The sequence below is a fragment of the Endomicrobiales bacterium genome (assembly GCA_023228045.1).
Classification (GTDB): domain Bacteria; phylum Elusimicrobiota; class Endomicrobiia; order Endomicrobiales; family JALOBY01; genus JALOBY01.
Genome location: JALOBY010000004.1, coordinates 1 through 57,671, shown reverse-complemented (window position 1 = coordinate 57,671; position 57,671 = coordinate 1). Strand labels below are relative to the sequence as shown.

57 protein-coding genes, 3 tRNA genes and 1 riboswitch (1 of these 61 running past the window's edge) are annotated in these 57,671 nt (G+C 37.2%); of the genes, 46 read left to right on the top strand and 14 right to left on the bottom strand.

Features of this window, described 5'->3' with window-relative positions; all coding sequences use genetic code 11:
- The 7 genes from M0Q46_01815 to M0Q46_01785 form a co-directional block, all read left to right on the top strand.
- Window positions 1-195, top strand: the 3' portion of a protein-coding gene (locus M0Q46_01815) for a PHP domain-containing protein (protein MCK9582349.1). Its footprint begins 663 nt before the window's first position; 195 of the gene's 858 nt are visible here — the last part of the coding sequence; its start codon lies off the left edge, out of view; the stop codon is at window positions 193-195.
- Window positions 196-349: 154 nt separating this feature from the next.
- Window positions 350-553: a cold-shock protein gene (locus tag M0Q46_01810; GenBank protein MCK9582348.1), complete on the top strand. Its 204-nt coding sequence runs from the start codon at window positions 350-352 to the stop codon at window positions 551-553.
- A 374-nt stretch (window positions 554-927) separates the two neighbouring features.
- Window positions 928-1,443, top strand: a complete 516-nt coding sequence (locus M0Q46_01805; GenBank protein MCK9582347.1) for a cob(I)yrinic acid a,c-diamide adenosyltransferase — start codon at window positions 928-930, stop codon at window positions 1,441-1,443.
- Entirely contained in the window at window positions 1,440-2,291 is an 852-nt protein-coding gene (locus tag M0Q46_01800) for an ABC transporter substrate-binding protein (protein ID MCK9582346.1), read from the top strand. The genes M0Q46_01805 and M0Q46_01800 overlap by 4 nt, the downstream gene beginning before the upstream one ends.
- A 2-nt stretch (window positions 2,292-2,293) precedes the next feature.
- Window positions 2,294-3,292: an iron ABC transporter permease gene (locus M0Q46_01795; GenBank protein ID MCK9582345.1), complete on the top strand. Its 999-nt coding sequence runs from the start codon at window positions 2,294-2,296 to the stop codon at window positions 3,290-3,292.
- The gene (locus M0Q46_01790; protein ID MCK9582344.1) at window positions 3,289-4,068 is read left to right on the top strand and encodes an ABC transporter ATP-binding protein; all 780 of its coding nucleotides are present in this window, start codon (window positions 3,289-3,291) and stop codon (window positions 4,066-4,068) included. Before M0Q46_01795 ends, M0Q46_01790 begins: the two co-directional genes overlap by 4 nt.
- A riboswitch (cobalamin riboswitch) is annotated at window positions 4,065-4,232 on the top strand. (Overlaps the previous gene by 4 nt.)
- Window positions 4,233-4,346: 114 nt before the next feature.
- On the top strand, window positions 4,347-6,203 hold the full coding sequence (locus M0Q46_01785; protein MCK9582343.1) for a TonB-dependent receptor: 1,857 nt from the start codon (window positions 4,347-4,349) through the stop codon (window positions 6,201-6,203).
- A 404-nt stretch (window positions 6,204-6,607) separates the two neighbouring features.
- Here M0Q46_01785 and M0Q46_01780 read toward each other — a convergent pair whose 3' ends face one another.
- The 3 genes from M0Q46_01780 to M0Q46_01770 are packed head-to-tail and all read right to left on the bottom strand — an operon-like array spanning window position 6,608 to window position 10,556.
- Entirely contained in the window at window positions 6,608-8,707 is a 2,100-nt protein-coding gene (locus M0Q46_01780; protein MCK9582342.1) for a glycosyltransferase family 39 protein, read from the bottom strand.
- A gap of 14 nt (window positions 8,708-8,721) precedes the next feature.
- Window positions 8,722-9,420, bottom strand: coding sequence for a polyprenol monophosphomannose synthase (locus tag M0Q46_01775; protein MCK9582341.1), 699 nt, complete (start codon window positions 9,418-9,420; stop codon window positions 8,722-8,724).
- Entirely contained in the window at window positions 9,417-10,556 is a 1,140-nt protein-coding gene (locus M0Q46_01770; GenBank protein MCK9582340.1) for a glycosyltransferase family 9 protein, read from the bottom strand. The genes M0Q46_01775 and M0Q46_01770 overlap by 4 nt, the downstream gene beginning before the upstream one ends.
- Window positions 10,557-10,798: 242 nt before the next feature.
- Here M0Q46_01770 and larE point away from each other — a divergent pair, with 242 nt between their 5' ends.
- The 39 genes from larE (at window position 10,799) to M0Q46_01575 (ending at window position 46,024) form a co-directional block, all read left to right on the top strand.
- On the top strand, window positions 10,799-11,593 hold the full coding sequence (larE, locus tag M0Q46_01765) for an ATP-dependent sacrificial sulfur transferase LarE (protein MCK9582339.1): 795 nt from the start codon (window positions 10,799-10,801) through the stop codon (window positions 11,591-11,593).
- A 163-nt stretch (window positions 11,594-11,756) separates the two neighbouring features.
- Window positions 11,757-13,211, top strand: coding sequence for an aminotransferase class I/II-fold pyridoxal phosphate-dependent enzyme (locus tag M0Q46_01760; GenBank protein MCK9582338.1), 1,455 nt, complete (start codon window positions 11,757-11,759; stop codon window positions 13,209-13,211).
- Window positions 13,212-13,242: 31 nt separating this feature from the next.
- Window positions 13,243-13,590: a TraR/DksA family transcriptional regulator gene (locus M0Q46_01755; protein ID MCK9582337.1), complete on the top strand. Its 348-nt coding sequence runs from the start codon at window positions 13,243-13,245 to the stop codon at window positions 13,588-13,590.
- 7 nt (window positions 13,591-13,597) lie between these two features.
- Window positions 13,598-14,650 (top strand): mechanosensitive ion channel family protein, encoded by a 1,053-nt coding sequence (locus M0Q46_01750; GenBank protein ID MCK9582336.1) that lies wholly within the window; start codon window positions 13,598-13,600, stop codon window positions 14,648-14,650.
- Between the two features lie 116 nt (window positions 14,651-14,766).
- Window positions 14,767-16,170 carry an NAD(P)/FAD-dependent oxidoreductase gene (locus M0Q46_01745; GenBank protein ID MCK9582335.1) on the top strand — a complete coding sequence of 468 codons (1,404 nt, stop codon included), beginning with the start codon at window positions 14,767-14,769 and terminating at the stop codon, window positions 16,168-16,170.
- 107 nt (window positions 16,171-16,277) lie between these two features.
- Window positions 16,278-17,351: a glycine cleavage system aminomethyltransferase GcvT gene (gene gcvT, locus M0Q46_01740; protein ID MCK9582334.1), complete on the top strand. Its 1,074-nt coding sequence runs from the start codon at window positions 16,278-16,280 to the stop codon at window positions 17,349-17,351.
- Window positions 17,352-17,388: 37 nt separating this feature from the next.
- The gene (gcvH, locus tag M0Q46_01735; GenBank protein ID MCK9582333.1) at window positions 17,389-17,769 is read left to right on the top strand and encodes a glycine cleavage system protein GcvH; all 381 of its coding nucleotides are present in this window, start codon (window positions 17,389-17,391) and stop codon (window positions 17,767-17,769) included.
- A gap of 66 nt (window positions 17,770-17,835) precedes the next feature.
- Entirely contained in the window at window positions 17,836-19,173 is a 1,338-nt protein-coding gene (gene gcvPA, locus M0Q46_01730; protein MCK9582332.1) for an aminomethyl-transferring glycine dehydrogenase subunit GcvPA, read from the top strand.
- A complete protein-coding gene (gcvPB, locus tag M0Q46_01725) occupies window positions 19,170-20,606 on the top strand; it encodes an aminomethyl-transferring glycine dehydrogenase subunit GcvPB (protein MCK9582331.1) in 1,437 nt (478 codons plus the stop codon). Before gcvPA ends, gcvPB begins: the two co-directional genes overlap by 4 nt.
- A gap of 51 nt (window positions 20,607-20,657) precedes the next feature.
- The gene (locus M0Q46_01720; protein ID MCK9582330.1) at window positions 20,658-21,419 is read left to right on the top strand and encodes a lysophospholipase; all 762 of its coding nucleotides are present in this window, start codon (window positions 20,658-20,660) and stop codon (window positions 21,417-21,419) included.
- Window positions 21,416-22,018 (top strand): HAD family phosphatase, encoded by a 603-nt coding sequence (locus tag M0Q46_01715; GenBank protein ID MCK9582329.1) that lies wholly within the window; start codon window positions 21,416-21,418, stop codon window positions 22,016-22,018. Before M0Q46_01720 ends, M0Q46_01715 begins: the two co-directional genes overlap by 4 nt.
- A 14-nt stretch (window positions 22,019-22,032) precedes the next feature.
- Window positions 22,033-22,446 carry a peptide chain release factor-like protein gene (locus M0Q46_01710; protein MCK9582328.1) on the top strand — a complete coding sequence of 138 codons (414 nt, stop codon included), beginning with the start codon at window positions 22,033-22,035 and terminating at the stop codon, window positions 22,444-22,446.
- A 2-nt stretch (window positions 22,447-22,448) separates the two neighbouring features.
- Window positions 22,449-24,053 carry an NAD+ synthase gene (locus tag M0Q46_01705; protein MCK9582327.1) on the top strand — a complete coding sequence of 535 codons (1,605 nt, stop codon included), beginning with the start codon at window positions 22,449-22,451 and terminating at the stop codon, window positions 24,051-24,053.
- 154 nt (window positions 24,054-24,207) lie between these two features.
- On the top strand, window positions 24,208-25,437 hold the full coding sequence (locus M0Q46_01700; GenBank protein MCK9582326.1) for an NAD(P)/FAD-dependent oxidoreductase: 1,230 nt from the start codon (window positions 24,208-24,210) through the stop codon (window positions 25,435-25,437).
- A 42-nt stretch (window positions 25,438-25,479) separates the two neighbouring features.
- Complete coding sequence (gene miaB, locus M0Q46_01695; protein MCK9582325.1) at window positions 25,480-26,799, top strand: tRNA (N6-isopentenyl adenosine(37)-C2)-methylthiotransferase MiaB; 1,320 nt, start codon at window positions 25,480-25,482, stop codon at window positions 26,797-26,799.
- Window positions 26,796-27,362, top strand: coding sequence for a lytic transglycosylase domain-containing protein (locus M0Q46_01690; GenBank protein ID MCK9582324.1), 567 nt, complete (start codon window positions 26,796-26,798; stop codon window positions 27,360-27,362). Before miaB ends, M0Q46_01690 begins: the two co-directional genes overlap by 4 nt.
- Entirely contained in the window at window positions 27,329-29,977 is a 2,649-nt protein-coding gene (gene mutS / locus M0Q46_01685; GenBank protein ID MCK9582323.1) for a DNA mismatch repair protein MutS, read from the top strand. Before M0Q46_01690 ends, mutS begins: the two co-directional genes overlap by 34 nt.
- A gap of 38 nt (window positions 29,978-30,015) precedes the next feature.
- Window positions 30,016-31,785, top strand: a complete 1,770-nt coding sequence (gene mutL / locus M0Q46_01680; GenBank protein ID MCK9582322.1) for a DNA mismatch repair endonuclease MutL — start codon at window positions 30,016-30,018, stop codon at window positions 31,783-31,785.
- A 208-nt stretch (window positions 31,786-31,993) separates the two neighbouring features.
- Window positions 31,994-32,140 (top strand): hypothetical protein, encoded by a 147-nt coding sequence (locus M0Q46_01675; GenBank protein ID MCK9582321.1) that lies wholly within the window; start codon window positions 31,994-31,996, stop codon window positions 32,138-32,140.
- A gap of 62 nt (window positions 32,141-32,202) precedes the next feature.
- The gene (gene miaA, locus M0Q46_01670) at window positions 32,203-33,171 is read left to right on the top strand and encodes a tRNA (adenosine(37)-N6)-dimethylallyltransferase MiaA (protein ID MCK9582320.1); all 969 of its coding nucleotides are present in this window, start codon (window positions 32,203-32,205) and stop codon (window positions 33,169-33,171) included.
- A 60-nt stretch (window positions 33,172-33,231) separates the two neighbouring features.
- Window positions 33,232-34,479, top strand: a complete 1,248-nt coding sequence (gene hflX, locus M0Q46_01665; protein ID MCK9582319.1) for a GTPase HflX — start codon at window positions 33,232-33,234, stop codon at window positions 34,477-34,479.
- Window position 34,480: 1 nt separating this feature from the next.
- Entirely contained in the window at window positions 34,481-35,005 is a 525-nt protein-coding gene (gene pgsA, locus M0Q46_01660; GenBank protein MCK9582318.1) for a CDP-diacylglycerol--glycerol-3-phosphate 3-phosphatidyltransferase, read from the top strand.
- Between the two features lie 2 nt (window positions 35,006-35,007).
- Window positions 35,008-36,327, top strand: a complete 1,320-nt coding sequence (gene der, locus M0Q46_01655) for a ribosome biogenesis GTPase Der (protein ID MCK9582317.1) — start codon at window positions 35,008-35,010, stop codon at window positions 36,325-36,327.
- Window positions 36,324-36,926, top strand: coding sequence for a glycerol-3-phosphate 1-O-acyltransferase PlsY (plsY, locus tag M0Q46_01650; protein ID MCK9582316.1), 603 nt, complete (start codon window positions 36,324-36,326; stop codon window positions 36,924-36,926). Before der ends, plsY begins: the two co-directional genes overlap by 4 nt.
- Window positions 36,923-37,945: an NAD(P)-dependent glycerol-3-phosphate dehydrogenase gene (locus tag M0Q46_01645; GenBank protein MCK9582315.1), complete on the top strand. Its 1,023-nt coding sequence runs from the start codon at window positions 36,923-36,925 to the stop codon at window positions 37,943-37,945. The genes plsY and M0Q46_01645 overlap by 4 nt, the downstream gene beginning before the upstream one ends.
- A 41-nt stretch (window positions 37,946-37,986) precedes the next feature.
- The gene (locus M0Q46_01640; GenBank protein ID MCK9582314.1) at window positions 37,987-38,247 is read left to right on the top strand and encodes an HU family DNA-binding protein; all 261 of its coding nucleotides are present in this window, start codon (window positions 37,987-37,989) and stop codon (window positions 38,245-38,247) included.
- A gap of 110 nt (window positions 38,248-38,357) precedes the next feature.
- The gene (locus tag M0Q46_01635; GenBank protein MCK9582313.1) at window positions 38,358-38,735 is read left to right on the top strand and encodes a MerR family transcriptional regulator; all 378 of its coding nucleotides are present in this window, start codon (window positions 38,358-38,360) and stop codon (window positions 38,733-38,735) included.
- Window positions 38,736-38,767: 32 nt separating this feature from the next.
- Window positions 38,768-38,841 (top strand) — tRNA-Pro (locus M0Q46_01630).
- A 34-nt stretch (window positions 38,842-38,875) separates the two neighbouring features.
- A complete protein-coding gene (locus tag M0Q46_01625; GenBank protein ID MCK9582312.1) occupies window positions 38,876-39,217 on the top strand; it encodes an aspartate 1-decarboxylase in 342 nt (113 codons plus the stop codon).
- A gap of 51 nt (window positions 39,218-39,268) precedes the next feature.
- Window positions 39,269-39,342 (top strand) — tRNA-Pro (locus tag M0Q46_01620).
- Between the two features lie 10 nt (window positions 39,343-39,352).
- Entirely contained in the window at window positions 39,353-40,024 is a 672-nt protein-coding gene (locus tag M0Q46_01615; GenBank protein ID MCK9582311.1) for a hypothetical protein, read from the top strand.
- Window positions 40,017-40,301 carry an acylphosphatase gene (locus tag M0Q46_01610; GenBank protein MCK9582310.1) on the top strand — a complete coding sequence of 95 codons (285 nt, stop codon included), beginning with the start codon at window positions 40,017-40,019 and terminating at the stop codon, window positions 40,299-40,301. Before M0Q46_01615 ends, M0Q46_01610 begins: the two co-directional genes overlap by 8 nt.
- 2 nt (window positions 40,302-40,303) lie before the next feature.
- Window positions 40,304-40,465: a hypothetical protein gene (locus tag M0Q46_01605; GenBank protein MCK9582309.1), complete on the top strand. Its 162-nt coding sequence runs from the start codon at window positions 40,304-40,306 to the stop codon at window positions 40,463-40,465.
- Window positions 40,466-40,483: 18 nt separating this feature from the next.
- Window positions 40,484-41,011, top strand: coding sequence for an adenine phosphoribosyltransferase (locus M0Q46_01600; GenBank protein MCK9582308.1), 528 nt, complete (start codon window positions 40,484-40,486; stop codon window positions 41,009-41,011).
- Between the two features lie 36 nt (window positions 41,012-41,047).
- Window positions 41,048-41,121 (top strand) — tRNA-Arg (locus tag M0Q46_01595).
- A gap of 35 nt (window positions 41,122-41,156) precedes the next feature.
- Window positions 41,157-41,804 carry a histidinol phosphate phosphatase domain-containing protein gene (locus M0Q46_01590; protein MCK9582307.1) on the top strand — a complete coding sequence of 216 codons (648 nt, stop codon included), beginning with the start codon at window positions 41,157-41,159 and terminating at the stop codon, window positions 41,802-41,804.
- Entirely contained in the window at window positions 41,801-42,487 is a 687-nt protein-coding gene (locus M0Q46_01585) for a tetratricopeptide repeat protein (GenBank protein ID MCK9582306.1), read from the top strand. Before M0Q46_01590 ends, M0Q46_01585 begins: the two co-directional genes overlap by 4 nt.
- Window positions 42,484-43,827 (top strand): alginate export family protein, encoded by a 1,344-nt coding sequence (locus M0Q46_01580; protein MCK9582305.1) that lies wholly within the window; start codon window positions 42,484-42,486, stop codon window positions 43,825-43,827. Before M0Q46_01585 ends, M0Q46_01580 begins: the two co-directional genes overlap by 4 nt.
- Window positions 43,828-43,840: 13 nt before the next feature.
- On the top strand, window positions 43,841-46,024 hold the full coding sequence (locus M0Q46_01575) for a glycoside hydrolase family 57 protein (protein MCK9582304.1): 2,184 nt from the start codon (window positions 43,841-43,843) through the stop codon (window positions 46,022-46,024).
- 997 nt (window positions 46,025-47,021) lie between these two features.
- Here M0Q46_01575 and M0Q46_01570 read toward each other — a convergent pair.
- From M0Q46_01570 to M0Q46_01520, 11 genes are all read right to left on the bottom strand, one after another.
- Window positions 47,022-47,723 carry a ChbG/HpnK family deacetylase gene (locus tag M0Q46_01570; protein ID MCK9582303.1) on the bottom strand — a complete coding sequence of 234 codons (702 nt, stop codon included), beginning with the start codon at window positions 47,721-47,723 and terminating at the stop codon, window positions 47,022-47,024.
- The gene (locus M0Q46_01565; protein MCK9582302.1) at window positions 47,724-48,740 is read right to left on the bottom strand and encodes an aspartate-semialdehyde dehydrogenase; all 1,017 of its coding nucleotides are present in this window, start codon (window positions 48,738-48,740) and stop codon (window positions 47,724-47,726) included. It abuts the gene before it with no gap.
- 20 nt (window positions 48,741-48,760) lie between these two features.
- Window positions 48,761-49,822 (bottom strand): 3-isopropylmalate dehydrogenase, encoded by a 1,062-nt coding sequence (locus tag M0Q46_01560; protein MCK9582301.1) that lies wholly within the window; start codon window positions 49,820-49,822, stop codon window positions 48,761-48,763.
- A 40-nt stretch (window positions 49,823-49,862) separates the two neighbouring features.
- The gene (gene leuD / locus M0Q46_01555; protein MCK9582300.1) at window positions 49,863-50,351 is read right to left on the bottom strand and encodes a 3-isopropylmalate dehydratase small subunit; all 489 of its coding nucleotides are present in this window, start codon (window positions 50,349-50,351) and stop codon (window positions 49,863-49,865) included.
- A gap of 369 nt (window positions 50,352-50,720) precedes the next feature.
- A complete protein-coding gene (leuC, locus tag M0Q46_01550) occupies window positions 50,721-51,980 on the bottom strand; it encodes a 3-isopropylmalate dehydratase large subunit (GenBank protein ID MCK9582299.1) in 1,260 nt (419 codons plus the stop codon).
- Between the two features lie 168 nt (window positions 51,981-52,148).
- Window positions 52,149-53,702, bottom strand: coding sequence for a 2-isopropylmalate synthase (locus M0Q46_01545; protein MCK9582298.1), 1,554 nt, complete (start codon window positions 53,700-53,702; stop codon window positions 52,149-52,151).
- A gap of 34 nt (window positions 53,703-53,736) precedes the next feature.
- Window positions 53,737-54,528: a CDP-diacylglycerol--serine O-phosphatidyltransferase gene (gene pssA, locus M0Q46_01540; protein MCK9582297.1), complete on the bottom strand. Its 792-nt coding sequence runs from the start codon at window positions 54,526-54,528 to the stop codon at window positions 53,737-53,739.
- On the bottom strand, window positions 54,525-55,142 hold the full coding sequence (locus tag M0Q46_01535; GenBank protein ID MCK9582296.1) for a phosphatidylserine decarboxylase: 618 nt from the start codon (window positions 55,140-55,142) through the stop codon (window positions 54,525-54,527). The genes pssA and M0Q46_01535 overlap by 4 nt, the downstream gene beginning before the upstream one ends.
- Window positions 55,143-55,362: 220 nt before the next feature.
- Window positions 55,363-56,067 carry a flagellar motor protein MotB gene (locus tag M0Q46_01530; protein ID MCK9582295.1) on the bottom strand — a complete coding sequence of 235 codons (705 nt, stop codon included), beginning with the start codon at window positions 56,065-56,067 and terminating at the stop codon, window positions 55,363-55,365.
- A gap of 73 nt (window positions 56,068-56,140) precedes the next feature.
- Window positions 56,141-56,803, bottom strand: coding sequence for a flagellar motor protein MotB (locus M0Q46_01525; GenBank protein MCK9582294.1), 663 nt, complete (start codon window positions 56,801-56,803; stop codon window positions 56,141-56,143).
- Window positions 56,775-57,572 (bottom strand): MotA/TolQ/ExbB proton channel family protein, encoded by a 798-nt coding sequence (locus M0Q46_01520; GenBank protein ID MCK9582293.1) that lies wholly within the window; start codon window positions 57,570-57,572, stop codon window positions 56,775-56,777. Before M0Q46_01520 ends, M0Q46_01525 begins: the two co-directional genes overlap by 29 nt.
- Between the last annotated feature and the right edge of the window lie 99 nt (window positions 57,573-57,671).

Genomic DNA, 57,671 nt, shown 5'->3' with positions numbered 1-57,671 from the left:
TGGCACTCAAGGCATTCGCCATCCGCACAAAAGCACTTTAAACAACTTGCGCAAGAAAATGGATTAATTGCCACCGGTGGCTCCGACTGCCACGGGCAAATGCCTCACCATGACCCGCTAATAGGCAAAGTAAAAATTGACTACACAATAGTTACGGAACTTAAAAAATTGGCAGCAGCAGGAAAACAATTATAGTAAGAGCAAATTGCTTTTATTAAGTTTTTTAATTTAGATGTTGCAAAATAGAAATTATATGCTATAATGCGCAGGTGCACTTTAGCAATAAAGGCACAAAATAAGCTCAGCATCAAGTAGTAGTTGGGCAAAAAAAAGTAAGGAGTACAGTACAATGGCAACAGGGAAAGTGAAGTGGTTCAATGACGCAAAGGGTTTTGGTTTTATTTCGAACGACGACGGCAGCGGAGATGTGTTTGCTCACTTCTCAGCAATAGCCGCGGAAGGCTTTAAATCTTTAGCTGAAGGCGACTCAGTTACATTTGATGTCGAAACCTCAGACAAAGGTCCAAAAGCAGCTAATATCAGAAAAGCATAATTTCTTTTGATACTTAGTAAAAAAACTATATAATAAAACTTGAGCTTTAGAATAGGCATAAAAGTAGACGGTTGTATTAGTTCTTTATTGCTTGGGTTGTTTGGTGAAGTTTTACAAACAACTCATAACTACGCAAATTGAGGAAGTTCCGTGAGGTTCTAATTAATTAGAACCAATTCGGACACTGCCCCGCAACGGTAATTTGAGATAATACTCAATAGTCCGGTCTACGGTTTGTGTAAATACAGTTTACCTTCGTGGGAGGGTGTGGCTCAAAATTATTAGTATTTTTATCCCCACTTTCCTTTTTTGGAAAGTGGGGATTTTTATTTTGTAGGCACTACCTATATACATAAATAAGAGGTTAAAATTTTATGCTTTATGTGATAACTGGTAACGGAAAGGGGAAAAGCACTTCTGCCATGGGGCAGATACTGCGTGCCTGCGGCCATGGGCATAGTGTATGCCTTGTTCAGTTATTTAAGGGGAAAGAGTTCTATGGGGAACAAAAAATTTTAGAAAAATTGCCAAATGTTGACATCTTTACATTCGCTCCAAAACATCCTGCCTGTTTTCCTAATATACCAAAGAACAAATTGTTAAAGCAGTGCTCAGAAGCAATTGAATTCTTAAAAACACTTATAAACAAAGAAAATAAATACAAACTTATAGTTTTAGATGAATTTGTCATTGGACTAAGGGATAAATTTATCAAAATTGATGTATTACTTGATATTCTATTAAAATTAGCTTCAAAATACGATGTATTTATTACGGGTAGAGGTGCACCAAGGAAACTAATTGAAGCCGCAGACATGGTTTCTGAAATAAAAGAAGTTAAACATCCTTTTAACCGCGGGATTAAAGCAAAAAAAGGAATTGAATTTTGAACTTACTACTCAAAAACAGTATTTTTTTCAAATTAACGGCATTTGCTGGTCTTTTATTGCTTTCGACAACCGTAAATTTGTGCGCAAAAAACCCTTTAAGAATAGTTTCTTTGGCGCCAATTGCGACGGAAAACATTTACTTACTTGGCTTTGAAGAACAGACCATTGGCATAACTTTGTATTGCCCACAAGGAAAATCACCCAAAGAGGTCATTGGCACATTGCTTGAGCCAAACCTTGAAAAAGTTGTTTCACTTAAGCCAGACATTGTATTTACCTCTAAGGAAGGCAATAAAAAGGCAACTGTTGAAAAACTTAGAGATTTAGGGCTAAAAGTTGTGGTATTAGACAAAGTAACCGATTTTGATGGCATTTGCTCAAACCTTATGACCGTTGCAAAAGCGTTAAACAAAGAAGAATATGCCAAAAATATTATAAATACAGCAAAAGCAGAGCTCGGGAAATTAAAAAACAGCGACTACAAGCAAACAGTTTTTATGGAGATTGGGTCATCACCACTTATAACAAGTGGTAAAAATACATTTATTAATGACATTGTAAACTATGCTGGAGCTAAAAACATATTTAGTTCGTCAAATACGCGTTATCCGTCAATAAACCCTGAAGAGGTAGTGCTGGTAAACCCTGATATAATAATTATCTTACTTATGGATTCAAAAGACAATTACAGAAAAAACTACTGGTTAAACTTTAAAAATCTAAAAGCCGCAAAAAACAATTCCGTATATTGCATAAACCCAGAAATAATAGCAAACCCAACCCCGCTTAGTTTTATAAATGCTGTAAAAGAAATAAAAAAATTAGTTGATTCAACTAATAAACGCTGACTATGAATAAACCATTTAAACCAATGTTTTTTACATTTCTAATACTGCTTGGCGCGCTCGCGCTTTCCGCCTTTGTTTTGGGCTCAGCAACAGGAAGTTTTAAAGAGCTTTTTAACGCACTGTTTTTTCCATCGGCATCAGATGCTTACAGTATAATCCTTTGGAAACTTAGAGCTCCAAGAATTCTTGCCGCAATTATTGTAGGAGCCGGTCTCTCAAGCAGCGGCTGCGCACTACAAAGCATATTAAGGAACCCTCTTGCCGAACCATACACACTGGGCATTTCATCTGGAGCTTCATTTGGCATTACCCTTGCAACGGTACTTGGACTAACTTCTATAAATGTTTTTTTTCTACCGGCATTTTCATTTGCCGGCACACTTCTATGCATTTTTGCCGTTTATTTTATTACTTTGCGTTTTTCTTTTTCTTCTTTTTCACTGTTGCTTTCTGGTGTAATGTTCGGGCTTATTTTTTCGTCGTTATCTATGCTTCTAATTGCCCTTAGCGACCCAAACAAAATGTCTGCCGCGATATTATGGTTATTTGGAGACCTGTCAAATGTAAATATTTCAATGCTTTGGATATCTTGCGCGCTCATATTGCCGCTTACAATATTTTTGTGGACTCGCTCAAAAGAACTAAACGCGCTATCGCTGGGCGAGGAAAAAGCTCATTACCTTGGAGTTAATGTTAAACGATCAAAACAAATAATATTCATTGTTTGCGCATTGCTTACAGGGGTTTGTGTGGCGCTCTGCGGAGTAATTGGTTTTGTAGGGCTTATTGTGCCAAACCTTTTACGACTTTTTTTGGGGTCTGATAACCGCGTCCTTTTGCCGGCATCCACAATACTTGGCGGGGCATTTTTGCTTTTATGCGACACCTTTGCAAGAACAGTAGCCAGACCTCTTGAATTGCCTGTTGGCGTGCTAACAGGAGTGGTAGGCGGAGCATTCTTTTTGCTTTTACTTATTAAAACAAGTGAGACGGAAAAATGAGCAATAATTATCCTCTTATACAAATTGAAAATGTTTCTGCAAACTACGGCAAAACCAATGTGTTAAATGGCGTAAATCTATCATATAACTCAACTGGGTTTTCTTGCCTGCTTGGGCAAAACGGCTCCGGGAAAACATCACTTTTTAGGGTTATAACGGGCTTGCTAAAACCATCTGCCGGAAAAATTCTTTATAAGGGTATAGACATAAAAGAGCAAAACAACTTCAAGCTTGCAAAAGTTATAGCCGTAATGCCACAATTTTTTGAACTCCCATTTGGTTTTACAGTTGAAGAATTTGTTTTGATGGGAAGAACACCCCATTGGAAATCTATGTTTTCTCCATCAAAAAATGACATTGATATTGCGTATGAAAAAATAAAAATTTGCGGCATAGGTAATATTGCAAAAAGAAAAGTAAATGAACTCTCAGGCGGAGAAAAACAAAAAACTGCATTAGCTCAAACACTTGCTCAAGAACCGGAAATTATGTTTTTAGATGAACCCACCGCGCACTTAGATATAAAGTATCAGTTGGAAATATTGCGCCTTTTAAGCGAGCTTTCAAAGAAGATTTCAATTGTTGCCGCCGTGCATGATATAAACATAGCAAGCACATATTGCCAAACCACTGCTGTGTTAAAGAATGGCTCATTAATTGCTTGCGGAAACACACAAGAAGTTATTGCCTCCGGTGCGATTAGTAATGCATTTGATGTTTGCGTTCGCACAGAAAAAAACCCATTTACTGGGAAAGTAAATATTTTTATAGATTAATTAGTAATAGCGCAGGTAATGGGAAACCAGTGAGAATCTGGTACAGTCCCGCTACTGTAACCGCAGTTAAATCTGAATTTGTTAACCACTGTCGTAATGACGGGAAGGTTTTCAAAAGTAGAAAGCGGAAAGTCAGGAGACCGACCTGCGACTTTAAACCCAGATTGCAAAATCCGGGTTAGATCCCGTGGAGGAATTAATTATGCCAATTACAACATAGTACCCACCGCATATTTACCTATTAAAATGCAGTACAAAATTAATTATCGGAGAAAAAAATGAAGAAAAAGCTATTAGCAACAATTATAGTAGCACTGTTTTGCGCAAACGCCTTCGCTTCAGAAGGGGAGGTTTTTCTTACTCTTACAAAAACAAAACAAAATGAGAATGCCATATCTACAAATTCAACTTCTATAAACAAAATAGAAATTGCAGCAAAAGGCGTAAGCACACTTGGAGAGATATTATCAGATCAAGTAGGAATGACGGCAAGCGTTACTGGTACCCAGGGCAGTCAAAGCACTCTTATGATTCGTGGCGCAAAGGCGGAGCAGACACTTGTGTTAATTGACGGTATAAGAGCCAACGATAATGCATTAGGCCTTTTTGACCTTTCAACATTGCCAAGCGAAATAATTGAAAAAATTGAAATTGTACGCGGCCCTGCAAGTGCACTCTACGGTTCAGATGCCCTTGGTGGTGTAATAAATGTAATAACTAAAAAACCAAAACAAGATACTCTTGAACTGAGAGTAAACACAATATTTTCAAGCTTTAATTCACAAAAGTATATTGGTGAGTTTCAAACAAAGACAGAAAACTGTTATTTACACACATCTTTATCTAAATCACAAAGTGACGGTTATAGAGAAAATTCAAAATATAACGCGACAAATGCTTTCGCAAAAGCCGGTATTGAAACCGATGACTTAGGCGCGTTTGATTTATCTACAAAATATTTTGACAACGAAGTTGGAGTTTCAGGCATGGCGTTTGAAAATCAAATGTTTTTTATTCCATTATCTGTTGACAAATACGACGGTATAAAAGAAATTACAGCAAGCACACCAAATGCCGAACAAAAAGAAAATAAAAAGAATGCCACCTTAAGTCACAACATAGCAATAAGTGAAAATGTTTCAAACAAGAGCGATATTTATTTTGAAAATGATGTAAGAAATTACAAAGATTCATCATCATTTTGGGCAAGCGACGATGAATATATTTCAGACAACTTTGGAGCACAAACTCAAATTGATTTAGCATGCGGCTTTAGCACTGGAGTTGAATGGAAAGAAGAAAAACTAAAACAAAATAATTTACTTTTAAACATTACATCACTTGAAAAAAGCAGAGTAAACTCGGCACTCTTTGTTTCACAAAACTATCAAGACGGAATTCTTACAGTAATTCCTGGCTTGCGTTACGACACAAACTCTTCTTTTGGCGGTGTGCTTACACCTCGCCTTACAACCATCGTATCGGTTAGTGAAAATGTAAAAATATCGGCTAATGCTGCAAAAGGCTGGCGCTCACCTACATTTAATGAGCTCTACTATCCTACAGACGCATGGGGAATGCACGGCAACAGCGAGTTAAAACCTGAAGAGTCCATCGGCTTTGACCTTGGCGCGGAGTATAAAACAACTACATTTAACTGCACTCTTACCGGCTTTAGTTCTGAAACTACAAACTTAATTTCATGGGGAATGCTCACGCCAACAAATATCGGAAAATCTAATCAATCGGGTTTGGAATTTGAAGTTGGCGGAAAATTAGTTGATGGCCTGTTTCATAAATTAAACTACACTTATTTATGGGCAGAAGACACAGAAAATGAAAGAGTTTTAAACTATAGGCCATGCAACACAATAAATTATTCATTAAACTATTTTGCTCCACTTGATATTATGCTTGATGCAAATATTAAATATGTAAGCTCGCAGGAAACATGGGACTTTACAATACCAAAACTGCCAGAGTATGCAACAGTTGACCTTAAGGCATCAAAGAACTTTGGAACATACACGCTATGGGTTAAAGGGTTAGATTTAGCAAATACAAGGTACCAAACACGCCTTGGCTATCCTCTACCCGGCATAAGCGTTGAAAGCGGGGTAACGGTTAATTTCTAACAGTTAAACATTACTAAAAAAGGCGTTTCGGCATTTATGCATGGACGCCTTTTTTTATTATTAATTTTCTCACAACTGTTCGGTTAATCCTGATCATTTAATTCTATTATCATACCGAATCCCGAAAAAGGCTGGATCTTGGTTTTTACTGTCATTGCGAAACCCAAAGGGGTGAAGCAATCTCGCCTTAACTTAATTATTAGATTGCCACGGGCTAAAGCCCTCGTAATGACATCAAGATTGAGGACTGGAATGAGAGATAATAATTTTATTATTTTATTAGTCTGTCATCTTCGGACTTGACCCGGAGATCCAGAAAACATTTATTATTGGGACTGGATTCCCGCTTTCGCGGGAATGACATCAAAGGTGGAGAGTGGACAAGGGATAACTGACAACAATTTTTATTTATGTTTCAGGGAGTTAATATCTTGAGGTTTTTTATTAAACATTTTAATCATTAAAAGTGCCACAGCGCCGCCAACAAACGCGCCGCAAACAACATCTATCGGAAAATGCGCGCCAACATAAATTCTTGAAAAACCAATTAACGAAGCAAGTATTAAAAATGCCCACCAGTATTTTGGCAAAATAAAAATCATAAACGATGCCGCACCAAAAGCAACAGCGCTATGTCCAGATGGAAATGAATAACTACGAAGCGCTTCACCTAATACACGAACATCTTGCCCAAAATAACCAAGCGGCCTTGAACGAATAAACAATTTTTTAATTATCTGTACAACCAAACCACCAGCAAGCAACAAACCAACCATCAATAAAAAATCACGCAAAAATGTTTTACGCCGGTAAAACCATAAATAAATACCAATTAAAACAGCCATTGGCGGCCCTGAACCAAGCCATGTTAAAGTACCAAAAAAATAATCTAATAAAACATTTGAACCAGCTTTGTTAAACATTTTAAAGAACATTACATCAATAAATCTTATACCTTCCACAAACGATGTTTTATCACCCACCAGCTTTGAAGTTCTTGAAGGATCAAGTTTATCTAACTTAAAGTTTTTTGCGGGATATAACCAAAAAACTCTAATCTTTCTGCCGTTTCTATAAACATCAACAACTTCTGGTTTGCCAAAACTTTCAAAAGGCATAAACTCTTGAGGATTTGTATAAAACCTATTATCAAAAACAAAAATTCCATCTTTTCCGTTAAGCTCGCTTAAATCTCTTTGCCAGAAATCATAAGCATCGGCTCTCTCGCTTAGGCAATATATTTTAGGGTGATTAGGCACATAAAAACTTAACTGGCTTGCAAGGTAGTGCCTGTGGGTAACAATAAACGGTTTCGTGCCCATCTTATCTGAAAGCTCTTGTACTTTTTTGCCGACAAGATTCCAACCATAAAGTTCGTTTGTAACATCAACTTTTTCGGCCTTTGTTACGCCGTCTTCAATTTTCATGGCTTCATTCTTTGGCAAAAACAACTCGGGCGGTAAAACTTTATAAACCGCCTGTAAAGGCACAAGCACCGTAAGTGCAATGGCAAGGCCAAAGGAAAATATAAGAATAATTTTGCCTGTCCATTTGCGCCACAAACCAATACAAAAAATAGCAAGCGGTATTGAAAGTGTCAAATAACCCATAGCCGGCCAATGTGGGAGTATCTCTTTATAACTTGCGATGGCGTTAAATAAAAGGATTACTGGCAGAGAAAACGCGCTAATGAGCAGCAATTTTTTATCTTTTTTTACGACAGCTTTAATTGTTATAGATATAAGCACAACAAAGTTTAAAATGAAGAGAAATGGGGATATATAACCCGCCTGCGCGCCTAAGCATTTACCTAACAATGCCAACGAAAATTTAGGGGCAGTATTGCCAAAACCATGAGCAAGCTGAAAACCAAATGAAGCCCAGCCATTTTGAGCATTCCAAATTACAACCGGCAATGTCATAATAGCCGCAATTACAAGCGCAATGTATGGCTCTTTTTGCTTAAACCAATACCTGTGTTCTTTTGAGAATATCAGAAAAAGTGCCGCCGAGATTGGAAGCAAAAATCCGTTGTATTTACTTAGCATTGCAAAGCCAAGCACAATACCTAAAAGATACCAGTGTTTTTTTTGCCCATTCTCAACAATTTTCCAAAAAATATAAATAAACAAAATCCAAAAAAATGCTAACGGTGCATCGGGAATAATTAGAACAGAACCAAGAAAAGAAAAAACGGGAGTTACGCTTAAAACAAAAACGCTCCAAAAAGCAACTTTTTCGCCAAACATTTTTTTTGCAAGTTTATAAACAAGTATGCAGGTTAAAAAGAAAAGTATTACAGCGCTAACGCGAACGCCAAACTCATTAGCACCAAATAGCATTGTTGAATATTTTATTATGTAGCCGACAGCTGGGGGGTGGTCAAAATATGATAATGCGGGGTTTTGTGAATATGCCCAATAATGCGCTTCATCGTCGCCAAGCCCAATTTGCCCTATAACAAACAACCGTAAAATAGTTGTTACACTTAGCAACAACCACATAAGAACATTATAATTTAAGAACATTTAAACCTTAAACACAAAACTCTAAGAAGATATTTTATAAGTGTGCTTGCTTGAAGTTTTGAAACACCTTTTGCGCGCGGCATAAACTCAATTGGAACTTCAACAATTTTAAGTTTATTTTTATGTGCCGAGTAAAGCACTTCACTTACAATAAATGGGTCACGCGCGCAAAGATCAACAATTATTTTCTCAAGCGCACTATGGCTAAATAACCTAAAACCCGATGTTGAATCTTGCACTTTAACACCAAGAACAGTTGCAATATATTTCCTTGCAAAAAAACTTATCGCTTTGCGCAAAAATGTGCGTTCATCGTCTTTGCCGCCTGCTACATAGCGCGAACCAATCACAACATCAGCATTTATTGCTGCCGCAATAAAATTTGGAATATACTTTGGGCTATGAGAAAAATCGCCATCCATTTCAACAATATAATCTGCGCCAAGTTCAAGCGCTTTTTTAAAGCCATCAATACCTGCCCAACCGCGGCCACGGTTTTCTTTCCTAAGCAGCAGCATAACCCTTGGGTCGTTATCTGACATTTGTTTTACTATCTCATAAGTTTTATCAGGAGAAAAATCATCAACAACAAGCACGCTAAGTTCAAGTGGCAGGGCAAGAATTTCTTTAACTAAACCTTCAATATTACCTGCCTCGTTGTATGTTGGAATCATTACAATAGTTTTCATTTCACACTCTTTGCAAGTTTGAGTATGTTATTTAAAACAACTTCAGGTGTAATACTTTCCATACAGTTTGGTTTTATGTCACAGTTAGTTTTATAACAACAAAGGCAATTAAGAGATGAAACAACTTTATTGCCTAATCCATAAAGTTCAATTTCTGCCGATGATGTAGGCCCGAAAAGCGCGACAACTTTCTTTTTAAGCCCAAGTGCGGCATGCATTGCCATTGTATCGCCGCTTATAACTATATCGCACAAATTAAGATATGCAAAGAAATCAGCAATAGTATTATTTGTACCAATACTTATTGCTTTGCCATTTGAATTTTTTACAAGCTCATCAACAAGTTGGACCTCTTGCGGGCCACCGAGCAGTATAACTTTGAAACCTTTCATTGAAAGTTTATCAATTAAATATTTATATCCGTTTCTTGTCCATCGTTTAAGCTCCCATCTGCCGCCAGCTCCGGGGTTAATGCCAACTATTTTTTTTCCAAAAAGTTTGTAATTCTTTGCAAAGTTAGTCGCTTTTTCTTGAGATTCTTTTGCTATCGGTACATAAATTGGGTAATTTGTTTTTTTAAGTTCAGTTATTTTTGCCATCCAATACTGGTATGTTTTTGTATTGGCTTTTTTTAGGTCATCAAATGCACTCATTAAAAGCCACTTTTTAGCGTAAGAATTTGAAAAGGCAATTTGCCTGTCTTTCTTAAGCCAGTAACCCACTTTCTTTTCTGCACAAACTGCATTTGCAAGCATTAAGCTAATTGGGGAAAGGTCTAAATTAATTACAACATCAAACCGCTCAAGGCAAAGCTCGCCAAGCACGGACAACTCGGGAAGGATTATTTTATTTATTAATGGATTACCATAAAGAACCTGAGCCGAATTTTTCGCAACAAGCCAGGTTATGCAGCAACTATTTCCATACTTTTCCTTAAGGCCTGCAAGTAGAAAAGTGGTTCTTAAAACATCGCCCATAGCATCAAGCTTAATAATAAGTATGTTTTTTGCCTTTTGCCTTTTTGAGAAAGGTTTGTAATTTTTACAATTAACACACTTAATAGCTTTTTGTTTGTGAAAAACACATGGGCGATCTAATGGGAAATGTAAGCAGTCAGTTTTTATTTTATTAATCATAATTGAATGTGTTTGATAGCAAATTTTTATTTTTCCGTCAAATTTGTTAATATTTTAACTATAAATCCCGAATTTAGCAATAGGATTTGGAATTCGTCAAAAGATATGGAGGCATTTTTTTCCGCAAAATCCTTGCTAATGGAATAACCATTCGCTGCAATTTTTGCGTCAAAACTGCCTCCATCTCTTTCGCCTCGGTTCTCAAACCTATTGCAAAATGCGGGATAAACAAAAATAAAGCAATGAAAATTAAAATAGAAAAACTAATTGCAATACTTAAATCTCAAAAACGCCTGCTTGTTGCCTTTTCAGGTGGAGTAGATTCAACGCTGCTATTGCATATTGCAGTAAAAACTCTAGGAAAAGAAAATGTACTTGCTGTTACAGCCACAAGTGAAACTTATTGCCAAAAAGAACTAATGCAGGCAAAAGAAACTGCAAAAAAAATTGGAGTAAAACATATAATTATAAAAACATCAGAACTAAAAAATAAAAATTTTAAAACCAATTCTCCGCAGCGTTGTTTTTATTGTAAGAATGAATTGTTTGCAAAGTTAAAACAAATTTCCCGTAAAAACTCGATGACACTTTGCGATGCCAACAACTTTTCAGATTTAAGCGATTACCGTCCAGGAAGAATAGCTGCAAAAAAACATAATGTTCTCTCACCATTAGAAAAAGCTGGCCTTACAAAAGAAGATATACGCAAACTTGCCAAAATAGAAAAACTATCAAACTGGAACACCCCGGCTCAGGCCTGCCTTGCCTCGCGCATACCTTATGGAACACCAATAACCAAAGATGCTTTAGAAAAAGTGCACAAAGCAGAAGAAGAGTTAAAAAAATTAGGATTTAAGATTGTGCGAGTTCGCCACCATGGGACAATAGCGCGCATTGAGATAGGGGAAGAAGAAATTAACAAAGCTTTTCAAAAAGATATAAAAGCAAACATTTTAAAATCTCTCAAAAAACTTGGCTGGGCTTATGTTACAGTTGATTTAAATGGATACCGTACTGGCAGTTTAAATATTTTTTAACAATATAATCTTTGCCTATTAATTTATGTTAAAATGCCTGACACATTAGTTATTTACAAATGTTAATGCTAATATCTGAAATTACATTTGACATAGGTATTAGAAATTTATATAAACTCCCGTCATATGCAATTAACTTCTGCCTTATCAAAGGTTTGGGGAAATGAATAAACAAGACAAAGCACCACTTTTTGAAACATTACTTGCCCATGCAAAAAGGGATGTAGTTTCTTTTCATACTCCGGGGCACAAAAATGGACACGGCATAGACCAACGCTTAAAAGCATTTACCGGGAAAAATATGTACACCATGGATGTTACAATTTTTCCGGAAGTTGATTCACTTCATGACCCAACAGGCCCAATAAAAAAAGCTCAGGAACTTATGGCAGAGCTTTATGGCGTTGAGCATTCTTTCTTTCTTGTAAATGGTTCTTCTGGCGGAAATATGTCTATGTTCCTTTCAGCATGCAACCCGGGTGACTCGGTTATAGTGTCACGCAATGCTCATAAATCTATAATGGCCGGGCTTATTCTTTCAGGTGTTTGGCCAATATGGATTCAGCCAAAAATTGATCAAAATTTAGACATTATTTTTGACTCATCACCCGAGCAAATAGAAAATGCTCTTAACCAATATCCGGAAGCAAAAGCAGTATTTATAACCAGCCCAACCTATAACGGAATAACAACAGACCTGCAAAAAATAGCTGACATCTGCCACAGCCGCGGTAAAATTCTTTTAGTTGACGAAGCACATGGACCACACCTTAAGTTTAACAAGGAACTTCCTATATCCGCTGTTGACGCGGGCGCAGACCTTTGTGTTCAGTCAACACATAAAATTCTTTCAGCCATATCGCAAGGTTCCGTGCTACACTTTAAATCAAACCTTATAGATTTAAACCGTGTTAAAAAAGTTGTATCAATGCTTCAAACCACCAGCCCAAATTATCTTACACTTGCAAGCATAGATATGGCACGCAGACAGGCATGGCTGCACGGCTACCAGATGTTAGACAAAGTTATAAGCCATGCTGAATATGCAAGAAGGCGAATTGCAAAACTAAATAACTTTTATTGCTTCAGCCGCCAAGAAATAAGAAAACAAGGTTACGACCTTGACCTGACAAAGCTTACAATAAATGTAACCAGAACAGGCTTTACCGGTTATCATATTGAAGACATATTGGCAAAGGAATATAATGTTCAGGTTGACTGTGCTGATATTTTTAACTTGATTGCCATAATGGGCATAGGCTCCACCAGAAAAGATGTAACAATCCTTGTAAATGCGTTAGAAGACTTTGAAAAAAAATATAAAGGGAACCAAAAAAACTGGATTTTGCAAATACCATCTCTTGCAACTGAAATGGTATTAATGCCAAGAGAAGTTTTTCTTTCTTCAAAAATCAAAAGAGTGCCTCTAAAAAAGGCTATTGGACGAATTGCAGCACAAACTCTAACACCATACCCTCCTGGCATACCGGTTCTTATACCCGGGGAAAGAATAACTAAAGAAATTTGTGAATATCTTCTGGATATATCTGCAAAAGACATTAGAATAAGCGGCCAGGAGACCGATCAACTTAGAACAGTAAAAATTGTATCAAACTAACAATAAGACAAAACTAAAATGGGAGTTGAAAATGAACAAAAAAGATGCTGCAAAATTCAAAAAAATTCTGCTGGAAAAGCGTAAAGATCTTGTAAGCATTGTAAAATCATCAAAAGAACACGACCTTATAGATGCCGAAATTGGCGACGAAATTGACAGTGCCACACAAAATGCCGAAAAAGAAATGCTTTTTGAATTAGCCGATAATGAAAGAGTTATACTTGACGAAATAGAACTTGCACTAAGAAGAATTGAAAAAGCCACATACGGAAACTGTGAACTTTGTCAATGCAAAATTGCACCTGCGCGCTTAGAAGCTTTGCCTTGGGTGCGTTGCTGTATAGCCTGCCAGAAAAAAGCAGAAAAACCATCAAGGTGATAAACCAATGAAAGCACACTTGTTAAACTACCTGCAAATTAATTGGATTGCAATGTCTAAAGTTGCTGCAATTGTGCTTTTTTCTGTTTTTGTGGGGTATATTTTCAAAAAAATAATTTTCGCGTATTTTACAAAGGTCGCAAAAAACACAAAAACACAACTTGACGATATTGTAATTGCCACAAGCGGCCCGCATATAATATTTTGGTCAATGTTAATTGGCTCTTATTTTGCATTCTCGGCTGTGCAACTGCCAGGTTTAAATTTTCCACTAATTAACAAAGCACTCATATCCTTATGGATTATATCTGCAACACTTCTTACATCAAATTTCACGGCATTACTTATTAAGACATATACAAACAACGACGCACTTAAACTGCCTTCAAGTTCACTCATAGAAAATACGGCAAAAATTGTAATAATAGCGCTTGGTGTGCTAATGTTACTGTCTCACCTTGGTGTTTCAATAGCCCCGTTGCTTACAGCGCTTGGAGTTGGCTCACTTGCAGTAGCATTGGCTCTACAAGAAACACTATCAAATTTATTTGCCGGTTTTCACATATTGGCAAGTAAACAAATCTTAACCGGCGACTACATAAAAACAGATGGTGGGCAAGAAGGCGTTGTCCTTGACATTGGTTGGCGCTCAACTAGAATAAAACAATTAAATAATAATATTGTAATAATTCCAAATTCAAAATTGGCATCATCAACTGTTGTTAACTTTGATCAAATAGAAAGAGAGATGGCGGCCTCGGTTGATTGTTCGGTAAGCTATACAAGCAACTTAGATTTTGTTGAAAAAGTAGCATTAGAAGTTGCATCGCAAACCATTAAGGCACTCCCAGACGCACTTTGCTCAACAGATCCAGTCCTGCGTTTTACCTCATTTGGCGACTCGGCAATCTCATTTAAGGTTGTTTTTAGAATAAAACAGTTTAGCGAACAATATCTGCTAACACACGAGTTTATTAAACGCTTGCACAAACGCTTTAACCAAGAAAACATAGAAATACCCTTCCCGCAACGCGTTGTTTATCTAAAAAAAGAAGTTTAATTTTTTCCTTTTTAAGTCAAGTTTAAAAACATAAATTTGCTTTGTAAAGTTGATTATTGTAACATAACTACGCGACCCAAAAGGGGTCTATTTTTATTTCTAGTAACTTAAATTATATGATAGAAAATTTTGATGTTGCAATTATAGGTTCAGGGCCTGCCGGGCATAGTGCAGCAATAAGATCTGCCCAACTTAAGGCAAAAACGGCATTAATAGATAATTCTCTTATTGGGGGAACTTGCCTAAACCGTGGCTGTATTCCAACAAAATTTCTCTGGGAAGTTGCGAAAACAAAAAAGAAGCAATCAAAAACTTCCTCATACGCAATAACTTGTGCAAATTCAGAGTTTAATTTTTCATTAGCAAACAGCTTACTTAAAAAAAATATATCCGCACTTCGCAAAGGTTTACTTGCAACAATTAACAGCTACAAAATAGAAGTAATTGAAGGCACTGCAAGTTTTAAAGACGCAAACACCATACTAATTGAAAATAACAACGGCAATAGAACAATAACGGCAAAAAAAATTATCATTGCAAGCGGAGCAGAACCGTCAATACCAAGCAACATAAATATAGACCAAAGCAAACTTCTAACTTCAAATGAAATTCTTAAGTTAGATAAACTCCCGCAATCGCTTTTAATTATCGGCGCCGGTGCGGTTGGGGTAGAGTTTGCATCAATATTTTCTGAATTTGGCAGTACTGTTACATTACTGGAGATTCAAAAACAAATTTTGCCTTCTGCCGATATAGATTTAGCAACCGAGATAGAGAAAAATTTATTGCGACAAGGGGTAAAAATACTTAAAGGCACAAACAGTTTTGATGTCAACTTTGCTGATTTTGAAAAAATTTTAGTGTCATCTGGAAGAAGGCCTGTGTTAAACAAGTTATCACTTAATAACGCTCTCATAAACTCCACGCAAAATTACATACCTGTAGATGAGTTTATGTGCACGAATATTAAAAACATTTATGCCGCGGGCGATGTTACCGCTAAAGCCGCGCTTGCCCATGTTGCTTCGGCACAAGGCATTGCCGCAGCAGAAAATGCTCTTGGCGCAAAACAAACGGTTGATTATTCGGCTATCCCATGGGCCGTTTTTTCATTTCCTCAGGCGGCATGGGTTGGACAAACACAAAACAACAGCCAAAGCGAAAGTGTAAAATTTCCAATTTCTGCAAACTCTCGCGCATTTTTAGAAAATGAACGCAACGGCTTTGTAAAAATATTCTTTGATAAAATATCACAAGTAATTACAGGTGCATCTATAGTCGGGCAAAATGCTGAAGAGCTTATAGCTGTTTTTACAATTGCAATTAAAAACAAAATGCTTATATCTTCCCTAAAACGCGAACTATTTTTCCATCCGTCAATTTCAGAGGCCATAAACTCATCTTGCGAAGTTGCAAATTATGGGGCAATAGAGCTTCCATTATGTTCAAACCCGCATTTTGTAATAGGTTTGAGAACCGAGGCGAAAGAGATGGAGGCAGTTTTAACGAAAAAATTGTAACGAATGGTTATTCCATTTGCAAAAGTTTTGCGGAAAAAAATGCCCCATATCTTTTGACGAATTCCAAACCCTATTGCAAAATTCGGGTTTTAAAAAGGACTTATAAAATGCTTCATAAAACATCTCTACATCAAAAACATCTTGACTTGGGCGCAAAAATGGTAGACTTTGCCGGCTGGGATATGCCGCTTTATTACTCTTCTATGCTTGATGAGCATAATACTGTTAGAAAATCGGCAGGGGTTTTTGACGCCTCTCATATGGGTGAGTTTTTACTTAAAGGGGAGGGTAGTGTTGAGTCACTTGAAAAACTGGTAACCTCAAAGGTTTCAACTATACCAATCGGCAAAGCAAAATACGGTTTACTTTTAAATGATTCCGGTGGAACAACAGATGATTTAATTATTTACCGTTTATCTCAAGACTCATTTATAATTATCATTAATTCATCAAATAAAGCAACAGATTTTAATTGGATACAATCTCACCTTTGGCAATCTACTCTTGAAGATTTAAGCGGAGCTCTTTCTTTGCTTGCCCTGCAAGGCCCAAACGCGCAAAACATTTTACAAACATTGCTTAAAAGTGACCTTTCGCAAATACCATACTTTGGCTTTATAAAACCTGAATTTATTAAAAAGCTTAGCGGCTTTGCACTAATTGCCCGCACAGGTTATACGGGTGAAGATGGCTTTGAGATAATAATTGATAATACTTATGCCGCGGATTTATTTGACCAACTTATTATAAATGGAGCAAAACCATGTGGACTTGGCGCAAGAGACACTCTGCGCCTTGAAGCCGGAATGCCTTTGTATGGTAACGAGCTTGACGACAAAACAACACCACTTGATGCAGGGCTTTCATGGGCAGTATCATTTGACAAAGATTTTATTGGCAAAGATGCTCTGCTTTTACAAACTAAAAATGGGCTTAATAAATATCTAAAAGGCATTGTGCTTGATAGTGGCATTCCAAGACATAATTGTGATATAATTTTTGGGTCTAAGAGTGTGGGAAAAGTTGCTTCTGGCACATTCTCGCCAACGCTAAAAAAAGGTATTGCAACTGCATTTTTAAATTTCAACGCGCAAGATGGCGAGCGCGTTGGAGTTGTTGTGCATGGGCAAAACAGACCGGCAACCATTGTTAAAATGCCTTTTTATAAGAGAGTAAAATAATTAATGCCACAGATTTGGCATACAAGGAGAGAAATTTATGTCGTTAACACCAAATGAATTAAAATACACGAAAACTCACGAATGGGCAAGGGTATCAAAAAATAAAATAACTGTTGGCATTACAGACCATGCCCAACACGAAATAACCGATATAGTTCATGTAGAGCTGCCTGCGATTGGCAAAATGGTAGAAAAAGGCGCGCCATGCGTTGTTGTTGAGTCGGTAAAATCGGCATTTGATATATACGCACCGGTCTCTGGCAAAATAACTGCAATAAACAATAATCTCAACGCAAGCCCTGAACTTATAAACCAAGACCCTTACGGTGCCGGTTACCTTATTGAAATTGAAGTAACAAACCAACAACAACTTGACGAGTTACTTGATGTGAATGGTTATTTAGAATCAATAAAATAAAGAAAATTTGTTAAGTGTTTTTCAGCGTTATCGCAAAAATCTTAAATCACCAACTTAAAAAATACTATGAACTATATACCGGTAACAGAAAAAGAAAAACAGGAAATGTTAGGTGTAATTGGCGTTGACTCAGTAGAAGCATTATTTGACATTATTCCGCAAAAGGCACAAATAAAAAGGCTTAACCTTCCGGAAGGATTAGATGAGCACACTCTTTTTAAAAAGCTTTCCGATTTGTCATCTAAAAACACTTCAATAAAAAATTATGTTTCGTACAAAGGCGCAGGCATTTATGAACATTTCATTCCAAGCGTAGTTAGCGAAGTAATTGGCCGCTCAGAGTTTTACACTGCCTACACACCATACCAACCAGAAGCAAGCCAAGGCACATTACAGGCAATATTTGAATACCAAAGCATGCTGTGCGCGCTAACCTCTATGGATGTTGCAAACGCATCTCTTTACGACGGAGCTTCGGCCTGTGCGGAGGCATGCCTGCTTGCCGCTCGCTTGAGTGGGAAAAATAAAATTATTTACTCAAGCGGCGTTCACCCGCACTATATAGCCGTTACAAAAACATATCTTGAAGGTTCATCAATTAAACTAATTGAAGTACCTATGGAAAATGGTTTAACAAACCTAAGCGCATTAAGTAATTTAATCAATGAAGAAACAGCGGGTATTCTTATTCAATCGCCAAACTTTTTTGGAATAATTGAAGATCTGCAGACCATCAAAGAAAAAATAAAAGATAAAGCTCTATTTATTGTTGCCGCAAACCCGATAGCACTTGGAGTACTTCAATCACCTGGTGAGTGCGGCGCGGATATTTGCGTTGGGGAAGGCCAAGTACTTGGTAACCCAACAAGTTTTGGCGGCTCATTGTTTGGTTTTATGAGCGCGAAAAGTGCTTACACATGGAAACTTCCTGGTAGATTTGTTGGCAAAACGCACGATACAAATGGCCGCGTTGGTTTTGTGCTTACATTGCAGTCGCGTGAGCAGCACATTCGCAGGGAAAAAGCAGCATCAAATATTTGCACAAATTCAGCGTTAAACGCCCTTGCGGCATGCGCGTATCTCGCGGCTCTCGGGCCACAGGGTCTTAAAGAAATAGGGGAAGCCAATATTGCAAAAAGCCATTACGCTTTTAATAAAATTACAGCGTTAAACGGGTTTGAGGCTTTATATAAAGATGTACCATTTTTTAACGAGTTTGCAATTACAACAACAAAAAATATTGCAAACATTCAAAAAGCACTTTTTGAAAATAAAATTCTCGGCCCTGTTGAAGTTGCTCACTTTGATGGAAATAAAAAAGATGTCTTGCTTTTCTGTGTTACTGAACTACGCACAAAAGAAGAAATTGATAAACTTGTAAATATATTAGAGGCAGTAAAATGACAGAAAAACTATTAAACGAAATATCAGTTTTTGGCAAACGCTGTGCAAGCACACCACCAAATGACTGCGCGAATGTGGCAAAAAACTCTTTACCATGCAATTTACTTCGTAAAAACAAGCCGGAACTTCCTGAAATATCTGAGCCGGAGTTAATTAGGCACTTTACGCGTCTTTCAAAGCTTAACTACTCTCTTGCCGCAAACTTTTATCCGCTCGGCTCATGCACAATGAAGTATAACCCAATTATAAACGAAAAAATAACCGCACTAGACGCTTTTACAAACCTGCATCCTCTGCAAAGTCAAGAAACCACACAGGGCACATTAGAAGCTCTTTTTGGCCTGCAAAATGCGCTTTGCGAAATAAGCGGCATGGACGCTTTTACTCTTCAGCCATCGGCAGGCGCAAACGGCGAATTTACAGGTCTGCTAATTGCAAGAGCTTATTTTAAATCTATCGGGCAAAAAAGAACAAAAATAATAGTTCCCGACTCAGCGCACGGAACAAACCCGGCCTCAGCGGCACTAGCCGGCTTTGAGATAGTTTCAATACACTCAGAACCCGATGGCCATATAGACCCTGGTAAACTTAAACTAATTTTAAACTCCGATGTTGCCTGTTTAATGTTCACAGTGCCAAACACGCTCGGTGTTTTTGAAAAAGAAATTTTAGAAATTTGTTCAATGGCGCATGAAAATGGATCATTGCTTTACTACGATGGGGCAAACCTTAACGCTCTTATGGGGATGGTAAGGCCTGCTGACCTTGGCTTTGACATAATGCACATCAACTTGCACAAAACTTTTTCAACACCGCACGGCGGCGGTGGCCCGGGCGCGGGCCCTGTTGGTGTAAAAAAACACCTAAAAGAGTTTTTACCTATACCGATAATATCAAAAAACAATAGCGGCTATTATTTAGATTATTCAGCCACAAAAACTATAGGAATGCTTCGTTCATTTTACGGCAACATTCCTGTATTACTAAAGGCATACACATATATTCTTGCCCTTGGCTGCGATGGAATAAAAAAATCTTGCCAGCAGGCTGTTATTAACGCGAACTATCTGCTTGCACTTTTAAAAAATGTGTTGCCCACGCCGGCCGGCAACCGTTGTCTGCATGAGTTTGTTCTTAGCGGCAAGCCATTAAAAGAGTTTGGCATACGCACAATTGACATTGCAAAACGGCTTTTAGATTACGGTTATTATGCTCCAACCATATACTTTCCGCTTATCGTTGAAGAAGCCATAATGATAGAACCAACAGAAACCGAGTCAAAACAGACGCTTGATGAATTTGCAGATACGCTTAAAAAAGTGTTGGTTGAGGCAAGGCAAAATTCCAAGCTGCTAAAAACCGCCCCTTTAACAACACCTGTCTCGCGCTTAAACGAAGTTGAAGCTGCAAGAAAACCAATTCTTAAATACTAATATTTTCTTTAAAATAAAGTTGTATTTTTATTAAAAACACATTTTCAACTTATGAAAAACAAAATAGTTTCAATACTCTTATTTTTAATACCACTAAGTTTTTCTATGTCAATATCCGCTGAAACATTTGGCCAGAAGGTAGAGTTTGAAACAAAAGACGGTGTAGTTATTAAGGCTAATTTTAAAAAACCACAAAACAATAAAACTACATTTATACTTTTGCACGGGCTTGGAAGCTCAAAAAATGAATGGCAGTCATTTGCAGATAAACTGCAAAAGCATGGCTATGGATTTTTTGCCTACGACGCACGCGGACATGGGGAAAGCACTTTTTATACAAATAAGGGTGCAATAGATTATAGAACTTTTGGCTACGGCGGAGATGGATCTAATTGGTCTAAAATGCCCTCAGACCTCGCCAGTGCGCTAGATTATCTGAAAACCAACTTATCTATTAAACCATCAAAAGTCGGTGTTATGGGTGCAAGTTTAGGTGCGAATGTTGCCCTAATTTTTGCGGCAGATAATAAAACTATTCAACAACTTGTTTTACTTTCACCTGGTTTAAACTATGCAGGGCTAAAAACAGAACAGAGCATTGAATCTTTTAATAAAAGACCTATTTTTATTGCCGCATCACCAGGCGACACTTACGCATACAACAGCTCGCAAATTCTTTACTCAAAAATTAAGCAAAATAAAAACGCTGTTTTTCAAAACGGTTCTGCAAGCCTGCACGGCGTAGCAATGTTTAATGACAGTTTTGACGAGCACCTACTTGCATGGATTGAAAAACACTCACAAAACAAATGAAAAAAAGGGCAATTATTTTCGACTTTGGCAAAGTAATAATTGATTACGACCTTACACGGTTCACAAAAAAAATATCGGCGCTTTGCAATGAAACCTCTTATAAAATATTTGATTTTGTTTTTGAAGGCACACTCAATAAGTCTTTTGATAGAGGAGACCTAACCCCGAATGAGTTCTTTGAAAAAATCGCAACTAATTTTTCACTTAACATAACCTTTGATAACTTTGTTCCTATGTGGAATGATATATTCAAACCAATCCCAGAAACAGAAAAAATACTAATGGAACTTAAAAAAAACTATCGATTAGGCCTTCTTTCAAATACAAATGCATTACACTTCCCATACGCACTTAATAAATATCCAGCAGTAACTTTGCTAAACGACTACCATCTTTCATACAAAATGCGTACAATAAAACCAGAAGAAAAAATATACAAGCAAGTTATTGATTTTTATAACTGCAAACCACAGGAACTTTTTTACATTGATGACTTGGAGTGGAATGTTGAAGCCGCGCGCAAACTTGGCATTGAATCGGTTGTTTTCATAACACCCGAGCAACTAAAAATAGATCTTAAAAAGGCCGCTATTTTATAAACAACTTTGCTAAAATGAACTTAAACTTTGGAATAACTCCATCAAAGCAGAAAGAACTTACTGATAAATTTATTGCCTTAGGCATTAAAGAATTAGATATATTTGAACAATTCATTCATTCAAGCGGCAAGGGTGGGCAAAATGTTAATAAAACAGCCACTTGTGTTTATTTGCGACACATACCAAGCGGTATTGAAGTTAAGTGTCAAAAAGAACGCAGCCAGATTCTAAACCGTTTTTTTGCGCGGCGCTTGTTGGCAGAAAAAATTGAGACACTCATTCTTGGTAAAAAAGCTGAAGTCCAACAAAAAATAGAAAAAATTCGTAGGCAAAAACGAAAACGCTCAAAAAGGTCAAAAGAAAAAATGCTTGCCACAAAAAAGTTTGTGTCTGAAAAAAAATCTATGCGCAAAGCGGTTGACTACTAACTATGAAAGTGGCTATAGCACAAATTAACACTACTGTTGGCGACATAAGCGCAAACCTTAATTTAATTGTTCTTATGTGCCAAAAAGCTCAAAAGGCAAATGCAGATGTGGTTGTATTTCCAGAGCTTGCCCTCTGTGGATACCCACCAGAAGACCTGTTATTTAAAAAAAGTTTTATTGACGATAATTTAAAAGCTCTTCAAACCCTAAAAAAGAAAATCTCAAAGTTAAAGTTGCGCGCTATTGTTGGCTTTGTAGACCAAAAAGGTACAAAGCTTTTTAATGCAGCTGCGCTTATTTCTAAAGGGCAAATTAGTGCAATATACCATAAGCAACTACTGCCAAACTATGGTGTTTTTGATGAAAATCGGTACTTTCAAAGTGGCTTGAAAAATCATATTTTTTTAATATCAGGCATAAAATGTGGCATAAGTATTTGTGAAGATATTTGGTATGACAATGGCCCTGTAAAAAAACTTTCTTTAATGGGCGCTAAGGTTATTTTTACGCTTAACGCTTCGCCATACCACCACGGTAAAATATCAAAAAGAGAAACCCTTGTTTCTAATCAAGCAAAAAAAAATAATGTATCAATTGTTTATGCAAATGCCGTAGGTGCTCAAGATGAGTTGGTTTTTGATGGCTACAGCATGGCTGTAAACTCAAGTGGCAAAATAATTGCAAGAGGAAAGTGTTTTGAAGAAGACCTGATTATTTTTGATTTACCTCAAAGCAAACCAACCACTGCCCTGGCAACAAAACTCCCACAAATACAAGAAATTTATTTGGCCCTAAAACTTGGCGTAAAAGATTATGTTCGTAAAAATGGTTTTGGTAAGGTTATAATTGGTTTAAGCGGTGGAATTGACTCGGCACTTGTAGCCGTAATTGCCGCAGACGCACTTGACAAGGAAAATGTTACGGCTGTGTTTATGCCTTCTTGTTTTTCTTCTAAAGCATCATTGCAAGATGCCACAATGCTTGCAAAAAACCTTGGTATAAAACTTTTAACAATTCCCATAAAAGAAATTTTTGACATTTATATAAAAATGCTTGCGCCTATTTTTAAAAGCACTAAAACCGGCATTGCAGAAGAAAATTTACAGGCACGCATACGCGGAAACCTGCTTATGGCAATATCAAACAAATTCGGACACTTAGTTTTAACAACTGGCAACAAGTCGGAAATGAGCACAGGGTATGCAACACTATATGGTGATATGGCCGGCGGCTTTGCTGTAATAAAAGATGTGCCTAAAATGCTTGTTTACGAACTTTCAAATTATAGAAATAGATTTGATTGCGTAATACCAAAAAGAATTCTTACAAAGGCCCCTACCGCAGAGTTGCGCGCAAACCAAAAGGACTCAGACTCGCTTCCAGAGTATTCAATTTTAGATAAAATTTTGGAACTCTATATTGAAAAAGATGCAGGTTTTGATAACATAACAAAAAAAGGTTTTGATAAAGCTACCGTTAAAAAAGTACTTTCTTTGGTAGATAAAAGTGAGTACAAGCGCAGGCAAGCGCCACCGGGCATAAAAATTACTCCAAAGGCATTTGGCAGAGACAGAAGAATGCCAATAACAAACAAATATATTCAATAAACCACTTAAAATTATTTTGTTCTAACTTTTTTTCATTGCAACACCACACCTATTTTGTCAAGAATAATTTCTAAACTCAACTAAATAATTTATGCAAAACAAATATTTGCCGGTTTATGATGTAATTGTAGTTGGCGGTGGCCCTGCAGGGCTTATGGCGGCTGGCAGTGCGGCGGCACTTGGCGCAAAAACACTTCTGTTAGAAAAAACATATCGCATTGGTGCTAAGCTGTTGCTTACTGGTGGTGGACGATGCAACATTACAAACAATGCCGAACAAAATGAGTTTATAAACGCCTTTGGTAAAAACGGAAACTTTCTTTACCCTTCTTTTAGCGCGTTTTCAAATACCGACTTGATAACTTTCTTAGACCGCTACGGTGTGCCTACGCGCATAGACCCGGACGGTAAAGTTTTTCCTGAAAATGATCAAGCACTTAGCGTACTTAACGCGCTGCGCAAATATGCAGAAGAAAACCATGTACGCATACTGCACAACAGTGAAGTTGAAACACTTACATTTTCTGAGGAAGATGAGCAAAAAGTAACTGGAGTTAAACTAACCAATAACTCAACATTCCCTGCAAAAACAATAATTATTGCAACAGGCGGCCTATCATACCCACAAACCGGCTCCACAGGAACTGGATATAAACTTGCGCAACAATGCGGCCACAGCATAACTCCACTTTTACCAGGACTTGTACCGCTTGAATCAAATGCAAGATTTATAAAAGACCTTCAGGGACTCACATTAAAAAAAATTAATATATCGGTATTAATAGATGGCAAAGTTGTAACTTCACAAATTGGAGATTTGTTATTTACGCACTTTGGAGTATCTGGTCCAAAAATACTTATACTTAGCCATATTGCAGTAAATGCTCTATCACAGGGGAAAACGGTTGATATATCTATAAACCTAAAACCCCAATACGCAAACGAATTTCCTATGCAATTACAAAGGGAACTAACTAGCGCAGGGCCAAGAACTCTTTGGCGGTATTTAGAAATTGTTCTACCACGCACTCTAGCCCCGGTAATTGCCGATATGTGCTATGAAATTAAAACAAAGTCATGTGCCTCACTTAATAAAAATGAAGTTACAAAAGTTGCATCGCTATTTACTAACTTCGTTGTACCCATAACAAAACCGCGACCAATAGAAGAGGCAACCATTACCTGCGGCGGGGTAAATTTAGATGAAATAAACCCACAAACTTTACAGTCGCACAAAAATAGCGCAATATATTTTTGCGGCGAGGTTTTAGACCTTGCGGCAATAACAGGCGGCTTTAATTTACAAGAAGCATTTTCTACCGGCTATCTTGCAGGTTTTAGTGCCGCCAAAAACACTAAAGCTGGGAACATTAAAAATATTTAAAAGTTTGACAATAATAAAATCTAAATTGCTAAAATACGCCAAATGAAAAATAACAAAACATTTTTTATTCAAACTTTTGGTTGCCAAATGAATATGGCCGACTCAGATGCAGCCGCGCTTTGGCTTACTTCAAAAGGCATTATTCAAACACAAAATAAAGAAGATGCCGACTTTATTATTATAAACACCTGCTCAGTTCGCGAGCACGCAGAAGAGCGAGCCATATCGTACATTGGGCGATTAAAACCTCTTAAAATTACAAACCCTGAGCTAGTTATAATTATGGTTGGTTGTTCGGCAGAACTGCTTGGCAACACCGTTAAAGGCCGCCTTCCAATAATTGACCTTGTAATTGGCGCAAAAAGTATGCCACGCTTTGGCGATATATTTGAAGAAAATTTTGGGCACCTGCTTGCTAATGAAACTCCCGAACGCAATACAGAGTTACGCGTGCCTACTCATCAGCCATCAAAAATTGCAGCATTCCTAAACATTATGCGAGGATGCAATAACTACTGCGCTTACTGCGTTGTACCTTATGTGCGCGGGCCTGAAGTTTCAATTGACCTACCTGAAATTTTATCTGAAATAAATAGGCTTGCCAAAAATGGAGTAAAAGAAATCACACTTTTAGGCCAAAATGTTAACTCTTACAAAGGCAAAGATTCTAATGGGAAAACCATTGATTTTTCAGACCTGCTTACTCAAATACACTCAATAAAAGAAATTAAACGTATTCGTTTTATGTCAAACCATCCAAAAGATTTTTCCGATAAACTTATAAATACCATTGGTTCATTGCCAAAAGTTTGCAATCATATTCACTTGCCATTGCAGTCGGCCTCTGATAGCGTTTTAATGGCAATGAACCGCAATTACACATACGAACATTACAAAGAAATTATAAATAAATTACGCAAGCAAAAACCAGATATTTCCTTAACTACCGATATAATAATTGGCTTTCCAGGTGAAACAGAGAACGATTTTAATGCGACACTCAACGCAATAAAAGAACTACAATTTGACTTAATTTATGCCTTTAAATATTCACCGCGTAAAGGCACAAAGTCGGCATTACTTAAAGAAACGATTACCAGAGAAGAAAAAGAAGCACGCCATAAAATATTTTTAGAAGCAGCAAACCTAACTAATGAAAAAAAGAACGCTAAACTTATAGGAACAAAACAAGAAGTGCTTATTGAAACACAGAAAAACTCAAAAGCCATCGGCAGAACTTTTTCTAACATAAAAGTTTATGTGGATTCTGCTCAATCGGCGCCACAGCTTATCGGCAAAATTGTTTCGGTTGAAATAACCGACTCAAAAGTAAATACTCTATCAGGAATTATTACATCTTGAAAAAAATTATTATTTCACTAATTCTTATAGTTTTCTTTATTGTACTTTTTTTTATTTCCAATATGCCGCGTCACATAGCAAACAACCTATTATTTCAAAAAGAAGTGCAAAAATATGCTAAATTAAATAAAGTTGACCCACTGTTTGTTAATGCTGTTATTGCAGTTGAATCAAAATTTATTTATAGTGCGCATTCAAAAAATGGAGCTGTTGGCTTAATGCAGCTAATGCCAGAAACTGCTCAAGAACTATCTGATGAGCTTGGGGAAAAAAGTTTATACAAAGACCTTGAAAACCCAAAAACCAACATTCGCCTTGGAGTTTATTATCTAAAAAAACTTCTTACAATGTTTGATGGCAACAAAACACTTGCATTGGCGGCTTACAATGCTGGTTCTGGCAATGTTTCAAACTGGTTAAAAAAAGACGAAAGCATTAAAACTAATATAAAAAATATACCGTTTGCGGAAACAAAAAACTATGTATCTAAGGTTCTTAGAACATATAACCTATTTAAAAGAATAGAAAAATGGATAACAAACTTAATAACCAAACACCCTTAATGCGCCAATATCAGGAAATAAAAGATCGCTACCCATTTGCGATTGTTTTTTTTCGCTTGGGTGATTTTTATGAAATGTTTGGTAATGATGCAATTGAAGCCGCGCCAATTTTAGAAGTTACGCTAACTAAAAGAACCAATACGCCAATGTGCGGCGTGCCATATCACGCGATAAATGGCTACCTGCAAAAACTTGTAAAGGCTGGGAAAAAAGTTGCCATTTGCGAACAACTTGAAGAGCCGGGTGCGGGCAAAAAAATTGTTAAACGAGATGTTGTTCGCCTTATAACACCCGGTACAATTTTAGAAGAAAATCTTCTCTCCGCAAAAGTTAATAACTACTTGGCCGCGCTTTGTTTTAGCAACGACAAAAACCAGACAGATAGTCAAAACGAAGTAGGAGTTGCTTTTGTTGACATTTCAACAGGTGAATTTTTTACTACACAGGCAAGCAAAAACATTGTTTTGCAAGAACTTGCCAAAACACAAGCAAATGAAATTTTAATATCAAAACATTTCACCTGCTCTAAAACTTTGCAAACATTAAAGGAAACTTCTGCAGCAATAACACCAGTTGAAAGTTATTTATTTTCCATAGAGCGAGCGCAAGAAAAAATAAAACAAAGTTACAAAATTCACTCGCTACAACCATTTGGTTTAGACACTAAACCACTTTCAGCCGGCGCGTGTGCCGCACTACTTGCTTATATAGAAAACACTCAATTATCCAACTTGCCAAACCTTTCAAACATCCGCTACTACAGCTTAGATAACTTTATGTCTCTTGACGAAACTGCCATAAAGAATTTAGAACTCGTACGCGCTCTTACCACTCAAAGCATTCAAGGGTCGCTGCTTGAAGTAATAGACAAAACTCTAACACCAATGGGCGCAAGAATGCTGCGTTCGCGATTGCTAAAACCACTTCTATCTTTAGAGGAAATAAAAGCACGCCAAAACGCCGTTGAATTTTTTGTTGAAAATACACTTGTCAGAAAAACAATCAGCGAATGCCTAAAAAAAATATCTGACATTGAAAGAATTCTTGGCCGCATTGCCTCAAACACAGTAAACCCCCGCGAATTGCTTGGCCTAAAAGCATCACTTGATGCCACAGTAGAAATAAAACAAACTCTTATCCCAGCTGGTATTTTATCGTTACCAAAAACAATATCTGAAATAAAAGAAGATATAAATATAAAAATTGATGTTGCCCAAATAATTGAGCAAACCATTAACCCCGAACCTCCTATAAACTTTAAAATGGGTGGGATAATTAAAACTGGTTTTAATCAGGAATTAGATGAGCTTAACGCCTTAAGAACAGACACAAAAAAATTAATATCCGAAATTGAAAGCACAGAGAAACAAAAAACTGGAATAACCTCCTTAAAAGTTGGTTACACATCAGTTTATGGCTACTATATTGAAATAACAAAGTCATACCTTCACCTTACTCCGCAGCATTACATAAGAAAACAAACTGTAACCGGCGGTGAACGCTTTATTACCCCTGAGCTTAAGGCGTTTGAAGAAAAAGTATTAACCGCTGAAGATAAAATAATTAAGTTAGAACTATTTTTATTTAACATACTAAAACAGGAAATTTTAACACATGCCCAAGAATTGCGTAAATGCGCAAGCTCAATTGCGGAGTTAGATTTTTTTGTATCATTATCATGGGTGGCGACTCTAAACAACTATGTAAAACCACAATTAAACGACTTGTTACAAATTAATATTACCGATGGTCGCCATGCGGTAATTGAAAAACATATTAAAAGCGGCTCTTTTGTGCCAAATGACACTTTATTAGACGGGCATGAAAACCACCTTATGCTTATTACAGGGCCCAATATGGCAGGCAAATCTACATACCTGCGCCAGGTTGCGCTAATTTGCATACTTGCGCAAATTGGCTCATTTGTACCTGCACAGCAGGCAAATTTGAGCATCGTAGATAAAATATTTACGCGCATCGGCTCTGGTGATAACTTAGCTGGTGGGGAAAGCACATTTATGGTAGAAATGCGCGAAACAGCGCACATATTAAACCAATTCACTCAGCGGAGTTTAATTATTTTAGACGAGGTTGGCAGGGGTACATCTACTTACGACGGTATTTCCATAGCAAAAGCCGTTGTCGAATATTTAAATTTGCCAAGAATCAAAAATGGCGCAGGCCCTAAAGTACTATTTGCAACACACTACTTTGAACTTACAAATATGGCACAAACTAATGAAGGTATAACAAACTTTAACATTGAAGTTAAAGAATGGCAGGGGGAAGTAATATTCCTTCACAAAATAATACCTGGTGCCGCTGACCGCTCTTATGGTATCCATGTAGCAAAACTTGCAGGTCTGCCTGACTTGGTAATAAAAAAAGCATCAAAAACACTTGCTGAACTTGAAACCAAGTTGCCTCTATCCGAAAAGAATATTGGCAACAACAGCCCACAATTAAGCTTAAACTATAAACCCATGCAAGTTAAAGAAAATACTTCATTTTTGTCGGATATTATGTTAGAATTGAAAAGTGTTGATTTAGAGAACATTACACCAATAGAGGCGTTTAAATATCTGCTTGAACTAAAAAACCGCCTCACTAAATAGAAAAAAATCTTTTGCTCTGAAAATTAAGTACCCCCATTATGCCAATAAAAATACTCTCAGAAGAAACAATCAATAAAATAGCCGCAGGAGAGGTAATTGATCGCCCGGCAAATGTAATAAAAGAACTTGTTGAAAACTCTATTGATGCAAAGGCGAAAACTATTGAGATAGAAGTTTTAAATACCGGCAAAAAACTTTTGCGTGTTCGTGACGATGGCATAGGCATGGACAGGGCAGATTTAATGCTTTCTGTAACACGCCATGCCACAAGCAAAATTGCTGCTTATCCAGACCTATTTACAATTTCCACTTTTGGTTTTCGCGGCGAGGCACTCGCATCTATTGCAGCAGTTTCAAACTTCACTTTAAAAAGCAGGCCTGTTGGTTGGGATAGTGGATGGGAAATAAAACTATCTGGCGGTAAAATTAAAGAAAGTCGCGCCGCAGCTTGTGCGCAGGGCACCATAGCCGAAGTATACGATTTATTTTTTAACACTCCTGCCCGTGAGAAATTTTTAAAATCTGAAAACACCGAAAAACACCACATAATAAAAACAGTTGAAGAAATAGCTATTGCCAATAAAGAAGTGTCTTTTACGCTAATTATTGATGAAAAAACTATTTTTCAAACAACCGCAACGAACTCAACTTTTGAAAGAATTTTAGATATTTACGGAAAAGAATTTGCATCAAAGCTTACTTCGGTAAACGCCACGCACCCATTTGTTTCATTAACTGGTTTTTGCGCAAAGCAGGGTATGTTTATGCCAACGAAAGACTATCAACTTTTGTTCGTAAATAAACGCCCGGTAAAATTCACAAAATCACTAATGCACGCCTTTTACCAAGCATACAGGCCAAACCTGCCAGAAAAAGCGCACCCTGCCGCTTTACTACTGATGGATATCAACCCTGAGTTTATAGATGTAAATATTCACCCAACAAAACGGGAAATAAAGTTTTCAAAAGAACAAGAGCTGCACTCGTTTTTACTTACTGCAATTAAAACCGCAATTTTTGGTAGCGGAACAATTTCACAAGCAATTTCCACAGAGCAACCAACTGATAAAACGCATTACTCACAAAATTTTGCAAAATTTAATGTGAAAGATGCTATTTTGGCTAACCAACCCTATACTTATAAAGAAAATGAGATAAGCCACAACTATATTGCTGCTCAAGATAATGCACAAAACACAACATTAAAAGATGCAACTAATTCAAACATTGATGGTGCTGGAATAAAAATCATTGGTCAATTATTTAAAATGTATATTCTTGCGCAAAAAGACGATGCCTTGCTTCTTATTGACCAGCATGCCGCGCATGAACGCATAATGTTTGAAAAGTATTTTCAACAAATTACACAAGGCAGTATTTCAATTCAAAACCTGCTTATCCCAATAACAATAGAGCTACCGCAAAGCCAATATACATTGCTTGAAGAAAACTTTGATAATTTATCGGAATTAGGAATAAAAGTTGAACCATTTGGCTTAAAAACAGCTAAAATAAGCGCAATACCTTCGGCACTTGGCTTTGACCCAAATGCAAAAGCAGTGCTTTTAAGCGCTCTTCAAGCACTTAGCGAAAACATTAAAATTTCCAAATCAGAAAAAATTGAAAAAATTGCTAAAAGTGCCTGTACGGCAAGCATAAAGGCCTCTGAGTTTATGACTACAATAGAAATGGAAGCATTGGTAAAAAACCTTTTAAAATGTTTGCACCCGTTTACCTGCCCGCATGGCAGACCAACGCTAAAGCAAATAACACGATTAGAGATGGATAAGTTCTTTGGCAGGAAGTAGTTTTACTAATTTGATAAGTTGTTTCCCTGTCATTTATAAAAACTTTTTTTGGGGGGGAATTTGACAACAAAAAAAGCTTTTGATACACTTGTGCCACAATTAAAAAATGTGTACACAATAAAAACCATCAACTGTTAAACTCTTGTTTATAAAATAAGCAGGGGTCTTTTTAATAACAGAAAAAATCTTTTAAAAAGGAGGTGTCAATATGAAAAAACTTATGCTTGTTCTTTTCTTCGCAGCTGTTGTGTTTGCCGGATGCCAGAAGAAGGAAGCTCCAGTAGCAACCGATGGAACAGCAACAAATGTTGTAGTTTCAACAGAAGTTGCCGCAACTCCAGCAGTAGCAAAATAATTCTATAGTTTAAAAGCAGGGGTATAATTTTATATCCCTGCTTTTTTATTGTATCATCAAGTATGAATTCAAAACTCAAAATACAACCTGCCAACTTTGTCATTGTTATCTGCGGTCCTAGCGCATCAGGCAAAACAAGTACTGCAATCAATTTAGCTAATAAAATTAATGGAGAAATAATTTCTGCTGACTCAAGGCAGGTTTATCGCTATTTAGACATTGGCACAAATAAAGAAGGCGTTTTTTCTAAAGAGAGAAACTGCCGTATTGCCTCAAACATACCACAACACCTCACAGATATAATTAACCCCGATGAGTTTTTTGATGCAGGCAAATTTGTTGAACTTGCCAAAGAAAAAATTTGCGAAATAATTAACAATGGAAAAGTGCCCATAATTGTTGGCGGAACCGGCCTTTATATAAAAGCACTAACAGAAGGGCTTGCTCCCGCCCCACCGAGGGATAACGAACTGAGATCCCAACTTAACGCAATTGTAGAAACACATGGGTTAAAACCGCTTTATGAGGAATTAAAAAAAGTTGATGCTGACCTTGCAGAAAAAAACCGCCAAAACCCACAACGCCTCATTCGCTCAGTTGAAGTATTGCGCCTTTGCGGAAAATCGCCAAGCCAACTTTCAAAAGAAAATAAACCTTCGCAAAAAGGATTATTTATAAAGTTTGCATTAAAAACAAACCGAGACATTCTATATAAAAAAATAAATAACCGTACAGATGAGATGTTAAAACAAGGTCTTATAGATGAAACAAAAAAAGTAATTGCTATGGGTTATACTAAAGGGTCAGCGGGCCTTAAAACTATCGGATACAAAGAAAGTGTTTTATTTTTAGATGGGGAACTAACACTCAGCCAAACCGCGGAGCTTATAAAAACAAAAACCAGAAACTATGCAAAACGCCAATTAACATGGTTTGCCAAAGACAACACAATAAATTGGATTGATCCCTCATTAAGCACAAGTCAACAAATTTCACAAATAATTATCACCGCAAATAAAAAGCTACCATAGAAAAAGTTTTCATGTAAAATATTCAACTTTTCTGACTAATAATTTAGTATAATTACTGTCATGGAAAAATGCTTTCTTGCCGCACTTAAATTACCTAATATAAAACCATTGCAACTGCATCACTCATTAGAAGAACTGCGCAGTCTTGCACATAGTGCCGGCGCAATAACTGATGATGTCTTTATCCAAAGCAGAAATAAAATTGACCCCGCTTATTACTTCGGTATTGGAAAAGCTACCGAGATAAGTGAACTTGCACAAGAAAAAAAAATCAACACATTAATTATTGATGATGAAATAAAACCATCTCAACAAAGAAATCTGCAAGAACTAACTAAACTTAAAATAGTTGACCGCACCCGTTTGATACTTGATATTTTTGCCAAGCGCGCTCAATCAAAAGAGGGTAAATTGCAAGTTGAAAGGGCGCAACTTGCTTACAACCTAACTCACCTTGCATGTAATGGAATTTTTCTTGACAGCCAAAAAGGCGGTATAGGAACACGCGGACCAGGTGAAAAAAAACTTGAAACAGACCAGCGCAAAATTAAAAATCAAATTACAGCTTTAGATAAAGAGTTAGAAGAAATAAAACGCCATAGGGACACCTCCGGCAAAGAGCGCATAAACTCCGGCACGCCACTAATTGCAATAGTTGGATACACAAACGCAGGCAAATCAACGCTTCTAAACACTCTTGCAAAAACAAAAGACCCTGTTTATGCCGACAATAGACTTTTTGCTACACTTGATACCGCCACAAGATCTGTTTCAATGAGTGAGGGAAGAAAAGCTTTATTTACCGACACAGTTGGTTTTATAAACAAACTACCTCACCAGCTAATTGCAGCATTTCAATCAACACTTTCGGGGCTATCTCAGGCACACTGCCTGTTGCATATTATAGATGCATCAAATGACAACTATATTCAACAAAAAAATACTGTTTACGAAGTACTTGAAGAAGTTGGTTCTGGCGAAGTTCCTGTAATTGAGGTTTACAATAAAATTGACTTAGCACCTGATGGGAGATTGGCAAAAATAAAAAAAGAAATTGATAAATGCTTTTTTATATCTGCCAAAAATGGCAAGGGAATAGATGAGCTTTTAAATGGCATTAGCCGTGCGGTTATGCCAAAACTTCGCAGAAAAATATTCAACATACCATTTGGAAAAGAAAGTGCAGTAGCCCAAATACGCTCAATGGCACTGATAGATTCACAGAGATACAGTCAAAAAGGTATGCGTATAGACTTGCGCGCAATACCGGCAATAATAAATAAAATAAACCACTTGTTGGAGAACTAAAATGATGACATTGGCAAACAAAATAACGATAGTGCGCATAGCTCTTATACCAGTTTTTATTGTTACACTGCTGCAAGGCATACACCCGGTACCTGCAATAATATTTTCTCTAACCATTGTTACCGACGCACTTGACGGTTTTGTAGCCCGCTGGAAAAAACAAAAAACACAGCTTGGTTCATTTTTAGACCCACTGGCCGATAAACTGCTAATGCTTTCTTCTTTTATTACGCTTGTTTATTTAAAAATAATTCCATTGTGGATTTTTGTTGTAATCTTAAGCCGTGATCTAATTATTGTGCTTGGCTGGATGCTCATTTATTTTCTAACAAACTCAAAAGAAATTACTCCGCGCTTTTTAGGCAAACTTACAACTATAATACAAATGCTTACAATTTTGTTTTTACTGTTTAAACTTCCAGCACAGCTTATGCAGGCTTTAACAACTTCAATGGTAATAATAACTGCAATATCTTGTGTTGATTATCTTATCGCCGGTTCAAAAAAACTTGGAAAGCAAAATTAACTATGCAAATTGCAATTATTGGCAGACCAAATGTTGGCAAATCAACACTCTTTAACCGCATAATCGGGCAAAGAAAGGCATTGGTGCACCATCTTCCCGGAACTACTAGAGACACAAACTGTTCAACTTTTTTTTGGGGTGCTAAAAGCTACTCCATTGTTGATACAGGTGGATGGGGCGATGAAACATCAGAATTTTCTAAAGAAATAGAAAAACAAATGAATGTGGCCCTATCAAGTTCGCAAGTCGCTATTTTTGTTGTTGACTCCCAAACTGGGATAATGCCATTAGACCTAGGGCTACTTAAAACATTGCGTAAAAAAAACATAAAAACAGTTTTAGCCGTAAATAAAATTGACACGGAAAAAGATGAATTAAAACTTTTTGACTTCACAAAACTCGGCATAAAGAATATGGTTGGAATTTCTTCTACTCACGGGCTAAACATTGCAGAACTCTTAGACCGTGCCTGTGGACTATTAGATGAAAACTCGCCAAACGCCCCGCTTGAGCACAACTGCATAAAAATCGCACTTGTTGGAAAACCAAACTCAGGTAAATCATCACTTGTAAATGCTCTTTGCAAAAATTACAGAAGCATAGTTAGCTCAACACCTGGCACTACCCGTGAAGCTATAGACGCTAGGTTGCAAAGAAATAATCAGGACTTCATTTTAATAGACACCCCGGGACTACATAAAAGTAGAATTTACAAAAACGACTTAGATTATTTATCCGCACTAAGCGCAAGAAAAGCATTGGAATCAGCCGATGTAGCTGTGTTGTTAATTGATGGCGATCAAGGAATAGGCGATACCGATACAAAAATAGCGGAACTTATTTTAGAAAGCCGATGTGCGTGCCTTGTGGCAATAAATAAGTGGGACTTAATTGAAGAAAGAGAGGAAGAAGCAAAAAAACTCCTAAGAGACCTTGAACAAAAAATGAAGTTTATATCTTGGACAAAAATTATTTATATTTCTGCTAAAACCGGTTTGCGCACAGAAAGAATATTAGATGAGGTTTCCGAAATTTACACTCAATATTCAAAAACGGTTCCTCAAGAAGAACTAAAAGAAGTGTCGCTTCAAGCTGAATCACGCAAACCATACTCGCGCTTTGGCAAAGTACTTAGAATTCAAGAAGTAATGCAAACAGGAACTAAACCGCCAAAATTTACTTACATATTTAACGATTTAGAAATTCTTCATTTTTCATACAAACGCTATATAGAAAACTCTCTGAGAGAACATTTTGGTTTTGTCGGTTCTCCAATATCTTTAGATTTTAGAGACAACCGTGTTAGGAATAATCGAAAATGAAACTGCTACTTATTATTATTTTCTCTTATCTTTGCGGTGCCATACCTTTTGGCTTTATAATCACAAAGTTGTTTACTGGGCTTAATATACGCAAATACGGATCGGCAAACCCAGGAGCTACAAATGTTTTTAGAGTTGCAGGGCCAATTGCCGGTGTGATAACTTTATTACTTGATAGTGCTAAGGGCTTTTTACCTGTCTTTGTTGCGGCATCCATCTGGGGCAACCAAAGCACTGCGGTGATTGCTGGCTTATGTGCGATAATAGGGCACATGTGGACGGTCTTTTTAGGTTTTAAAGGTGGCAAAGGTGTAGCAACTGCCGCCGGTGTTTTTTTAGCACTAATGCCACTATCAGTGCTCTTTGCGCTTGGTGTTTTCATTGTGGTATTTACTATATTTGGCTATATATCGCTTGCTTCAATTCTTGCAGCTTTTTGCCTGCCGATATTTGTACTAATAACAAAAAGTAGCAAACTAATTTTTATTTTTTCATTGCTAATTTCTATTACAGTTCTAATAAAACACATCCCAAACATAAAGCGGCTACTTGCCGGCAAAGAAAATAAGCTTAAAATATTTAAAAAGGAAAAACTATGACTACTGTGGGTGTACTTGGGGCAGGATCTTGGGGAATAACTCTTGCCAACCTTCTAGCGCAAAAAGGCAACAATGTTACGCTTTGGGAGTTTGATCCTATAAACGCGTCAAAATTATCTCAAAGCAGAAAACTTTCCTTTTTCCCGCAAGCAACATTATCAAAAGAAATTTTTGTCACAAGCGATATTTTTACTGCGGCAAACTCTGCCGACTTCTTGTTATTTGTTGTGCCATCTCACACACTCAGAAGTGTTGCCAAAACCCTTAAGCGCTCAAATGCAAACCTTACTAACACAACACTTATATCTGCAGTAAAAGGAATAGAAAATTCAACTTTAAGCTTAATGACAGAAATAATTTTAGATGAACTTGGGGAAAAAAATAACGAACAAATTGTTGCCATTTCAGGTCCAACACATGCCGAAGAAGTATCTATAAAAATTCCAACAGCAGCCGTTAGCGCAAGCAAAGATATCCTTGCAGCTATAAAAGTACAAGAGCTGTTTATGACAGATTTCTTTAGAATTTATACACAGAGCGACATAACTGGTGTGCAAACCGCAGGCGCTCTAAAAAACATTTACGCAATAGCTGCCGGCATGTGCGACGGGCTTGCTTTAGGCGATAATACAAAAGCGGCACTAATTACCCGTGCCTTGCGTGAAATGATCAAACTTGGTGTTAAGATGGGTGGAGATACTTCAACATATTTAGGCCTTGCTGGGCTTGGTGATTTAATGGTTACATGTTTTTCTAAGTACTCCAGAAACCGCACTTTGGGTGAAAAACTTGGGCGGGGGCAAACACTCTCTGCTGCGGAAAAAGGTGTACTTATGATTGCAGAAGGGGTAAAAACCACAAAAAGCGCATTTGATCTTGCAGAAAAGTTCGGCCTCGATTTACCAATAACAAAACAAATTTACTCAGTGCTCTATAACAACAAGCCCCCAAAAGATGCTTTACAAGAACTAATGCTTCGGCAGGCAAAACCTGAGGAACTAATTTACGAAAATTTCTGATGATGTAATTAGTTAAATATTTAAACCATATGGAGTAAAGAATGAACAAACTAAATTTAATCGACAACTTGCAAAAAGTGTTAAGCACAAAAAAAGAGGCAAAAGACGCGCTTGAAAATATCTTCTCCAATATGAAAAAAGCCATTACAAACGACGAAAAAGTTGTAATATCCGGCTTTGGCAGTTTCAGAGCTTTTACAACAAAACCAAAAGGTGGCAGAAATCCAAAAACAGGCCAAAGGTTGCAAATAACTCCACGCAAAAAGATTCGTTTTAAAATTGCAAAAGATTTTTTTAAATAGTTTTGCTCAATTGCTTTTTGTAACATGATATTATTAAAAATTATAAATTTTTTTGATTTGTATTTATTTTTTTGGTTTAATGTTTAAGTCTTACTTTAAGGATTACAACTATGAGTGAAATACCAGCACTTCCTGAAAAAGAATTTTTTTCCATAGGTGAGGTTAGCCAATTACTGCAAATAAAGCCCTATGTATTGCGTTATTGGGAAAGTGAGTTTAAAACACTTCACCCTCAAAGGAGAATCTCTGGTCAAAGAAAGTACACAAAAAAAGATATTGAATTGCTATTTAGTATAAAAGAACTCTTATACACTAAAAAGTTCACTATTGCAGGAGCAAGAAAAACACTTGCCGTTGACAGGCGTAAAAAAGATAACACAAATGAAAACCAGCTAAACCTTGGCATTGGGACATTTATTAACCCACAAGCAATCAGAGAAATACGGTCAGATATTGAAGCAATAGTAAAAATTTTAAAGCAGCAATAAATTTATTACCCCAGTATAAAACGGTTAACTATCGGGGCGTAGCGTAGTTGGCTAGCGCACTCCCTTGGGGTGGGAGAGGTCGCCGGTTCAAGTCCGGCCGCCCCGATTCTATTGCTGTAAAATAAAACTCGAGGGAAACTATGAGATGGTTTTTAAGGTCAAAAATTCACAGAGCAACGGTCACAGAAGCTAACATTAACTATACAGGCAGTATTACAATAGATGAAGAGTTAATTGAAAAAGCGGGGCTTTTGAAAGGTGAAAAAGTGCTTGTTTCAAGCATTACATCTGGTGCAAGGCTAGAAACCTATGTTATGACAGGCCTACGCAATTCTGGTGTAATTTGTATGAATGGTGCCGCGGCACACCTTATTAAGACAGGGGAAAAAATAATAATTATGGGCTTTGAGCTTGCAGATAATACGCCACAGGCAAAAAATGTGATTGTTGACGAAAAAAACACTTTTCTTAAATATCTTTAAAATTGCTTTTAAAACATTCAATTTGTTAGAATACACTAAGTTTTACGACGGCGGGGCGTAGTTCAGCTGGCTAGAACGCACGGTTCGGGACCGTGAGGTCGCTGGTTCAAATCCAGTCGCCCCGATTCATATACAATGATAAAAATAATTGTTTTTTCTGTTTTGCTGCTGTTTTTAAGTTCTTTGGCAAGTGCGTATGAAAACTACCAGTACTTTAACACCGCGCAAAATTTAACAGGACATTCGGGCAATATACAAACGCCATCTGTTTATACATTGGATAAAAATGAATGGAGTTTTGGCTTGCACCGCTTTGCACCCGGAATTGACTACGGTTTTTTGAAGGACTTTGAAGCTGGTATAAGTTTCGATTTGCGTAATGTAACACCACTATCTTCTTTTGATTCAGAAAACCTTACACGCAAAGTAGATGAATTCTCCATCCAATCAAAATACCGCGCAATTAAAGAAAATCTGTACCCTTTAAGCATAACGCTTGCACAAAGGCGTGGAACATTTTATGCAATATTTGGCAAATATTTACCTGATTTTTTTGATTTAAATGTTGAAGGCGGTATGCTTTGGGAAAATAAGCTTGAGTGCTTTTGGAGTGTTACTTTAAGCCAATTGATGGAACAATTTATTTTTGACTACAACCCAATAAATGACAACTATAGTTTTGGCTGGCGTTTTTTAGCTGCCCCTGAGATGAAGCTTGATTTTTTTATGATTGATATTACAAAGCCAAAAAATATTTTGCTTGACAATTTTATGTTTGGTATTACCGTTACTGGCTTTAATGGATAAAATATACAGATACGAGTTTATTGTTTTTGGTGTTGTGCAAGGCGTTGGTATGCGCTATTTTGTTAAAAACCTTGCAGACACTCATGGATTAGTTGGCTGGGTTAATAACCAACCAGACGGGTCACTTAAAATTATAGCCGAAGGTACAAAAGAAATACTTGATATTTTTTGTGAGAAATTTAAAAAAGGCAATGGTATAGCAAAAATAGAAAATATATCAATAAATAAAATTTTAATAAATAAATATTCGTTCGCATACTTTGAGATTGAGCCCTAAAAATGGAACGCTTTGACCCTATTAAAATATATTTTAACGAAATAAAAAAACTGTCCGAAAATATTCCTAAAAACACACTTTCTGCCCTGTGGCAAAAAGCCGTAAAAGGCAATAAAAAAGCTCTTGAACGCCTTAGGGGAACAATTATCCGTCAAAATTTTTAAAAGGAGAAGGTAAATAACATGGATAGGACAAATCTTAAACTTAAAAATTCAATAAGAAATATTCCTAACTTCCCCAGAAAAGGTATAATATTCAAAGATATTACCCGGCTTTTGGCTGACCCTGTTCTTTTTGCAAATGCTGTTTATAAATTTGAGCAGGCATTTAAAAAATTAAAAATTGACAAAGTAGTTGTTATTGAATCGCGTGGCTTTATTTTTGGTGCACCACTTGCTTACAAACTAAAAACTGGCATTGTTCCTATAAGAAAAAAAGGCAAACTTCCATACAAAACAATAGCGGCATCTTACTGCCTTGAATATGGGAAAGCTACACTTGAAATGCACACAGACGCTTTAGAACCAGGCGATCGGGTAGTTATAATTGATGATTTGCTTGCCACAGGTGGCACGGTATCTGCAACTATAGAACTTGTAGAAAAGTTAAAAGCAAAAATTGTTGGCATTGGCTTTTTAATTGAATTAACATTTTTAAATGGCAGAGAAAAGCTTAAAGGTAACAAAGTAGTTTCACTCATTAAATACTAATTAGTAGAGTCGCATAGTTTATAAACTTATGCTTTTGCCCTCGTAACTCAACTGGATAGAGTCGCTCCGTCCTAAGGAGAAGGTTGGTGGTTCAAGTCCGCCCGAGGGCGTTTAAAACCTATCGCAAAATGCGAGGTTGAAATTTATGATTGACTTACACACACATACATTTTTTTCTGATGGCACACTTACTCCTTCTGAGCTCGTTTACCGAGCAAAGCTTGCGGGGTACAGTGCTATTACATTAACAGATCATGGCGATTTTACAAACTTTGACTTTATAATTACCAGAATGAAAAAGGCCTCATCAGACCTTTCAAAGTATTACAATATAAAAGTCATTACGGGTATAGAAATAACATATGTGCCACCTGAAAAAATAAAAAATGCCGTAGCACTTTGCCGTAAACTAGGGGCAAAAATTGTTGTTATACACGGGCAAACACCAGCGGAAATGGTACCAGAAGGTACAAACCTATCGGGCATTATTGCCAAAGCAGATATAATTGCTCATCCTGGATATATATCTGAAGAAGAGGCATCCCTTGCCGCTAAACTTGGCGTTTATCTAGAAATTACAACCCGTAATGGGCATAACACAACAAATGCCCATGTTGCAAATACAGCAATAAAAGCTGGCGCGAAACTTGTGTTAAATTCAGACACACACCACTTTACCGATCTGCTTACAAAGGAAATTATAATAAATACTCTAAACGCAAGCGGTCTTAACCAAAACACATATAGAGAAATGCAAGAAAATGCCAAATCTCTTATAGGAGACAAAAAATGAATTCGTCGCAAAACAATCACAAAGACATAACTGCCTTAGCATTAAACTCTGCAGTTTGGATAAAAAAGAATCTTTCAACTTTTTATTTAATTTGCGGTATAGTTGTAGGCTCAATTTTACTTATAATTGCCTTTTACTACAGAAACACAACTCTAACATTGCGCTCAGAAGAACGCCTTAGCGTTGCTCAAAGCATGCTTTATAGCGATAAACCAGAAGATGGGGTTAAAATTCTAGATGAGATAATTACTTCTTATGCAAACACAGCTGCAAGTTTTAGGGCAAGCATTATAAAAGCTCAACACCTATCAGATACCGGAAATTATAAAGATGCAGAAGATATTCTTATAAAACTTTTGGTTTCACCAAAACCAAAAGAACTTGAACAATTTGCTTTTCCATTGCTTATTAAAGTGCAGGAAAATGCCGGCAAATATAAAGAAGCTATATATAATTACAATGATTTCTTAAAAAAATTTCCAAACAGTTACCTTGTACCTTCAATGCTGCAAGACCTTGCTATGCTTTATGAAATTGCGGATATGCCCAAAGAAGCAAAAACAACTTATGAAAAAATAACCATGCAATTTCCGGCAACAAATTGGTCTGCAAAAGCGCAACAACGCCTTGTAACAATTAGCGGCACAGTTCCTGATCAAAAAGTTGTGGAGCAAAAGCAATGAAAAAAATAAATATTTTTTCAATATCACTTTTTTTCATCATTGTTTTTTTATTTTGTGCAAAACTCGCCGTCGCCACAACACTAAATATTGACACTGAGTATCGCCTGCGCGGTGTTAGTTACTCTGAAACACATTTTGATCAAACTGCCTCTTCGGTGCCATTAAGTTATTACAGCTCTCGCCTAAAAATTTTAATTGGTGCAACCCTTCCCGGCAATGTAGAAATTGGTTCTGAGTTTTGCGCAATTGGCGTTGCCGGTGGCGGCACAAAAACTGTTTTTGCAGTACCCTACCAAAAAACCGATTTTACACCGTATGTAGAAACTGTTTACTTAAAAATTAAAAACTTTAACGAACTTCCATTAGATTTAACAATCGGCAAGCAACACCTTGTTTTTGGCGATGGACTAATAATTTCTGATGATGATAGAGGCTTTACCGCTCTTAGAGTCGATGGACATTTTTTAGCACCGCTAAAGTGGGATGGAACACTTTTTACTGCAAAAGTTAGCGATAATTTAAAACCTGATAGCGATTGCGATCTTTTGGGCTTAAACATTAACACTTTATGGAGAGAACATCTTTGGGAGTTAGGTTACTTTGAAGAACGCGATTTTTCCGGAAGCAATTATAAACGAGGGTTGCTTGCAACATCAACAACCGAGATTATTAAAAATTTTATAGATTTTCGTATAGGCAAAAAAGAAAAACTATCAAACTATCAGTTTGAACTTGCAAAACAAAGTGGCTACATAACAAAAGCTGATGGCACAAAAACAGACCTAGACGCACTTGGCTATGTTATCAGAGGAGAACTTATTGGAGAGAAAACAAAACTTGGCAAAGTTAGCGCAAAAGCACTTTTTTCTTATGCCACAGGGAACGATGATACAAACTCACTTTCAAGCACAGATAAAGCCTTTACACCAGATTTTACAGCACGCTATGACGGTCTTGAAAGAAAGGGTTATGGCCAACTTTTTGGGGCAACTGCCTTTGATGGTTTTTACACAATACCTGCATCATTTTCCGGTATAAACACCTTAAGTTTAGGAACTGATTTTTCACCAGTCTATGCTTTAACCTTTGGTGTTTATTACTATTTATACTCTGCATCACAGGGTCCAAAAGGTGCTCCAGAGGCCTCTGGCTTTGAACGCTTATTTAACGCTAACTACACATTAGGCGTTGAAATGGATTTAAGCATGCGCTACGAGTATTCGAAATATTGCCAGTTTGCTCTCTCATATGCCAGATATACGCCACCAGTGTTTGAAGCACTTTGGCCGCTATCTGCGCCTGCAAACCGCTACCAACTAGAAGTAATTGCAAAATTTTAACCATAGTATTTTAATGAAAAAAATCAAGCTTGCTTTTTTGTGGCATCACCATCAACCTTTATACAAAAATCCTAGTACAGGTATTTACGAACTTCCATGGGTAAAATTGCACGCTACAAAAGATTACTTTGACACTGTGGCAATTTTAGATGAATTCCCAAAAATAAAAGCCACATTCAACCTTGTACCGTCTTTAATTGAACAAATAGAAGAATATGCTTCTGGAACAGCCAAAGACCTATTTACTGACATAACATTAAAACCAGCCACAGAGCTAAGCAAAGACGATAAGGTATTTCTTCTGTATAATTTTTTTATGGCAAACTGGGAAACAATGGTTTTGCCAAATAAACGCTATAAAGAGTTGCTTGAAAAACGCGGGAAAAACACCTCAAAAGAAACACTAAAAAGAGTTCAGGCATATTTTTCATCTGCCGAATTTAGAGATCTTCAGGTTTGGTTTAACCTATCATGGATGGATCCATACTGGAAAAATAACGATGAACTAATAAAAACACTTTACGAAAAAGGGAGAGATTTTACCGAAGAAGAAAAAAGCGCGCTTGTAAAAAAGCAAAACGAAATTTGCGCGAAAATCATCGGCAAATATAAGGAAGTACAAGATAGGGGGCAAATAGAGGTTTCAATAACTCCATATTTCCACCCAATATTGCCATTATTATGCGACACAAACAGCGCACGCATAGCAACACTGGACATTACTCTTCCTGTCAAACGCTTTAGTCAAAAAGATGACGCACAAAATCAAATTACACTTGCAATAGATATTTATGAAAAACACTTTGGCAAAAAACCACTTGGTATGTGGCCTGCCGAAGGATCAGTTAGCGAAGAAGTGGTTCCTTTGTTTGCAAACTCTGGCGTACATTGGATAGCTACCGACGAAGAAATACTTTATAAAACACTCAGCCAACAGCACACAGAAAAAAATAAATTATTATACAAACCATACAAAGTAAAAATTGCCAACTCCGAAGTTGACATAATTTTCAGAGACCGCTCGCTTTCAGACGCAATTGGTTTTGTATACTCAAAATGGAATGCGGAAAGCGCAGTAAACGACTTTATGACAAAACTGCACTCCATAAAAAACTCAACTCCAGATAATGAAGAACCTTTTGTTGCCGTAATATTAGATGGAGAAAACTGCTGGGAATATTACGCAAACGATGGCTGGGACTTTTTACGAAAACTTTATTCTGCCATCAGCACAGACCCAGAAGTTGAAACAGTCACAATTGGCAAATACCTGCAAAACAAGAAAAATAAAGATATTCTTCCAAAGCTTTTTGCCGGCTCATGGATAAGGGGCAACTTTGGTGTTTGGATAGGCCACAACGAAGATAACACAGCATGGCAGTATCTATATGATGCAAGAAAATGCCTTGGAGAAGTTGCACAATTAAACCCGCAAATCACAAGCTCTGAAAAATATAAATCTGCTATGCGCAGTATTTATGCCGCAGAAGGCTCAGATTGGAACTGGTGGTTTGGCGATGAACACACTTCAGAAAATGATGAAATATTTGACCGTTTATTTAGGGAGCATCTGATAGATGTATATATAAAACTTGGGCAAATCGTACCCGATTACTTGCATAAACCCATAAAAGGTGCTCAAAGCAGAAAACCAACACTTGAACCCGTTGATTTAATAACACCTAAAATTGATGGTATCGTTACAAACTATTTTGAGTGGTTGGCGGCTGGATACTACGAGGTTGGCCATACCGGCGGCTCAATGCATCAGGTTGAAACCTTAATTAGATCATTTTATTATGGTTTTGATCTTGAAAAGCTTTATATTAGAATTGACACTAAGTACAAACTCAGCGCAAAAGAAAATGAAAATGTTTCCTTTGAAATAGATTTTAAATCACCAAGTTTTACAAAAGCATTTTTTGAGTTAAAAAGTGGGGGAAATGTAGAAAATTTTGAGCTAATTACTCTCATAAAACAACAGAAAAATGAAAAATTAACTGAAATTTCAGCAAAAAATATAATCGAGCTTGCAATACCACTAAATAAGCTAATAATAGAAAAAACTCAAGAAAGAATTGAATTTTGTATAAGAATTTACAGAAATGGCTTAATTATTGAAAGTTGGCCACTTGGAGGCACGGTAACCCTACCGGCTTCAGCTGAAGATTTTAAACTAAAAAGCTGGTCTGTTTAAAACATCTGTTAAAAAATAACCTATCAAAAGATTTCCAAATTCTACATTCTACGACCTAAAAATACCACAATAATCTTGAAAAAAACAAAAGTTATGTTGCAAATGTTTGCAATTTATTTAGAGTAAAACATTAACTAGTTGGTTCCGATAAGTTATATTATGTTAAGTTAATGGCACATTGAGCCATTTTTATTTATAAAAACCAATACTTCATATACAACACCAAAAATACTAATAAACTTATATAATTATTTATATGTTCATATTTAACATTAAGTAATTATTTCTGGCACTCATTTTTTATCCTTTATTTCCCTTTTTTATTGGCAAAAAAATATTTTTTAAAAAATTGGTTAAAGTTTTGGTTTAAATGATACAAACCTCAAGATACCAAAAAATTTCACAAAACAACCCAAAGCACTTAAAAACAAAGACCATACATTAAACTTTAATTTGTAAAAACCGTTAAACAATAAGCAAAAACAGGCCAAGAATGGGCAAAAAAAATTAGGACTTAACCCATTTGTACATAAACCTTCAAAAAACTCCTAACACATGAAAACCACTAATAACTAAAGGCAGTCAAAGCAAAGCACTTTTTACCAGCAAATGACATAAAAAGCACAAAGAAATGAATATTGAATAGAGTATGGTTAATTGTGGCCAAATTCGGTGTGTTTTATGTAAATTTTGAGTAAATATGGTGGTCAAATGAAGGTTTTTATATGTTTAAAGTTAATGAACCTAAAAGAACGGCATTGCCTGTATGTTTCGGTTGGTATTCACTTGTTGGGTAATTTGTATGGCAAGGCAACACACCCATATTGCATCCCCATATCAATAAACCTAAAATTTAAGAAAAAAGAGGGAAAACAAGATTATTGTTTCCCCTCTTTTCCCTATAGCAAATTTAACTAACTAAATTTAAGTTTCTGCAACTATTTGGCCACATCAAAAATATGTGAATTGCAAAAAAACAACTTAATAAAATATTTAACTACTGTTTCTTTGGCAGTAAATTACAAAAGTTTGTTAATTCTATTTTTTGGTTGGTTAAGTATTCTTTGAGTTGCTGTTGGCAACAATGCGCAAGCTCGGCCTCGCGCCATAGTTCACCATAGCCCGGATGTGTCATAAGCTCTGCGGCAGTATAATCTTCGTCAATATTCCCCCAATACCAGCCCTCTATGAAATGATCGGGAAATATGAGGCCATAACTATTTGCAATTTTATTTGCCTGCTCAAAATTGCTTTCTTGCGAATAGAACTTCTTAAATAAACGCACAACTGGTACTTTATACTCTTTAGCTATCTGGCATACCGGCTCAAACACATCTGAAATAAGGTGTGAGTGATGGTGGCTGTCTATGTGATCCGGAGTAAAGCCAAAAGTAAAGAACTTATCCATTTGCCTGCGTATTTCGGCTTTTAGTATTTCTGTTGAAACCACACTGCCATTAAGCCATGATACAACAACACCTCTTGCGTGGTCTATTTCAAAAAACTTATCTAGGTCTAAATGAATGCCAAGTGTAAGTGATGGATTTTCTTTAGCGAGCCTTACTGCCTCTTGGCTGCCTTCTCGCTCAACAAATAAAGAAGCACTGCTAACCACACCCTTTTGATGGGCGTAGATTATACCTTTGTTTATTCCTTCGCGATAGCCGAAATCATCGGCATTTACTACAAGCTTTTTCAATTAAATTATCCCTTGACTAATAAGCTCTTCACCAATTTGTACAGCATTTAATGCCGCACCTTTAAGCAAATTATCAGAAACAATCCACATTGTCAGGCCATTTGTTGTAGAGATGTCTTCCCTTATTCTGCCAACATAGGTTAACTGTTTATTTTGCGCGTAAAGTGGCATTGGGTATTTTTTGTTTGCGACATCGTCAATAACTTCAATTCCATCTGCCTTTGAAAGAAGCTCGGTTGCCTGTTTAACCGTTAATTTTTTTTCTGTTTCTATCCAAACAGTTTCACTATGGCTACGCACAACAGGCACGCGCACGCAAGTGGCAGAGATGGCAATACTATTATCACCCATTATTTTGCGTGTTTCATTCGCCATTTTCATTTCTTCTTTTGTGTAACCGTTCTCGGTAAAAACATCTATTTGAGGTATCAGGTTAAAAGCAATTTGATACTGAAACTTTGAGGCCTGAGGTATTGGCTCATTTTTTGCCCATGCACGGTTTTGAGTTTCTAACTCGTAAATACCTTTGGCTCCAGCACCCGAAACCGATTGATAGGTTGAAACAATAACCCTTTTAATTTTTGCGGCATCGTGCAGCGGTTTTAACGCAATTACCATTTGTATTGTAGAACAGTTTGGGTTTGCAATTATTTTTTTATCTTTTGAAAGATCATGCGGGTTTACCTCAGGCACAACAAGTGGAACTTCTTTGTCCATTCGCCATGCACTTGAATTATCTACAACAAAACAACCGTTTGCGGCAAATATGGGCGCAAACTCTTTTGAAATGGCTGCCCCGGCACTAAATAGCGCAAGGTCAAGGTTTTTTGCCGACTCAGGAGTTAACTTTTCTACTGCAACTTCTTTGCCTTTATACTTAAGTGTTTTGCCAACAGAGCGCTCGGAGGCGAGAAGTTTAAGCGATTGTATCGGAAATGCTCTGCTTTCCAGCATTTTAAGCATTTCTTCGCCAACGGCTCCTGTTGCGCCAACAATTGCAACTCTATACTTTTTCATTTTCGGCAAATCTCCATAATTTATAGTGTTTGCGCAATAAAGTCACCCATTTCAGTTGTAGACATACCCATTTTACCAGCAGCTAAGCTTTTTATTTTTCCTGTTGAAAGCGCTTTGATTACGGCATTTTCTATACTCTTTCCGGCGACTGTTTCGCCGATTACTTCTAACATCATTCCACCAGCACAAATTGCCGCAAGCGGATTAATTACATTTTTACCTGTATATTTAGGTGCTGAACCACCTATTGGCTCAAACATTGAAACACCTTGCGGGTTAATGTTTCCACCAGCGGCAATACCCATTCCGCCCTGAATCATAGCGCCAAGGTCGGTGATAATATCGCCAAACAAATTATCGGTAACTATAACATCAAACCACTCCGGGTTTTTTACCATCCACATACAAGTTGCATCAACATGGGCGTAATCGGTTTTAACAGTTGGATACTCTTTTGCAACTTCATAAAAAGCTCTTTCCCATAGGTCAAAAGCATAGGTGAGCACATTTGTTTTACCGCAAAGAGTTAGTTTGTTGCCTTTGTTTCTTTTTTTCGCGTATTCAAAAGCATAACGAATGCATCTTTCAACACCAAAACGGCTGTTAACCGATTCTTGCAAAGCAACTTCTTGCGCGGTGCCTTTTCTTAAGAAACCACCCACGCCTGTGTAAAGGCCTTCGGTATTTTCACGAACAACAACAAAATCAATGTCGGCAGGTGTTTTACCTTTAAGTGGGGTATCAACATTTGGATAAAGTTTTACCGGGCGTAAATTAATATATTGGTCTAACTCAAAACGCAAACGCAGTAACAACCCTTTTTCTAATATTCCGGGCTTTACATCGGGGTGCCCAATTGCGCCAAGATATATCGCATCAAATTTTCTAAGCTCGGCTATTACACTTTCTGGCAAAATTTCGCCAGTGCGCATATAGCGTTCGCCGCCAAGATCATATTTTGTCCAATCAATTGTGAAGTTATTTTTTTTAGCCGCTACTTCCGCAACTTTAATACCCTCCGCAATAACTTCTGGGCCTGTGCCATCACCACCGAGAACAGCAATCTTGTAATTCTTACTCATTTTAATTTTTCCTCCGTCTCGCCTAAAGCAGACTTAATTTTTATTTTTTATTCTTCAAATATTTCAACAGGCCGCCTTTTTTAATTATCTGTTGCATAAATGCAGGAAACGGCTCTGCTTGATAAACGCATTTTTTTGTTATGTTTTTTATTTCACCACTTGCTAAATTAACCTCTAATTCATCACCTTTTGAAATATCCTTTGCGGCTTCCTCACACTCAAGAATCGGTAAACCAATGTTTATGGCATTTCTAAAAAATATTCTTGCAAATGAAGTTGCAATTACAGCTGATACACCTGCAACTTTAATAGATATTGGCGCATGCTCACGAGATGAGCCACAACCAAAATTATTCTCGGCAACAATAAAATCGCCCGGATTCATATTTTTAATAAAGTCATTATCTATATCTTCCATACAGTGTTCCGCAAGTTCTTTGTATTCAGATGTATTTAAGTAGCGTGCCGGTATTATTTCGTCGGTGTTAACATTTGAACCATATTTGTGCGCTTTGCCTTTTAATACCATTCTATTTCCCCTTATGTCGCGTCCCGCCATCTGCTGGACTTAGTATTTTTAACCATAGAACTTGCAATAGATTGCTGGATTCGACGGACGACGACGGTCTTTTCCTTCCTCAAAAAGCTCGCCCGATGTTATAACATCGCTCTTACTTTTTGAGTTGTAAAACCCACGACCTCGCCCGTCTCGCTCCTAACACCTATTGCAAGGTCTATGGTTGCTTCGTTTCATACTTGGTTTGGCTAATATGATTTCGCCAAACCGCTCTACAAGGGAAAACCTATGGTTTTCCCGTTTCGTCGTCGCTCGCTCTGCTCGCTGAACCCTTTCCTAATTTGTAAGAGAACTTTATGTTTTAAACAGTTAATCTCTGTGTTATATTTGGTCAGGATCTACTATTTTGCCTTTTATTGCGCTAGATGCCGCAACAGCCGGGCTTGCCAAAAATACTTCTGATTTTGTATGTCCCATTCTTCCAACAAAGTTTCTGTTTGTTGTTGCAACACATCTTTCACCGTTACCAAGTATGCCCATATGACCACCAAGGCATGGCCCGCATGTTGGCGGTGATATTATTGCACCAGCTTTCATAAAGATCTCAAAAAGTCCTTCTTTAAGAGCCTGTGTGTATATGGTTGGCGTTGCTGGTATTATTATCAGGCGGACATTGGAATGCGCTTTTTTGCCTTTAAGAATTTTTGCGGCTATGCGCAGGTCTTCTATGCGGCCATTTGTGCAAGAACCAATTACAACCTGATCTAATGTTATTTTATTTAGCGAGCGAGCTTCTTTCGCGTTAGACGGTAAAAATGGCACAGCAACCTGAGGATAAATTTTTGAACAATCAATTTCTATAATATCGGCATACTTTGCACCCGAGTCGCTTGAAAATATTTTAAATTTCTTGCTAACTCTGTTTTTTACATAATCAAGAGTTATTTTATCTGGGGCGATAATACCGCTTTTGCCGCCCGCTTCTATTGCCATATTTGTCATAGAAAATCTGTCGGACATTTGAAGTTTTTCTATTACTGGCCCTGCAAACTCCATTGCTTTATAAAGCGCGCCGTCTACACCTATTTTACCGATAGTATGCAAAATAAGGTCTTTGCCGCAAACCCATTTATTTAATTTGCCGGTGTAAACAAATTTTATGCTTTGAGGAACTTTAAACCAGACTTTCCCGGTTATCATTGCCGCGGCCAAATCGGTTGAACCTGAACCCGTTGAAAACGCGCCTATTGCTCCATAAGTGCAAGTATGAGAGTCAGCACCTATTACCACATCGCCCGGCGCTACAATTCCCTGCTCAGGCAAAAGAGCGTGTTCAACACCAACATTCGCGCCTTCATAATAATGTTTTAGTTTTTGTTCGCGCGCAAACTCTCGTACAAACTTTACCTGATCGGCACTTTTAATATCTTTATTTGGCGTAAAGTGGTCCATAACAAGAACAACTTTGTTTTTGTCAAAAACTTTTTTTGCGCCAACTTGACGGAACTCTTTTATTGCAAGGGGTGAAGTTACATCGTTGCCAAGTGCAATATCAACCTTTGGCTCTATAAACTCGCCCGGTTTTACTTCTTTTTTGCCGCAATGACTCGCAAGAATTTTTTCTGTAATTGTTTGCAGCATAATTATTTACCATTCTCCTTTATTGATTTAACCCTTAAATCAAATTATGCAATTATTGATGTTTTGATTCTTTACTAAGTCTGTCATCTTCGGACTTGACCCGGAGATCCAGAAAACCTTTATCGTCAATACTAGATTCCCGCTTACAATCCGCGGGAATGACAGATATTATTTTTTATTTTGCGATTCTGCGACAATCTTATTTATGGTCTGTAAATATGCCTTAACACTTGCCTCTATAATATCGGTAGAGGCACTTCTGCCAACATAGCTTTTGCCATTGTATTTTACTTTTAAGTTAACTTCACCTTGGGCATCTTTGCCTGCAGAAACTGCTCTAATGGCATAATCTGTTAAAGTGAGTTTGTAGCCGGTAATTTTTTCAACTGCTTTGTATGCCGCATCAACCGGGCCATCACCACAAGACGCTTCTTGCAGTATATTTTTTTTGCCAGATGCCTTGCCTAATAACTTTGAAACACGCATAGTCGCGGTTGGTATTACACCTAAACCTGAAGCCGTGTGCAAATACTCTAAAGTATATGTTTTTGGAATTTTTACCATATCTTCTTCAACAAGCGCGCTTATATCATCGTCAAATACATATTTCTTTTTATCTGCCAAAACTTTAAACTTTGCAAATATTGTTTCTAACTCGCCTTGCTTTAATGTTGTATATCCCATATCTTTTAAACGCTTTGCCAAAGCATGGCGGCCTGAGTGTTTACCTAAAACCAATGTATTTGAATTTACGCCAACATCTTCTGGGTTCATTATCTCATAAGTTAACCTTTCTTTTAACACACCATCTTGGTGAATACCAGCCTCGTGCGCGAAAGCATTTTCACCAACTATTGCTTTATTTGGCTGAACAGGTATTCCGGTTAAAGTTGAAACCAATTTGCTTGTTCTTGCAATTTCACGGGTGTTTATGCCGTATGTTAAGTTAAAAAATGGCCTACGCGTTTTTAAGGACATTACAATTTCTTCTAAAGCCGCGTTACCGGCGCGTTCGCCTATGCCGTTAATTGTGCACTCTATTTGCCGTGCACCATTAGACAATGCTGACAGCGAGTTTGCAACAGCTAAGCCCAAATCATTATGGCAATGAACGCTTACGATTGCCTTGCTGATATTTTTTACGCGCGCAATTAAATTTTTAATCATAGTCCCGTATTCTTGCGGCATTGCGTAACCAACTGTGTCTGGAATATTTACAGTGGTCGCGCCGGCATCTATTACACTTTCAATTACTTTGCACAAGTAGTCAAAGTTTGAGCGCACGGCATCTTCAGCAGAAAACTCCACATCTTTGCACAATGATTTTGCGTACTTAACACTGGTAATTGCCATTTGCAAAACAGCTTCATGGGTTTTTTGTAATTTCTTTTCTATGTGTATATCGGAAGTTGCAATAACTATATGTATCCTTGGGTTTTTCGCGTATTTTACGGCACCCCAGCAAGCATCAATATCTTTCTGGTGAGCGCGGCACAAACCCGCTATAATAGGCCCAGAAACTTTTTGAGCAATTAACTTTACTGCCTCAAAATCACCCGGGCTTGATGCTGGAAAACCGGCCTCAATAACATCTACACCCAATTTTGCCAACTGGTTTGCTATTTGTATTTTTTCAGCTGTGTTTAAACTTGCTCCTGGCGATTGCTCGCCATCTCTTAAGGTTGTGTCAAAAAATATTACTCTATTATTTTTCGTTTTCATTTTATTTTCCTGTTTTATTTATTTTTTTACTGCCTTAGACATTTTTTTGATTAAAATCGGAGTGTGCCAAACGCCTAAGTCGGATGTACCTGACTATATACCCCATAAGCCCTGAGAGCAAATATAGGGTGAATATAATAAAAATTGTGTTTTGCGGAAATGCAATAATTAACAATAAACCACATACAATAAAAACTAGAAATTTTATATTTTTAGGGTGTGCCAATTTGAAACCTTTAAATGCCATATAACGCACCTGCGAGAGCATTAAAAACGATATTATAACCATAACTATTGGTATTGCATGAAAAAATAACGGCATCCTCTGCATTATTAGCGGAATTGTTTTTACGGTTATAGTGCTGCTGCCTGGTTCTGATAAAAATAACTCATAACTTAAAACAAAAGAAGCAAGCACACCTGCAGCCGCCGGAGATGGCAAACCCATAAAATCTGAGCGACATAAACCTTCTTTTGCGCGTACATTGTATCTGGCAAGTCGCATAGCCACAGCCATAACATAAAAAAGGGCTATGGCAACACCAACATTCCCTCTGATATTTAAAACAATCTGATACATTAAAATAGCAGGAGCCACACCAAAAGAAATAAGGTCGGCCATAGAGTCGTACTCTATGCCAAAATCACTGACAGTTTTTGTCCAGCGGGCAATTCTACCATCTAAAATGTCAAAAAACATAGCGCCTAAAATAAACCAAGAAGCTATTGAATACTCATTTATTGTGGAATATAACACAGAGAGCATTCCGCAAAATAAATTACCTGTTGTAAATAAATTAGGCAATATATAGATACCTTTTTTCATTGCGCAATTTCACCTATAATTGTTTTTGCACCAACAACTTTATCCCCAACCTGCACCTTTATACTCGCCAAATTTGGCATATATATATCTACTTGCGAACCAAACTTAATTAAACCAATTTTATCACCAACACTAATTATTTGACCGGGCCTAACATAGCAAATAATTCTACGCGCTATAATACCGGCAATTTGCTTAACTTCAAAAAAACCGTTTGTGTTTTTTATAATTACAATATTTTGCTCATTTTCGCTATGGGCCATTTTATCCATAGCTGGCAAAAATTTGCCTTTTTTATATTCTACACTTACAATTTCCCCTGACACCGGCGAGCGCTGTAAGTGCACATTGAAAACCGACAAGAAAATTCGCACAACGGTCAGACCGCGTTCAGAGGTTATTTCCATAACTTTACCATCTGCTGGCGAGATTATAAAGCTTTTTAGGTCTGAAACTTGACGAGTTGGGTCTCGAAAAAAGAAAACACTAAAAGAACCAAAAACAAATGACAAAATAGCAAAAATATAAAATAAAAAACCGAAGTAGCTCAAAGCCAAAAAAACAAGGCCGAGCAAAAATGAAATAACTACAAATGGAATACCTTCTTTTGCCATACGCACTTGAGGATTATATTAGATAATTGGCTTGAGTGTCAATTTTGTGTACGAGCCTCTACAAAGTTACTTTTTAGATGACTTGAAAGGCACAGGATGCTAAGAAATAAAAGCCTCTTTGCTCATGGCAAAGAGGCTCGTTTATATTTGCAAAGACACACCAGTTGAATTTAAAGTATTATTTAACTTCTACAGAACCGTCAAATTCAGCGAGAATACCTTATACTTTTGACATATTACTTACAATATTAATCTCAATGCGTCTATTGTAGCTACGGTGTTCATTGCTGTCATTGGAAAAAAGAGGGTGATATTCCCCATACCCTGCAGCGGCGAAACGCTGCGGCGGTATACCTTCGTTATTAATAAAAAAACGGATGACCTCCAATGCTCTGCTCTGAGACAATTCCCAGTTGGACCGCATTTTGCCAACGCCGTGAAGAGGGATATTATCGGTATGCCCCTCTATGACAATATCGTTGTTGATTCCTTTTAATATCATCGCTATCCCATGAAGGATGCCCTTGAATTCTCCGTGTAATTCACATTTTCCCTCTTCAAAAAGTATCGGCACATTCAGAGTAAGTTTTATTCTTTCCAAATTTTTGTGTACAGTAACATACTTGCTGAGATTCTGTTTCTCAATGATCTCATTGAGTTGCATCTCGGTTTGGTCAGATTTTTGCCTTTCCTCAAGCTCATTTTTCAGCGATTCGGAAATCTTACCACCCATTTCAATCTGTAGGGAGGAAATAACCTGAGAGTATTTTTTATCTTCACGCGAGGCATAGGCAAAAGCAAACAATAGAAGAAAAAGAATCATCAGCACACTCATGAAATCAGCATAAGGAACTATCCAGAGGTCACTCGTGTCAATCTTTTTTATTTTTTTTTTGGTAAAGAGTTCAAAAATGGATTTTTTCATTGATGTCCTTCATCGCAACTGCTTTCCGTTTTATTTTGAAATGTAAGCTCTGCGACTACATAGAACAGAAATGTCATTTATTTTTAAGTATATTTATTTCTATTCTTCTGTTTTTTGCGCGGTTTTCATTAGTATCATTGGGAGCCACAGGACGGAACTCGCCGTACCCCAGTGCAGACAGGAGAGCAGGATCAAGATGCTCTTCGTCGCTGAGGTAACGGATAATGCTAAACGAACGTGCTGAGGAAAGTTCCCAGTTTGAATCATATTCTGCAGATTTAATAGGGACATTATCGGTATGGCCTTCAACAATAACACTGCTGGGGATACTGCGGATTATTTCGGCTATCTGATGCAATGGGGCTTTCGTTGAGTCCTTAAGAACTGCTGAGCCTGAATCAAAAAGTACAGGGCTCGGCAGGATAATTTGTATTTTCCCCGGGGTTATTACCACATTCTTGAATTCCTGGCGTATTCTCTCCTCAAGTTGTCGCTCTCTTTCCAATTCTCTATCAATATTCCCCATCACTTCCTTGACAGCGCCTTTCTTTCCGGCAAATGATTCAGAGAAAGAAGCGGCGGCGATTGCACGGTCGGCAGGCGTAAGCCAGGTAAGACAGTAACACATAAGGAAAAAAATCATCAAGCTACTGACCATATCTGTATAAATGATCATCCACAAGGAATTGGTCTTGTGAGTATATTCACTACTCCGTTGGTATTGCCAGAACTTCATTTTTCCCTTTCATTTTACGGCCTTTTGCCGCCATGAATGACTGTAGCTTCTTATTAACGATAATTGGAATATCTCCTGCCTGGATTGAAAGAATGCCCTCTATCATCACTTCTTTCATCAGCAGTTCAGTATCGGTGTAGGCATCAAGTTTATTGGAAATCGGGAGGAACACAAAATTTGCTAGGGCTATGCCGTAAAATGTTCCAGTAACCGCGATTGACATGGAACTTCCCAGGCTCTTAGGGTCGCTTATATTTTTTAACACCTGAACGACACCAAGCAGTGTTGCCAGAAGTCCAAATATGGGCGAATATGTTCCCATTGACCGTACTACATTGCTTACATGATAATGCCTACTCCGTATGAAGGTTATGTCCTTGAGTAAATTTTCCCGCACTAGTTCGGGACTCAAGCCGTCAATAACCATGCCGATGCCATCCTCAAGAAATTGATCTTTTATTTTTGGCATATCTTCCTGTAAGGATTGGATGCCCTCTTTTTTTGCCTTCTCGGCAAATCCGACCAAAATACTTATAATCCGCTTCGTCTCATAGGTTTCCCTGTGAAAAAACACCATTAAAAGCACACGCGGCAACTTTGCAATAGTATTGAATCTGGTTGAAATGAGCATTGACGCAAAAGTTCCGCCGAACACCAACATCGCCGCATCTCTGTTCCATAACAAATGACTCGTTCCGCCCCAATACATAACAATAATAATTGATCCTGCTCCAAGCACAAGCCCAAAAATGGTCATAATGTCTATCATTTGTATCTCCTAATAATTTGAATATTGTCATCCCCGCGTCCCGCCGCAGCGGGATTATCGAAGATCTACTATCTAAAAAACTTTCTACAAACTGCATTA

Coding starts and splice junctions, on each gene's coding strand:
- M0Q46_01585 (MCK9582306.1), top strand. CDS start 41,801: ATGAATTCGTCGCAAAACAATCACAAAGACATAACTGCCTTAGCATTA.
- gcvH (MCK9582333.1), top strand. CDS start 17,389: ATGTCGTTAACACCAAATGAATTAAAATACACGAAAACTCACGAATGG.
- miaB (MCK9582325.1), top strand. CDS start 25,480: ATGAAAAATAACAAAACATTTTTTATTCAAACTTTTGGTTGCCAAATG.
- M0Q46_01625 (MCK9582312.1), top strand. CDS start 38,876: ATGAGATGGTTTTTAAGGTCAAAAATTCACAGAGCAACGGTCACAGAA.
- plsY (MCK9582316.1), top strand. CDS start 36,324: ATGAAACTGCTACTTATTATTATTTTCTCTTATCTTTGCGGTGCCATA.
- M0Q46_01810 (MCK9582348.1), top strand. CDS start 350: ATGGCAACAGGGAAAGTGAAGTGGTTCAATGACGCAAAGGGTTTTGGT.
- mutS (MCK9582323.1), top strand. CDS start 27,329: ATGGATAACAAACTTAATAACCAAACACCCTTAATGCGCCAATATCAG.
- M0Q46_01635 (MCK9582313.1), top strand. CDS start 38,358: ATGAGTGAAATACCAGCACTTCCTGAAAAAGAATTTTTTTCCATAGGT.
- M0Q46_01560 (MCK9582301.1), bottom strand. CDS start 49,822: ATGAGTAAGAATTACAAGATTGCTGTTCTCGGTGGTGATGGCACAGGC.
- M0Q46_01530 (MCK9582295.1), bottom strand. CDS start 56,067: ATGAAAAAATCCATTTTTGAACTCTTTACCAAAAAAAAAATAAAAAAG.
- M0Q46_01600 (MCK9582308.1), top strand. CDS start 40,484: ATGGATAGGACAAATCTTAAACTTAAAAATTCAATAAGAAATATTCCT.
- mutL (MCK9582322.1), top strand. CDS start 30,016: ATGCCAATAAAAATACTCTCAGAAGAAACAATCAATAAAATAGCCGCA.
- M0Q46_01760 (MCK9582338.1), top strand. CDS start 11,757: ATGAATAAACAAGACAAAGCACCACTTTTTGAAACATTACTTGCCCAT.
- larE (MCK9582339.1), top strand. CDS start 10,799: ATGAAAATTAAAATAGAAAAACTAATTGCAATACTTAAATCTCAAAAA.
- M0Q46_01750 (MCK9582336.1), top strand. CDS start 13,598: ATGAAAGCACACTTGTTAAACTACCTGCAAATTAATTGGATTGCAATG.
- M0Q46_01795 (MCK9582345.1), top strand. CDS start 2,294: ATGAATAAACCATTTAAACCAATGTTTTTTACATTTCTAATACTGCTT.
- M0Q46_01565 (MCK9582302.1), bottom strand. CDS start 48,740: ATGAAAAAGTATAGAGTTGCAATTGTTGGCGCAACAGGAGCCGTTGGC.
- M0Q46_01715 (MCK9582329.1), top strand. CDS start 21,416: ATGAAAAAAAGGGCAATTATTTTCGACTTTGGCAAAGTAATAATTGAT.
- M0Q46_01745 (MCK9582335.1), top strand. CDS start 14,767: ATGATAGAAAATTTTGATGTTGCAATTATAGGTTCAGGGCCTGCCGGG.
- M0Q46_01780 (MCK9582342.1), bottom strand. CDS start 8,707: ATGTGGTTGTTGCTAAGTGTAACAACTATTTTACGGTTGTTTGTTATA.
- M0Q46_01720 (MCK9582330.1), top strand. CDS start 20,658: ATGAAAAACAAAATAGTTTCAATACTCTTATTTTTAATACCACTAAGT.
- M0Q46_01805 (MCK9582347.1), top strand. CDS start 928: ATGCTTTATGTGATAACTGGTAACGGAAAGGGGAAAAGCACTTCTGCC.
- M0Q46_01770 (MCK9582340.1), bottom strand. CDS start 10,556: ATGATTAATAAAATAAAAACTGACTGCTTACATTTCCCATTAGATCGC.
- M0Q46_01640 (MCK9582314.1), top strand. CDS start 37,987: ATGAACAAACTAAATTTAATCGACAACTTGCAAAAAGTGTTAAGCACA.
- leuD (MCK9582300.1), bottom strand. CDS start 50,351: ATGGTATTAAAAGGCAAAGCGCACAAATATGGTTCAAATGTTAACACC.
- gcvPA (MCK9582332.1), top strand. CDS start 17,836: ATGAACTATATACCGGTAACAGAAAAAGAAAAACAGGAAATGTTAGGT.
- miaA (MCK9582320.1), top strand. CDS start 32,203: ATGAATTCAAAACTCAAAATACAACCTGCCAACTTTGTCATTGTTATC.
- M0Q46_01610 (MCK9582310.1), top strand. CDS start 40,017: ATGGATAAAATATACAGATACGAGTTTATTGTTTTTGGTGTTGTGCAA.
- pssA (MCK9582297.1), bottom strand. CDS start 54,528: ATGAAAAAAGGTATCTATATATTGCCTAATTTATTTACAACAGGTAAT.
- gcvPB (MCK9582331.1), top strand. CDS start 19,170: ATGACAGAAAAACTATTAAACGAAATATCAGTTTTTGGCAAACGCTGT.
- M0Q46_01525 (MCK9582294.1), bottom strand. CDS start 56,803: ATGAAGTTCTGGCAATACCAACGGAGTAGTGAATATACTCACAAGACC.
- M0Q46_01520 (MCK9582293.1), bottom strand. CDS start 57,572: ATGATAGACATTATGACCATTTTTGGGCTTGTGCTTGGAGCAGGATCA.
- M0Q46_01755 (MCK9582337.1), top strand. CDS start 13,243: ATGAACAAAAAAGATGCTGCAAAATTCAAAAAAATTCTGCTGGAAAAG.
- M0Q46_01785 (MCK9582343.1), top strand. CDS start 4,347: ATGAAGAAAAAGCTATTAGCAACAATTATAGTAGCACTGTTTTGCGCA.
- gcvT (MCK9582334.1), top strand. CDS start 16,278: ATGCTTCATAAAACATCTCTACATCAAAAACATCTTGACTTGGGCGCA.
- hflX (MCK9582319.1), top strand. CDS start 33,232: ATGGAAAAATGCTTTCTTGCCGCACTTAAATTACCTAATATAAAACCA.
- M0Q46_01545 (MCK9582298.1), bottom strand. CDS start 53,702: ATGAAAACGAAAAATAATAGAGTAATATTTTTTGACACAACCTTAAGA.
- der (MCK9582317.1), top strand. CDS start 35,008: ATGCAAATTGCAATTATTGGCAGACCAAATGTTGGCAAATCAACACTC.
- leuC (MCK9582299.1), bottom strand. CDS start 51,980: ATGCTGCAAACAATTACAGAAAAAATTCTTGCGAGTCATTGCGGCAAA.
- M0Q46_01590 (MCK9582307.1), top strand. CDS start 41,157: ATGATTGACTTACACACACATACATTTTTTTCTGATGGCACACTTACT.
- M0Q46_01575 (MCK9582304.1), top strand. CDS start 43,841: ATGAAAAAAATCAAGCTTGCTTTTTTGTGGCATCACCATCAACCTTTA.
- M0Q46_01580 (MCK9582305.1), top strand. CDS start 42,484: ATGAAAAAAATAAATATTTTTTCAATATCACTTTTTTTCATCATTGTT.
- M0Q46_01705 (MCK9582327.1), top strand. CDS start 22,449: ATGAAAGTGGCTATAGCACAAATTAACACTACTGTTGGCGACATAAGC.
- M0Q46_01675 (MCK9582321.1), top strand. CDS start 31,994: ATGAAAAAACTTATGCTTGTTCTTTTCTTCGCAGCTGTTGTGTTTGCC.
- M0Q46_01615 (MCK9582311.1), top strand. CDS start 39,353: ATGATAAAAATAATTGTTTTTTCTGTTTTGCTGCTGTTTTTAAGTTCT.
- M0Q46_01605 (MCK9582309.1), top strand. CDS start 40,304: ATGGAACGCTTTGACCCTATTAAAATATATTTTAACGAAATAAAAAAA.
- pgsA (MCK9582318.1), top strand. CDS start 34,481: ATGATGACATTGGCAAACAAAATAACGATAGTGCGCATAGCTCTTATA.
- M0Q46_01700 (MCK9582326.1), top strand. CDS start 24,208: ATGGCGGCTGGCAGTGCGGCGGCACTTGGCGCAAAAACACTTCTGTTA.
- M0Q46_01790 (MCK9582344.1), top strand. CDS start 3,289: ATGAGCAATAATTATCCTCTTATACAAATTGAAAATGTTTCTGCAAAC.
- M0Q46_01645 (MCK9582315.1), top strand. CDS start 36,923: ATGACTACTGTGGGTGTACTTGGGGCAGGATCTTGGGGAATAACTCTT.
- M0Q46_01775 (MCK9582341.1), bottom strand. CDS start 9,420: ATGAAAACTATTGTAATGATTCCAACATACAACGAGGCAGGTAATATT.
- M0Q46_01710 (MCK9582328.1), top strand. CDS start 22,033: ATGAACTTAAACTTTGGAATAACTCCATCAAAGCAGAAAGAACTTACT.
- M0Q46_01535 (MCK9582296.1), bottom strand. CDS start 55,142: ATGGCAAAAGAAGGTATTCCATTTGTAGTTATTTCATTTTTGCTCGGC.